Origin of the sequence: Cupriavidus gilardii, from assembly GCF_008801915.1 — a bacterium.
In the GTDB taxonomy this organism is placed as follows: Bacteria; Pseudomonadota; Gammaproteobacteria; order Burkholderiales; family Burkholderiaceae; genus Cupriavidus; species Cupriavidus gilardii.
This window is the reverse complement of record NZ_VZOV01000018.1, coordinates 1-57,671: the sequence shown is the minus strand read 5'-3', so window position 1 is coordinate 57,671 and position 57,671 is coordinate 1. Positions and strand designations below refer to the sequence as shown.

General features: G+C 67.6%; 48 protein-coding genes and 1 pseudogene (1 of these 49 running past the window's edge). 22 read left to right on the top strand and 27 right to left on the bottom strand.

Annotation, left to right across the window (positions count from 1 at the left end):
- The 3 genes in view from F7Q96_RS19425 to F7Q96_RS19415 are tightly spaced (at most 59 nt apart) and all read right to left on the bottom strand, a layout consistent with a single transcriptional unit that may run on beyond the window.
- Positions 1–303: the 5' portion of a GNAT family acetyltransferase gene (locus F7Q96_RS19425; protein WP_053823265.1), read on the bottom strand. Its footprint begins 117 nt before the window's first position; the window shows 303 of its 420 coding nt (coding positions 1–303); the start codon lies at positions 301–303; its stop codon lies beyond the left edge, outside the window.
- A gap of 59 nt (positions 304–362) precedes the next feature.
- Positions 363–1,166 (bottom strand): thioesterase family protein, encoded by an 804-nt coding sequence (locus F7Q96_RS19420; protein ID WP_053822913.1) that lies wholly within the window; start codon positions 1,164–1,166, stop codon positions 363–365.
- Positions 1,150–2,130, bottom strand: a complete 981-nt coding sequence (locus tag F7Q96_RS19415; RefSeq protein WP_053822914.1) for a Rieske 2Fe-2S domain-containing protein — start codon at positions 2,128–2,130, stop codon at positions 1,150–1,152. Before F7Q96_RS19415 ends, F7Q96_RS19420 begins: the two co-directional genes overlap by 17 nt.
- Between F7Q96_RS19415 and F7Q96_RS19410 the strand changes: the two genes are divergently transcribed.
- From F7Q96_RS19410 to F7Q96_RS19395, 4 genes and pseudogenes are all read left to right on the top strand, one after another.
- On the top strand, positions 2,115–2,861 hold the full coding sequence (locus F7Q96_RS19410) for a TetR/AcrR family transcriptional regulator (protein WP_249041692.1): 747 nt from the start codon (positions 2,115–2,117) through the stop codon (positions 2,859–2,861). The two genes, F7Q96_RS19415 and F7Q96_RS19410, sit on opposite strands and share 16 nt — an antisense overlap.
- The gene (locus F7Q96_RS19405) at positions 2,858–4,537 is read left to right on the top strand and encodes an acyl-CoA dehydrogenase family protein (RefSeq protein ID WP_053822916.1); all 1,680 of its coding nucleotides are present in this window, start codon (positions 2,858–2,860) and stop codon (positions 4,535–4,537) included. Before F7Q96_RS19410 ends, F7Q96_RS19405 begins: the two co-directional genes overlap by 4 nt.
- 105 nt (positions 4,538–4,642) lie before the next feature.
- A pseudogene (locus tag F7Q96_RS19400) lies at positions 4,643–6,152 on the top strand (class I adenylate-forming enzyme family protein).
- A 216-nt stretch (positions 6,153–6,368) separates the two neighbouring features.
- Positions 6,369–6,788, top strand: a complete 420-nt coding sequence (locus F7Q96_RS19395; protein ID WP_053823266.1) for an FKBP-type peptidyl-prolyl cis-trans isomerase — start codon at positions 6,369–6,371, stop codon at positions 6,786–6,788.
- A 13-nt stretch (positions 6,789–6,801) separates the two neighbouring features.
- On the opposite strand, the gene aac(3)-IV is transcribed toward F7Q96_RS19395, so the two are convergent.
- The 3 genes from aac(3)-IV to F7Q96_RS19380 are packed head-to-tail and all read right to left on the bottom strand — an operon-like array spanning position 6,802 to position 8,427.
- Positions 6,802–7,590: an AAC(3)-IV family aminoglycoside N-acetyltransferase gene (gene aac(3)-IV / locus F7Q96_RS19390; RefSeq protein ID WP_053822917.1), complete on the bottom strand. Its 789-nt coding sequence runs from the start codon at positions 7,588–7,590 to the stop codon at positions 6,802–6,804.
- A gap of 46 nt (positions 7,591–7,636) precedes the next feature.
- On the bottom strand, positions 7,637–8,047 hold the full coding sequence (locus F7Q96_RS19385) for a GNAT family N-acetyltransferase (RefSeq protein ID WP_053822918.1): 411 nt from the start codon (positions 8,045–8,047) through the stop codon (positions 7,637–7,639).
- Between the two features lie 35 nt (positions 8,048–8,082).
- Positions 8,083–8,427: a winged helix-turn-helix transcriptional regulator gene (locus F7Q96_RS19380; RefSeq protein WP_053822919.1), complete on the bottom strand. Its 345-nt coding sequence runs from the start codon at positions 8,425–8,427 to the stop codon at positions 8,083–8,085.
- A gap of 134 nt (positions 8,428–8,561) precedes the next feature.
- On the opposite strand from F7Q96_RS19380, the gene F7Q96_RS19375 reads away from it, so the two are divergent.
- On the top strand, positions 8,562–9,452 hold the full coding sequence (locus F7Q96_RS19375; RefSeq protein ID WP_053822920.1) for an NAD(P)-dependent oxidoreductase: 891 nt from the start codon (positions 8,562–8,564) through the stop codon (positions 9,450–9,452).
- A 33-nt stretch (positions 9,453–9,485) separates the two neighbouring features.
- On the opposite strand, the gene F7Q96_RS19370 is transcribed toward F7Q96_RS19375, so the two are convergent.
- Positions 9,486–10,754, bottom strand: a complete 1,269-nt coding sequence (locus tag F7Q96_RS19370; RefSeq protein ID WP_226994799.1) for a serine hydrolase domain-containing protein — start codon at positions 10,752–10,754, stop codon at positions 9,486–9,488.
- Here F7Q96_RS19370 and F7Q96_RS19365 point away from each other — a divergent pair.
- Together F7Q96_RS19365 and F7Q96_RS19360 are read left to right on the top strand one after the other, a co-directional pair.
- Positions 10,704–12,509, top strand: a complete 1,806-nt coding sequence (locus F7Q96_RS19365; protein WP_226994800.1) for a saccharopine dehydrogenase NADP-binding domain-containing protein — start codon at positions 10,704–10,706, stop codon at positions 12,507–12,509. The two genes, F7Q96_RS19370 and F7Q96_RS19365, sit on opposite strands and share 51 nt — an antisense overlap.
- A gap of 301 nt (positions 12,510–12,810) precedes the next feature.
- The gene (locus F7Q96_RS19360; RefSeq protein WP_053822923.1) at positions 12,811–14,763 is read left to right on the top strand and encodes a putative Ig domain-containing protein; all 1,953 of its coding nucleotides are present in this window, start codon (positions 12,811–12,813) and stop codon (positions 14,761–14,763) included.
- A 42-nt stretch (positions 14,764–14,805) separates the two neighbouring features.
- On the opposite strand, the gene F7Q96_RS19355 is transcribed toward F7Q96_RS19360, so the two are convergent.
- Positions 14,806–15,567 (bottom strand): SDR family oxidoreductase, encoded by a 762-nt coding sequence (locus tag F7Q96_RS19355; protein WP_053822924.1) that lies wholly within the window; start codon positions 15,565–15,567, stop codon positions 14,806–14,808.
- Between the two features lie 248 nt (positions 15,568–15,815).
- On the opposite strand from F7Q96_RS19355, the gene F7Q96_RS19350 reads away from it, so the two are divergent.
- On the top strand, positions 15,816–16,811 hold the full coding sequence (locus tag F7Q96_RS19350) for a GlxA family transcriptional regulator (protein ID WP_151023154.1): 996 nt from the start codon (positions 15,816–15,818) through the stop codon (positions 16,809–16,811).
- On the top strand, positions 16,808–17,344 hold the full coding sequence (locus F7Q96_RS19345; protein WP_053822926.1) for a dihydrofolate reductase family protein: 537 nt from the start codon (positions 16,808–16,810) through the stop codon (positions 17,342–17,344). The genes F7Q96_RS19350 and F7Q96_RS19345 overlap by 4 nt, the downstream gene beginning before the upstream one ends.
- A gap of 93 nt (positions 17,345–17,437) precedes the next feature.
- Here the strand turns inward: F7Q96_RS19345 and gyrB are convergent, their stop codons facing one another.
- The 3 genes from gyrB to dnaA form a co-directional block, all read right to left on the bottom strand.
- Complete coding sequence (gene gyrB / locus F7Q96_RS19340; RefSeq protein WP_053822927.1) at positions 17,438–19,963, bottom strand: DNA topoisomerase (ATP-hydrolyzing) subunit B; 2,526 nt, start codon at positions 19,961–19,963, stop codon at positions 17,438–17,440.
- 224 nt (positions 19,964–20,187) lie between these two features.
- Positions 20,188–21,303 (bottom strand): DNA polymerase III subunit beta, encoded by a 1,116-nt coding sequence (gene dnaN, locus F7Q96_RS19335; RefSeq protein ID WP_053822928.1) that lies wholly within the window; start codon positions 21,301–21,303, stop codon positions 20,188–20,190.
- Positions 21,304–21,623: 320 nt separating this feature from the next.
- Positions 21,624–23,333, bottom strand: coding sequence for a chromosomal replication initiator protein DnaA (gene dnaA / locus F7Q96_RS19330; RefSeq protein WP_053820818.1), 1,710 nt, complete (start codon positions 23,331–23,333; stop codon positions 21,624–21,626).
- 807 nt (positions 23,334–24,140) lie between these two features.
- On the opposite strand from dnaA, the gene rpmH reads away from it, so the two are divergent.
- From rpmH to mnmE, 6 genes are all read left to right on the top strand, one after another.
- Complete coding sequence (rpmH, locus tag F7Q96_RS19325) at positions 24,141–24,275, top strand: 50S ribosomal protein L34 (protein ID WP_006578231.1); 135 nt, start codon at positions 24,141–24,143, stop codon at positions 24,273–24,275.
- Positions 24,276–24,440: 165 nt separating this feature from the next.
- Complete coding sequence (rnpA, locus tag F7Q96_RS19320) at positions 24,441–24,854, top strand: ribonuclease P protein component (RefSeq protein WP_151023152.1); 414 nt, start codon at positions 24,441–24,443, stop codon at positions 24,852–24,854.
- A gap of 14 nt (positions 24,855–24,868) precedes the next feature.
- Positions 24,869–25,129, top strand: a complete 261-nt coding sequence (gene yidD / locus F7Q96_RS19315) for a membrane protein insertion efficiency factor YidD (RefSeq protein WP_053820820.1) — start codon at positions 24,869–24,871, stop codon at positions 25,127–25,129.
- Positions 25,130–25,149: 20 nt separating this feature from the next.
- Positions 25,150–26,811: a membrane protein insertase YidC gene (gene yidC / locus F7Q96_RS19310; RefSeq protein WP_053820821.1), complete on the top strand. Its 1,662-nt coding sequence runs from the start codon at positions 25,150–25,152 to the stop codon at positions 26,809–26,811.
- Positions 26,812–26,986: 175 nt separating this feature from the next.
- On the top strand, positions 26,987–27,925 hold the full coding sequence (locus F7Q96_RS19305) for a CHAD domain-containing protein (protein WP_151023130.1): 939 nt from the start codon (positions 26,987–26,989) through the stop codon (positions 27,923–27,925).
- Positions 27,926–27,944: 19 nt separating this feature from the next.
- Positions 27,945–29,378 (top strand): tRNA uridine-5-carboxymethylaminomethyl(34) synthesis GTPase MnmE, encoded by a 1,434-nt coding sequence (gene mnmE, locus F7Q96_RS19300; protein WP_053820824.1) that lies wholly within the window; start codon positions 27,945–27,947, stop codon positions 29,376–29,378.
- A 32-nt stretch (positions 29,379–29,410) separates the two neighbouring features.
- On the opposite strand, the gene F7Q96_RS19295 is transcribed toward mnmE, so the two are convergent.
- Positions 29,411–30,655, bottom strand: a complete 1,245-nt coding sequence (locus F7Q96_RS19295; RefSeq protein WP_053820825.1) for an MFS transporter — start codon at positions 30,653–30,655, stop codon at positions 29,411–29,413.
- A 1-nt stretch (position 30,656) separates the two neighbouring features.
- Complete coding sequence (locus F7Q96_RS19290) at positions 30,657–32,066, bottom strand: amidase (RefSeq protein ID WP_053820826.1); 1,410 nt, start codon at positions 32,064–32,066, stop codon at positions 30,657–30,659.
- A gap of 160 nt (positions 32,067–32,226) precedes the next feature.
- Here F7Q96_RS19290 and gcvA point away from each other — a divergent pair, with 160 nt between their 5' ends.
- From gcvA to F7Q96_RS19275, 3 genes are all read left to right on the top strand, one after another.
- Positions 32,227–33,126, top strand: a complete 900-nt coding sequence (gcvA, locus tag F7Q96_RS19285) for a transcriptional regulator GcvA (protein WP_053820827.1) — start codon at positions 32,227–32,229, stop codon at positions 33,124–33,126.
- A 111-nt stretch (positions 33,127–33,237) separates the two neighbouring features.
- Positions 33,238–33,954: an MgtC/SapB family protein gene (locus tag F7Q96_RS19280; RefSeq protein ID WP_053820828.1), complete on the top strand. Its 717-nt coding sequence runs from the start codon at positions 33,238–33,240 to the stop codon at positions 33,952–33,954.
- Positions 33,955–34,185: 231 nt separating this feature from the next.
- Positions 34,186–34,353 (top strand): hypothetical protein, encoded by a 168-nt coding sequence (locus F7Q96_RS19275; RefSeq protein ID WP_226994801.1) that lies wholly within the window; start codon positions 34,186–34,188, stop codon positions 34,351–34,353.
- Between the two features lie 182 nt (positions 34,354–34,535).
- On the opposite strand, the gene F7Q96_RS19270 is transcribed toward F7Q96_RS19275, so the two are convergent.
- From F7Q96_RS19270 to F7Q96_RS19230, 9 genes are all read right to left on the bottom strand, one after another.
- Positions 34,536–35,549, bottom strand: coding sequence for an ABC transporter ATP-binding protein (locus F7Q96_RS19270; protein WP_053820830.1), 1,014 nt, complete (start codon positions 35,547–35,549; stop codon positions 34,536–34,538).
- 70 nt (positions 35,550–35,619) lie between these two features.
- Complete coding sequence (locus F7Q96_RS19265; RefSeq protein ID WP_053820831.1) at positions 35,620–36,645, bottom strand: ABC transporter ATP-binding protein; 1,026 nt, start codon at positions 36,643–36,645, stop codon at positions 35,620–35,622.
- Positions 36,642–37,556, bottom strand: coding sequence for an ABC transporter permease (locus F7Q96_RS19260; RefSeq protein WP_053820832.1), 915 nt, complete (start codon positions 37,554–37,556; stop codon positions 36,642–36,644). Before F7Q96_RS19260 ends, F7Q96_RS19265 begins: the two co-directional genes overlap by 4 nt.
- Positions 37,549–38,460 carry an ABC transporter permease gene (locus tag F7Q96_RS19255; protein ID WP_151023128.1) on the bottom strand — a complete coding sequence of 304 codons (912 nt, stop codon included), beginning with the start codon at positions 38,458–38,460 and terminating at the stop codon, positions 37,549–37,551. Before F7Q96_RS19255 ends, F7Q96_RS19260 begins: the two co-directional genes overlap by 8 nt.
- 137 nt (positions 38,461–38,597) lie before the next feature.
- Positions 38,598–40,205, bottom strand: a complete 1,608-nt coding sequence (locus F7Q96_RS19250; RefSeq protein ID WP_151023126.1) for an ABC transporter substrate-binding protein — start codon at positions 40,203–40,205, stop codon at positions 38,598–38,600.
- Positions 40,206–40,334: 129 nt separating this feature from the next.
- Positions 40,335–41,144: an IclR family transcriptional regulator gene (locus tag F7Q96_RS19245; protein WP_053822929.1), complete on the bottom strand. Its 810-nt coding sequence runs from the start codon at positions 41,142–41,144 to the stop codon at positions 40,335–40,337.
- 23 nt (positions 41,145–41,167) lie between these two features.
- Entirely contained in the window at positions 41,168–42,163 is a 996-nt protein-coding gene (locus tag F7Q96_RS19240) for a Bug family tripartite tricarboxylate transporter substrate binding protein (protein ID WP_053822930.1), read from the bottom strand.
- A gap of 99 nt (positions 42,164–42,262) precedes the next feature.
- Positions 42,263–44,050 (bottom strand): AMP-binding protein, encoded by a 1,788-nt coding sequence (locus F7Q96_RS19235; protein WP_053820833.1) that lies wholly within the window; start codon positions 44,048–44,050, stop codon positions 42,263–42,265.
- A 101-nt stretch (positions 44,051–44,151) separates the two neighbouring features.
- Positions 44,152–47,499 (bottom strand): acetyl-CoA carboxylase family protein, encoded by a 3,348-nt coding sequence (locus tag F7Q96_RS19230; RefSeq protein WP_151023123.1) that lies wholly within the window; start codon positions 47,497–47,499, stop codon positions 44,152–44,154.
- Positions 47,500–47,869: 370 nt separating this feature from the next.
- Here F7Q96_RS19230 and F7Q96_RS19225 point away from each other — a divergent pair, with 370 nt between their 5' ends.
- Positions 47,870–48,493, top strand: a complete 624-nt coding sequence (locus F7Q96_RS19225) for an Sbal_3080 family lipoprotein (protein ID WP_053820835.1) — start codon at positions 47,870–47,872, stop codon at positions 48,491–48,493.
- Between the two features lie 71 nt (positions 48,494–48,564).
- On the opposite strand, the gene F7Q96_RS19220 is transcribed toward F7Q96_RS19225, so the two are convergent.
- Positions 48,565–50,538 carry a methyl-accepting chemotaxis protein gene (locus F7Q96_RS19220; protein ID WP_053820836.1) on the bottom strand — a complete coding sequence of 658 codons (1,974 nt, stop codon included), beginning with the start codon at positions 50,536–50,538 and terminating at the stop codon, positions 48,565–48,567.
- Positions 50,539–50,847: 309 nt separating this feature from the next.
- Between F7Q96_RS19220 and F7Q96_RS19215 the strand changes: the two genes are divergently transcribed.
- Positions 50,848–51,135 (top strand): hypothetical protein, encoded by a 288-nt coding sequence (locus tag F7Q96_RS19215; RefSeq protein WP_053820837.1) that lies wholly within the window; start codon positions 50,848–50,850, stop codon positions 51,133–51,135.
- 115 nt (positions 51,136–51,250) lie between these two features.
- Positions 51,251–52,228 (top strand): Rpn family recombination-promoting nuclease/putative transposase, encoded by a 978-nt coding sequence (locus F7Q96_RS19210; protein ID WP_170265888.1) that lies wholly within the window; start codon positions 51,251–51,253, stop codon positions 52,226–52,228.
- Positions 52,229–52,271: 43 nt separating this feature from the next.
- On the opposite strand, the gene F7Q96_RS19205 is transcribed toward F7Q96_RS19210, so the two are convergent.
- The 3 genes from F7Q96_RS19205 to F7Q96_RS19195 form a co-directional block, all read right to left on the bottom strand.
- The gene (locus F7Q96_RS19205) at positions 52,272–53,243 is read right to left on the bottom strand and encodes a M14 family metallopeptidase (RefSeq protein ID WP_053822931.1); all 972 of its coding nucleotides are present in this window, start codon (positions 53,241–53,243) and stop codon (positions 52,272–52,274) included.
- Positions 53,244–53,253: 10 nt separating this feature from the next.
- On the bottom strand, positions 53,254–54,246 hold the full coding sequence (locus tag F7Q96_RS19200) for a Bug family tripartite tricarboxylate transporter substrate binding protein (protein WP_151023121.1): 993 nt from the start codon (positions 54,244–54,246) through the stop codon (positions 53,254–53,256).
- A gap of 165 nt (positions 54,247–54,411) precedes the next feature.
- Positions 54,412–55,380 (bottom strand): LysR family transcriptional regulator, encoded by a 969-nt coding sequence (locus F7Q96_RS19195; RefSeq protein ID WP_151023119.1) that lies wholly within the window; start codon positions 55,378–55,380, stop codon positions 54,412–54,414.
- Between the two features lie 275 nt (positions 55,381–55,655).
- Here F7Q96_RS19195 and F7Q96_RS19190 point away from each other — a divergent pair, with 275 nt between their 5' ends.
- Positions 55,656–56,357, top strand: a complete 702-nt coding sequence (locus tag F7Q96_RS19190) for a tetratricopeptide repeat protein (protein ID WP_082371356.1) — start codon at positions 55,656–55,658, stop codon at positions 56,355–56,357.
- A gap of 35 nt (positions 56,358–56,392) precedes the next feature.
- Here F7Q96_RS19190 and rodA read toward each other — a convergent pair whose 3' ends face one another.
- Positions 56,393–57,535: a rod shape-determining protein RodA gene (rodA, locus tag F7Q96_RS19185; RefSeq protein WP_151023116.1), complete on the bottom strand. Its 1,143-nt coding sequence runs from the start codon at positions 57,533–57,535 to the stop codon at positions 56,393–56,395.
- Positions 57,536–57,671: the final 136 nt, after the last annotated feature.

Below are 57,671 nucleotides of genomic sequence, written 5' to 3'. Positions count from 1 at the left end.
CGGACAGCCCCGTTCGCGCAGCAGTCTCTCCGCTTCGGCCGTCAGCCGGCGGCCATGACCGCGGCCCTGGAAATCGCGGTGGACCGCAAGGTAATAGAGCCAGCCGCGATGGCCGTCATAGCCGACCATGGCGGTGGCCATCAGCCTGCGGTCCACCTCGCCGACGAGGAACAGCTCCGGCTGTTCGGCGAGCTTGCGCGCGATGTCGCGGTGCGGATCGTTCCAGGGACGCGTCAGCCCGCAGTGCTCCCACAGGGATACCACGTCGGTTTCATCGGACTGGCGGAAGGTGCGTATCTGCATGGCGCGCATCGGTCGTGGAGAAGCGCTCAGTGTAGCGCTGGCGCTTCACCGACGACCATCTATCGCGCCTTGATCACCAGGCTCTGCTGCGCCACGCCGATGGCACCGGCCTCGTCGTACAGCGTCGAGGTAGTCAGTCCGATCCCGCTGGGCTGGGCCACCGTGACGGCGTCCACGCCGACCCATTCGCCGCGCGGCTGGCGGTGCAGCGAGACCGTCAGGTCCGCGTTCGCGAACACGAAGCGGTCGAGCGGCAGCGCCCAGCTGATGCCGTTGCCGAAGTCGGCGGCCGCGACCGCGCGGGCGCTGGACGGCGTGGACCAGCCGTCGATCAGCGGCACCGCCAGGCGGAACCATGCGGCCGCGGGGCCCGGGTCGGCGACGCTGCCGGCCGCCACGCGGCTCTCCATCGCCGTGTAGTGAAAGGAAGTCTGTTCGGCCATGCCGGGAATCCGGATCGGCTCGCTGCATTGGTCCGGCAGCGGCAGCGGGCACGCGGTTGCCGCAGCCAGCAGATCTACCGCGCGCTCGCGCATGAATACCGCGACGCCGCGCACGACCGGCTTGTCGTCATGCATCAGGCTCAAGACCACGCGCCGCACCGAGCCGCCCGGCTGGATCTCGTGCGTGGCCTGCAGCGGCGCGATCGGTACAGGCCCCAGCAATTCCAGCGTCAGCCGCACCATCGACCATTGCGGCTCGTCGGCCATCGCGCGTTCGGCGATCGCGGCCAGCAGGCCGGCCGGCGCGCCGCCGTGCTGCGCATCCGGGCTCCACGGCCCGCGCGCCAGCGTCGATGGCAGGATGTTGTTGCCCACGTAGGCGAATACGCCCTTCGGATCGCGATTATTCGGCGAGGCCACAGGCCACCTCCCGGATCGGTACGGTCTCGACCGCGAACTGGCGCGCCCACTCGCGGAACTTCATCACCGGCCCGTCGCCGCGCGCCAGGCTCGGGCGAGGGCGATGCGCCTTGTGGTTCCAGATCGGCACGTCCTGGCTGACCTGCCGGATTGCCTCGTTGACCAGTTCCAGGCTCATGTCGGGCGCTTCGATCCCCGACAGCCGGGCCATCAGGCTGAAGCGCAATTCCACCTCGTTGGTTTCCCGCGGCGTGATCGCGTCGACGAACAGGATCTCGGCCAGATCGCCGATACGAAAGCGCACCGTGGCCAGATAGGGACCGTACAGCGTGGTCTGGATGTAGCCCCGTTGCACGCCGCGCGGCGTCTTGAACTGGTGGACGATATTGACGTCGAGCACCGGTCCGCGCGGCTCGAAGCGATCGACGACCGCCAGGCTTTCCACCCCGTGCAGGTAGTGGAAATGCGTGCTGTCGACGATGTTCTCCTGGATCTCCTGCCAGACCGTTTGCACCTGCCAGGCATGGCGGTGATAGCGCGACCATTCGCCGTGACCGTATTCCGGCAGCCGCGGGAATTCGTAGCTCGGCGGCCGGTCCTGCGGATGCCACCAGGCGAGGATCAGGCCATTCGATTCGACAGTCGGCCAGCGGCGCATGCCGCGCGATTGCAGCGAGGCATCCGGGCTGTACGGAATGCGCGTGCATTCGCCGCGTCCGTCATAGCGCCAGCCGTGGAAAGGGCACTGGATCTCGTTGCCGACGACGCGGCCGCCATGGCCCAGATGCGCGCCGAGGTGCCGGCAGTAGGCGTCCATCAGATGCGCCGTGCCATCGTGCTCGCGCCACAGCACGAATTCCTGCCCGAAGGCCCGCACCGGACGCACATCGCCGCGCTTGAGCGCATCGCCGTACTCGACCTGGAACCAACCGAACGCATAGGGGCGAAGTGGCAGCCGGTCCATGGCGCGTCTCCTTTCCGTCGAATTTTTTCCGAGTCTACAACCAGAAACTCAACCTTGCACGAAGAAATGAAAGCATAGATACTTCTTTCATGCCCTACCGTCGAACCCCCAAAGTCGAAGCTCGCCTGGCGGAAACCCGCGAGCGGATCATCAAGGCCGCGCTCAAGCTCGTGGCACGTGGCGGCTACGCCGCCGCCAACATTCCTGCGATCGCCGCCGAGGTCGAGATCTCGGCCGGCCTGATCTACCGCTACTTCGCCACCAAGGCCGATCTGTTCAACGAGGTCTTCAAGCGCGCTGCGCAGACCGAGATCGACGCCTGCGCCGCCGCCTTCGACACCGAAGGCACCGTGCGCGAGCGGCTGGCCCGTGTGGTGGAGACCTTTGCGCGCCGCGCTTTGCGCGGGCGCCAGCTGGCCTGGGCGCTGCTGGCCGAGCCGGTCGATCCGCCGATCGACGTGGCGCGGATGCAGTTTCGCGAGCCGTACCGGGCGATCTTCGCCAGGCTGGTCCAGCAGGGCATCGAGGCGGGCGAGATCGCGCCGCAGCATCCGCATCTGGTCGGCACCGCCATCGTCGGTGCCATCGCGGAAACGCTGGTCGGGCCGCTCAGCGCGCCGCATCCGGACGAGGAGGACGCCGATCTGGTGGCCAGTCTCGTCGCCTTCTGCGTGCAATCCCTGGGACCGCAGCCGAGCGCTGCCAACCCGTCAAGGAGAAGACGGCAATGAGTGACTTCCATCAGGCCGCACCGAAACCCGGCAATCGCTTTCGCACCGATCCGACGCTGCGGCTGACGCTGGAGCGGCTGCTCCCCGCGGAAGTATTCGCGGAGGCCAGTCCCTCGCTCGACCGGCTCGGCGAGCGCGCGGTAGCCGAACTGCTGCCGCTGGCCGATCAGGCCGAACGCAATCCGCCGCAGCACGTGCCCTACGACCCCTGGGGCCGGCGCATCGACGAACTGCGTGCCGATCCGGCCTGGCTCAGGCTGGTGCAGATCGGCCAGGAGGAGGGCCTGGTGGCCTTGCCCTATGAAACCCCCTATGGCGAGCATTCGCGCGTGGTGCAGGCCGGGCTGGTCAATCTGTATGACCCGGTCTGCGCGGTGGCCGACTGTCCGCTGGTGATGACCGACGGCGCCGCGCGGCTGCTGCAGCAGCACGATCCGCAGCTGGCGCAGCGCTATGTGCCGAAGCTGACCGCCCGGCACGACGCGTGGACCTCCGGGCAATGGATGACCGAGAAGGAGGGCGGCTCCGACGTCGGCCGCAGCTCGACCACGGCGCGCCGATCGAGCGACGGCACGTGGTTGCTGAACGGCACCAAGTGGTTCACGTCCGCCACCACCGGGCAGATGGCGCTGGCGCTGGCGCGGCCCGAGGGCGCGCAGCCCGGCAGCCGTGGCCTGTCGCTGTTCCTGATCGAGTTGCGCCGTCCGGACGGCAGCTGGAACGGTATCGAGGTCCGGCGGCTGAAGGACAAGCTGGGCACGCGCGCGCTGCCGACCGCCGAGCTGGACCTGAAGGACGCCATCGCGGTACCGGTCGGCGAGATCGGGCAGGGCGTCGGCAAGATGGCGGGCCTGCTCAATATCGCGCGGCTGTGGGCCTCGTGGGGCGGCCCGGCCGGTGTCGGCCACCTGCTGGATCTCGCTCGCGACTATGCAGGCAAGCGCGAAGTCTTCGGCAAGCCGCTGGCGCAGCAGCCGATGCATCGCGCGTGGCTGGCGCGCATCGCCGCCGAGTACGAGGCGATGCTTGCGCTCAATTTCCAGACCGCGGCGCTGATCGGTGCGGCCGAACACGGCGCCGACGGCACGCTGTCGCGCCTGATGGCGCCGCTGACCAAGCTTGCCTGCGCGCGCCAGGCGGTCTGGGCCGGCAGCGAGCTGCTCGAGAGCTTCGGCGGCGCCGGCTACATCGAGGACACCGGACTGCCGCGGCTCTTCCGCAATCTGCATGTGCACTGCATCTGGGAGGGCACGACCTCGGTGCTGGCGCACGACGTGTTGCGCGCGCTGCGCGCCCCGGAACATGGCGAGGCCTGGATCGAGGACGTGGTGCGGCGGCTGCGCGGGCTGTCACTCGATGCGACGCGCGGCCTGCGCCAGCGGATCGAGAACGCGCTGGACACGCTGATTCCGATGATCAACGCCCCGGAAGAGGCGCAAGGCCGGCGCCTGGCATGGGGCATGGCGCGTACATACCAGGCCGTGCTGCTGGCCGAGGCCGCGGAATGGCGGCTGCGGGCCAAGCGCGATGCGGCGGGTCTCGCCGCGGCCGAGCTGTTCTGCGCCGATGGCCTGGTGCCGGCAACGATTTCAGGGGCGGCTTCGGCGAGCGGCGGCAGCGAGATCGCTGCCGCGGCCGATGCGCTGGCGATGGGCGCGACGCGCCCGCACGCCTGATGGCGCCGGCCTGAACGGAATCACCGGGGAGGAAGTGGCAAGCCGGACAGCAGACGACGGTAGACAAAACGGCCGAACCAGCAACGGCCCCAAGGAGGAGACACCATGTGGACGATCAATGAGGCGCTGGACAGCGTCGCCCGGCAGCGCAGCTCGGATATCGCCATCGTCGATGGCGCGCAGCGCATCCGCTACGACGAGCTGCGACGGCGCGTCAAACACACCGCCGCGTGGCTGCAGGCGCAGGGCATCGGCAAGGGCGACAAGGTTGCGCTGCAGGGAACGCAATTCGGCCGCATGGGTGATCGCCTACTACGCGATCCTCGATATCGGCGCGGTCGCCGTACCGGTCAATCACAAGCTTGCCGCGCCCGAGACCGCCTATATCCTCGAGCACAGCGAGAGCCGGCTGTGGCTGGTCGATGCCGATCTGCATCGCCAGCTGGACGGCGCGCCGCCGGCCTTTGCGCTGTCCGCGGCGGGCAACGAAGCGGGACTGCCGTTGATCGCCCCGGACGGTGAGCAGCTCGCCTATCGGTCCGTCGACGTCAACGATGACGATCTCGCCGAGCTGCTGTACACCTCGGGCACCACCGGCAAGCCGAAGGGCTGCATGCATTCGCACGCGAACGTGATTCTCGCGGGCACCGGATCGAGCCTGGTCTATGGCCTCGGACCCTCGGATCGCGTGCTGCTGGCGATGCCGATCTGGCACAGCTTCCCGCTGAACAATCTGCTGGTCGGCAGCGCCTTTGTCGGCGCGACCGTGGTGCTGCTGCCGGAATATCACCCCGTGCGGTTTCTCGAGACCGTGCAGCAGGAACGCTGCACGCTGTTCTTCGGTGCGCCGATCGCCTACCTGATGGCGCTGAAGATGGCGCCGGACTTCGCCAGCTACGATCTGTCCAGCGTACGCGCCTGGCTGTACGGCGGCGGCCCGATCGATGCGGCCACCGCGCGCATGCTGGCCGAACGCTACCGCTCCGAGCGCTTCTATCAGGTCTTCGGCATGACCGAGACCGGTCCCACCGGAACCGCATTGCTGCCCGAGGAGCAGGTCGTCAAGGCCGGTTCGATCGGACGCCATGCGGTCAGCGGCTGCACCATCAAGGTCATGCGCGACGATCGGCACGAAGCCGGCCCCGGCGAGGTCGGCGAAATCTGGATGCGCTGCCAGTCGATGATGCAGGGCTACTACCGCGATCCCGCCGCGACTGCCGCGGCGTTTCACGACGGCTGGTATCGCACCGGGGATCTGGTGCGGATCGACGAGGACGGCTATCTGTTCATCGTGGATCGCGTCAAGGACATGATCGTCACCGGCGGTGAGAACGTTTACTCCAAGGAGGTGGAGGATGTGCTCGCCGGCCATCCGGCGATCTCGGAAGTGGCCGTGGTCGGCATGCCGCATCCCGAGTGGGGCGAGAGCGTGGCGGCCGTGGTCGTGGCAAAGGCCGATGCCAGCGTCGACGTCGAGGACATCCAGGCCTTCTGCGCCGAGCGGCTGGCGAAGTACAAGGTGCCGCGCCAGGTGCGCGTGGTCGAGGCGATGCCGCGCACACCCACCGGCAAGGTGATGAAGTACCAGTTGCGCCAGCGGTTGCGGACGGCTTGATCCGGCGGTGACAGGGGAAACGGTGAGAACGGGGAGCGGGCGAAGTCGGGCGGTCTGCCGGTGCCTGGGTCAATGCTCGCTGTGGCTGCTTGCTGTAGGGGCGTGCAGCGGGACTTGCAGCGGGACGTGCAGCGGGGCACGGCATGGCACGGCGGACCGTCCCGGTATTCAATCGGTTTATCCTTGTGCCTTTCCTTGACTCGACGGATGACCGCAATGACCCGACTCCCGCTGCTCGCTTCCCTTGCTTCGCTGGTTTCCATCGGCGCGCTGGCCCTTTCCGCCCATGCCGCCGAACCGGCCCAGACCCTGCCCTCGGGTGTCTCGATCCAGCACCTGACCAAGGGCAACGGTGCGTCGCCGAAAGCCACCGATACCGTCAAGGTGCACTACCGCGGCACGCTGACCGACGGCACCGAGTTCGACAGCTCGTACAAGCGTGGGCAGCCGATCTCGTTTCCGCTCAATCGCGTGATCCCGTGCTGGACCGAGGGCGTGCAGAAGATGCAGGTCGGCGGCAAGGCCAGGCTGGTGTGCCCGGGCAGCACCGCCTATGGCTCGCGCGGTGTGCCGGGAACGATTCCGCCGAATGCGACGCTGAATTTCGAGGTGGAACTGCTCGGCATCGGAGGCTGAACGCGCAGGCGCGCTACGCTGTCCTGATCGACCGCCGCGCGGCCTCGCATTCCTCGCAGCCCGTCTCGGGCGGATGCAGGAAGACCAGCGGGTCGCGAGCCAATTGCGGCAGCACGACATCGACGATGTCCCGGGCCCGCATCAGGCGGGCGCTGGCATTGCCGACGGGGCCTTCGCGCTGAAGGCCCTTTTCCTTGAGCCATCCGTCCACCAGCTCGAAGCGCTCGCAGCAGTGATCGTTCTCGAGATAGTCGATCCGGACCGGCTTGCCGTCCCGCAGCACCGTGCAGTGATGCGGCACGCCGTAAGGCACACCGGCCATCAGTTCGGCCAGATGAATCGTGGTGTTGGCGTCGTGGCCCACGCCGAGCAGCAGCACCTGTCCATCGAGCTCGTGCACACGGCCGGCCGGACTGGCTCCGATGTGGGGCGGCAACGGCAAGGCATCCGCGGTGATTCGGCGCGCCTGCGGTCCCGCCGCTGCGAAGGCAAACGGATGCTGGCTGCGGATGACACCCGGTTGGCGCCAGAAGGTGTCGGCGACGATGCCGAGGTCCCGCGAGGCCGGTGTCGTCGCCGGATCGAACGGGACATCGTCGTCCTCGGTCCAGGAAGGCATCACCAGCGTGCCAGTGGAGCCGATCGCGGCGCGCAGTGCTTCGATCAGGCCTGGCGGTCCGCCTTCGACCGGCCGGACATGACGAAACGAACAATGGACCAGCAGCGCCGCGCCCGGCGCGATACCAAGCGTGCGCAATTGCTGGGCCATCTCGGCCCGGGTCCATTCGCGTTGTCCGGCCATCGCGTCCTCTTTCGGTCAGAGCGTTTCGGCTTCGGCGAGCGGGTCGCTACCGTTGCGCTGGCGTTGCCAGCCGCATATGGAGTAGCGGGAACGGCCGGCCCTGTCCATCGAGCGGCGACCGGTCGAAGACGCTGAAACCCATTCGCTGATAGAAACCGGTCGCGGCTGGATTCTGCTCGTTGACGTCCACCAGCGTGGCTCCCATTCTCGTCACGGCGTATTGCAGCAGCGCCTTGCCGATGCCGCGCCCTTGCCACTGGGGCGCGACGAACAGCATCTCGATCTTTCCGTCGGCAACGCCGACAAAGCCCTGTATTTCGCCGTTGTCGCCGCTGCATACCCTTGAGTCGACCAATGCAAGATATTGGTTGAGAACGAGTGGCCGCAATTCATCGATATCGGCGTCGGTGAGGAAATGATGGGTCGCCCGCACTGAAGCTTCCCACACATCGGTCATGGCCCCGAATTCCGATCGGGATGGCGTCCTGATGGTCACGTTGATTTCCCGCTGTTTTTTGCTCTGGCCGCCGCGTATTTCTGCCCCCACTCGGCCACCGGCCCCAGGGCCCGATTCAATTCCCGACCGGCCGGCGTCAGCGAGTATTCCACACGCGGCGGCACCTCGTGAAACACCTCGCGGCGCACGATGCCATCTGCCTCCATCTCGCGTAATTGCTGGATCAGCATCTTCTCGGTGATGCCATCGAGCAGCCGGCGAAGTTCGCCGGTCCGCAACGGTTTGGCATGCAGCTCATACAGGATCAGCGCCTTCCACTTGCCGCCGATCACTTCGAAGGCGGGCCCGATGCCGCAGTTATAGGGTTGGCTGCGTTTCATGGACTCGATGTTCCTTGCCGCGGCGAATCGCCGTTACTTACCAGAAGGATAGTACCTGTCATTTTAGTGCGTACTTGACCATATAAACCGTACATTCCCATACTGGCCGCACCTTGTCATCTGCGGGAGCAAACATGAAAACGGTAGCGGTAATCGGTCTCGGACAAATGGGGGCGAGGCTGGCCCGGCTGTTCATCGAGGCAGGCATGCAGGTGCGCGTGTGGAACCGCACGCGATCGAAAGCCGAACCACTGGCGAGCCGTGGCGCCATCGTTGCCGCCACCGCCGCGGCGGCGATGGCCGGCGCCGAGGCCGTCGTCATCTGCGTGCACGACTATCGCGCGACCCATGACATCCTGTCGGACGTCGCGGTGAAGTCTGCGCTCAAAGGCAAGCTGCTGCTGCAATTGACCACCGGCAGCCCGCAGGACGCACGCGACATGGCCGCGTTGGCCGCCCGGATCGGCGCCGGCTATCTCGACGGCGCGCTTCAGGTCGCCCCCGAGCAAATGGGACAGCCGGACACCACCGTGCTGGTGTCGGGCAGCGGCGAGGACCATGCGCTGGCGCGCGAACTGCTCGCCGTGCTGGGCGGCAATGTGGTCTATCTCGGCGAGGACGTGGCCGCCGCGGCCACCATGGACCTGGCGACGCTGTCGTACGTCTATGGCGCGTCGATGGGCTTCTTTCAGGGCGCCGCGCTGGCGCAGGCCGAAGGGCTGGATGTCGGCGTGTACGGCGGCATTGTCGAAGCGATGTCGCCCTCGTTCGGCGCATTCCTGCGTCATGAGGGCAATGTCATCGACAACGGCGATTACGCCGTGTCGCAAAGCCCGCTGTCGATCTCGATCGATGCCACCGGCCGCATCGAGCAGGCGATGCGGCAGAACGGGCTGCGGAGCGAACTACCCTCACTGATCGCCCGGCTGCTGCGCGACGCGGAAGAGGCGGGATACGGCAACGAGGAGTTCGCGGCCGTCGCAAAAATACTGAGGGGCGCCGCGGAACCGGCGCCGGTTCGCTAAGCCGCCGGCGTTGCGAGGGTGGCCGCCACCGATCTACCGACCGACCGCGCGATGGATCGCCAGTGCCGCCGCGACCATGGCTTCGGATGACTCGAGCACGCGTGCCGGATCGTCGCGCTTGCGCAGGCCCGCGGCGCTGGTCGCGCGCGCCGCGCCATCCGGGCTGGCGGAGAACTTCACCACCGTCAGGCCCTTGGCCGGGTTGATGTAGATCTTCTGCCCGAAGCGCCCGCTGGCCTCGACGCTGCCGTCGCCGTCGTTGCGCTGGAACCAGTAGTTCCGATAGCCATACCCGTCGCGGCCCGGCGTGGTATTGCCGCGGGCGAAGCGCGCCTGATTGGTGGCCGGCTTCAGCGCAATCCGGACTGCCGCCGGCGAAATGCCAGCCGATCCATCGCCCGCCGCCGCGCGGCGTACCGCCTCGGCAAAGCGGGCGGCGTCGCGCAGCGTCGAGTTCATGCCGCCGCTGGCCATTTCCGTGGTCAGGCGGTCGACCTGCACATAGGCATCGTCGTCGGCAAAGCGCGACCAGATCATCTCGCTGACCAGCTGCGACCAGCTCTTGCCGGTGATCCGGCGCAACGCCCATGCCACCGCTTCCGGCGAACCGTTCTGGTAGTACCAGACACCGCCATCCACGCTGTGGTCGGGCCGGCCCGTGGCATGCACGACCTTCAGGAAGTCGTAGATGGTATCGGGCGCATCCGGCTTGCGCGGCACGATGCCGACCGCACCGAACAGGCCCAGGTCCGGCGGCAGCCCCTCGGGGTAGCCGACCGGCACCTCCATGTCGAGGTTCTGCTGCACCGTCGCTTCACCGAAGGGATTGCCCGCGAGCTCCGGCACATACTGCGCAAGCCGGGCCTGCGGATCGAGCTTGCCCTGTTCAATCAGCATGGCCGCCAGCAGACCGGTCACCGATTTCGTCATCGAGGCCCAGATATGCGGTTGATACGGGCCGAAGCCGGCGAGGTAGCGCTCGTAGACGATCCTGCCCTGGTGCAGCACGATGAAGCCGTCGGTATGCGTGTCGCGCAGATAGTCGGCGAGCGAGACGGTCTTGTCTCCCACCGTGAACGTGGTGCCGTCCAAGCCGGTGTCCGGCTGGCCATCCAGCGCCAGCGGTCGATCGGCGTGGCGAATGCCGGCGGTCGCCGACATTTCGCGGGCATGCCGGAAGGCCCAGCGCATGTACGGCGGGCGCAGACCGCTGCCGCGGCTGAGCTGCCGCTCTGGAGAGGGCGGGAAGCCTTGCATCACTTCGTGCTCGGCAACCGGGGACGTCGGGCGTTCATCCCGCACCTGGGATGCGGCTGGCGACGCAACGATCAGCGCGACGGCAAAGCAAGGCCAATGGCGTCGAATTGCGGTCGCAAGCCCTGGCGATCGGGTTGGCATGCTGTCTCCGTTCTTCTGATGCGGCGCGGTGAGGTGACAGCGCCGCCGTATTGCATGGTGCGAGCGGCGCGATACCGCTCGGGCAGCTCATCATGCGCGGGCTGCGGCAGGACAACAATGATGTGCCGGGAATATCGGCATAACCTTGCGGAATGGCGTTCGGGGCCGCGCCGGCGAAAGCCCGTTGGCTTCGGGCGGCGCGTGGGGATACCATGGCCTGCGGCAGTCCGCCGTGGCGCGCCGTTCAACGTTCGAACCGGGCCGCATCGCCGTTGCCGAACAGAAGGGCTCAACGTGATCGACCACATCGTCATCGTCGGCTTTGGCTGCATCGGCCAGGCCGTGCTGCCGCTGCTGCAGCGAACCTGGCCGTGGGCCGCCATTACCGTGGTGGATCGCTCGTTTGACGACCGCCGTCGTGAACTCGTGGCGGCGCACGGGCTACACGCGGTCGAGGCTGGCATCACCGCGGACACATTCTCGACAGTTCTTGCCCCGCTGCTGCGCCCCTGGACATTTCTGCTGAGCCTGGCGCCGTCCGTATGCAGCCGCGATCTGATCGCCCTGGCCCAGTCTCACGGCGCTTTCTATATCGATGCCGGCATCGAGCCCTGGGACTATGCCGGCGATGCGAACGCCGCGCAGCTGAGCAACTACGCGCTTCGCGAACAAATGCTGGCGTTCGCTCGCGGCCGCGAGCCGATGCCCACGGCGCTGGTCGCGCATGGCGCCAATCCGGGCATGGTCTCGGTGCTGGTCAAGGCTGCGTTGATGGAGCTCGCCGGCCATGCCGCGCTGGAGCAGGCCGAGCCCCGGCATCGCGCGCAGTGGGCGGCGCTGGCACGCCGCCTCGATCTACGCGTGATCCAGATCAGCGAGTACGACAGCCAGCAGGCGCCCGGCTTTCCGCGCGATGGCGAGTTCGCCAACACCTGGTCCGCGCAGGGCTTCATCACCGAATGCCTGCAGGATGCCGAACTCGGCTGGGGCACGCACGAACCGGCGCTGCCTCCCGGCGGCTACCGCCATAGCGATGGTTGCGGTGCCGCGATCGCGATCCATCGGCCCGGACATCGGACAAGGGTGCGTTCATGGTCGCCGTCGCACGGACCGTTCGACGCCCACCTGATCACGCATAACGAATCGATCTCGATCGCCGACTATCTGACCGACGAGGCCGCCGGCCTGCCGCCGTATCGTCCCACCGTCTACTACGCCTACCGGCCGACGGACGCCACGCTGGCCTCGATGCGATGGCTCGACGACCGCGGCGCGGCGCGCGTACGCGGCGAACGCATCCTGCGCGACGAGATCGTCAGCGGCGAGGACGAACTCGGCGTGCTGCTGCTCAGCGGCCGGCACGGTGGCATCTGGTACGGGTCGCACTTGAGCATCGAGCGGGCGCGCTCGCTGGCGCCGTACAACTCGGCCACCAGCCTGCAGGTCGCATCCAGCCTGGTGGCCGGGATGCGATGGGTACTGTCGAATCCGCGGCGCGGGGTGGTGGAGTCGGATGCGGTGGACTACGGCCCGGTGCTGGCCGATGCCGCGCCGTGGTGGGCGCCGCTGGGCGGGCATTTCACCGATTGGCGGCCGAAGCACGGAGCGACGTCTTTGGCGATTGGCGAATTCCTGCTCGACGCGCCAGCCGCCGGATAGCGCCGGCGGAATGGATTTTCCATCTCTTCCACCACCATCCATTTAGCGCCGCCGGAAAAAGATCCTTCGCCAAACCATGGGAATTTCAGCGGCATTTGGCGTTAATCACCCCGTGCATTACCTGGTGTATATTTCGCCGATTCCCGAACCATCGCCAATTTGCCGGGTTGTTTTTGCATTTCGACCCGTATCGAATGCGATTGCCGCGATTGCCGCGACGGCTGCGTATCGGCATGCAAGGTATTAATACCGTTGCCATTCGGGAGCGCGCCGTAAATCAACGGAATTGGAACCGGGAAAAATGACAACACTCTTTCGCCATGCCGCAATTCGCCCGCGGCGCCTACTGCAGCGGCCGGGCCAATGGCTGTTGCTGCTGATGTGCCTGTGCTTGGTGTCACTGCTATCCGCGTGCGGCGGCGATGATGACGACGACAAGCAGGCGCCCTCGCCAACCCCGACTCTGCAGGCGCCGGCAGGCCTCAGTTACGGCATGTCGTCGGTGGTCTACGAACTCGGCAAGCCTATCGTGCCAAATCGTCCCAGCGCGAGCGGGGGTACGGTGGAGCGCTACAGCATCGCACCGGCATTGCCCGCGGGCCTGTTGCTCGATGCGGTCACCGGCGTCATTTCTGGGACGCCCACGACTGTAGTCCCGTCGACGGTCCATGTCGTCACGGCGGAGAACGGCGCTGGAAGCGCGACCACCCGCGTGCAGATTGAAGTGCGCAACGCGGCGGTGGCCCCAAGCCAATTGGCTTACCGCGAGTCCGCGGTCGTCTATACCGTGGGCGAGCCGATTGTCGCGAACGGACCCGGCAACGGTGGCGGACCGATCGATGCGTACACCATTGCGCCGGCGCTGCCGGCCGGCCTCGCATTCGATACGCAGACGGGCGTGATCAGCGGCACGCCAACTGTTGCCGCAGCCGAAGCCACCTATACCGTGACGGGCACCAATGCGGCGGGGCAGACAACAACCACGCTGCGCATCGCGGTGGAAGCCGCGGTGGTGGCGCCCACTGGGCTGGCCTACGTCCAGCCTTCCGCGCTGTACGTCGCGGGCGAAGCGATCGTTCCGAACACACCGGTCGTGACCGGCGGCGCCGCGGCCAGCTTTTCGGTGAGCCCCGCGCTGCCCACAGGCCTGAGCCTGAACATCCAGACCGGCGTGATCGCGGGAACGCCCACGGCGATCCAACTGCAGAAGGTCTACACGGTTACCGCCACGAACAAGGCAGGCAGTACGTCGGCCCAGGTCCGCATTGCGGTGACCGGGCGTGGCAGCTGGGCGCCGGTCGCCTCGCTGCCCGGTCCGATGCATTACATGACGGGGACCACGTTGAACAGCGGCAAGGTTCTGGTTGCAGGCGGTTATCTGGCATCGGCACCGAGCGCGTCTGCTTTTCTCTACGATCCGGCCACGAACGCCTGGGCGGCCACGGCAAGCATGGCGACTTCCCGGGTCGAAGCCACGGCGACTCGTCTCAATGACGGCAAGGTGTTGGTTGCCGGGGGTGGCAGCGCTACTGCGGAGGTCTACGATCCTGCCACCGGTACCTGGCAGGCAACCGGCAGCATGTCGGAGGCCCGCTCCAGGCACACGGCAACGCTGCTGCCTGACGGCAAGGTCCTGGTCATCGGCGGCAACCTCGCTAGCGACCGGAGTTCGACGGCCGAGAGGTACGATCCGGCTACCAACGCCTGGACGCCGATGACGACGGCCCTGGGCTCTCCCCGCGGTCAGCATGCCGCGACGCTCCTCCCCGGGGGCGCCTCAATCCTGCTGGTCGGTGGCATTGGCACGATGGGTTTCAACATGACCGCCGAGCTGTATCCGGTGGACGATAGTGGGACGATCACGCCGGTGCCGTACCCGGGCGGGGGCAGTAACGTCGCACAATCCGAATTGCTGGGCAACGGCAAGGTGCTCGTGACCGGCATAGGTAACACGGGCTGGCTTTACGACCCTGTTGCCTCGACCTGGACATCGAGCGTCATGAATGCGGCGCGGACACTGCCCGCGATGGTGCTCCTGCCCGATGGCCGTGTCCTGGTGGCCGGTGGATCGAACACGGGGACGCTGGCGAGCGCGGAGATCTATAACCCGGACACCAACGTCTGGACCGTGGCGGCGTCGATGTCGGTGGCGCGCCGCGCCCCGGTGGCGACGGTGCTTTCCGATGGGACCGTGTTGGCCATTGGCGGCGCGAATTCGTCCAACGTCGACGCGGTGGAGCGGTTTTCGCCATAGTCGAATGGCCGGGGAGCCCGGCCGTCGAACTGGCTCGCGACCTCAACCCACGGGAATCGGGGTGGCCGCGATGCTCTCGTTGAAGCCATTGACGAATGCATGCTCGCCCGCGCCGGGGTTGTCGCGCAGCGGGCGTGCCGCTTCGACCAGCACTTCCTCGGCATCGGTAGCGAGCGCCGCCATGGTTTGCTCGATGAAGGCGTCCAGCGGCATCGCGCGCGGGTCGTCGCTCTTGTGGATCAGGTCGGTGTTGACCCAGGGTGGCGCGATTTCCTGCACGCGTACCGAGGTGTGGCGCAGCATGAAGCGCTGCGACAGCGCGTACGAATGCAGCGCCGCCTTGGTGGCCGAGTAGACCGCGGTGTTGGCGAGCGGCACATAGGCCAGCACCGACGTGTTGTGGATCACGACCGAGCGCGGCTGGCGCTTCAGGTGTTCGATCAGCGCCGAGGTCATGCGGATCGGGCCGAGCAGGTTGGTGGTCACGGTGGCCTGCATCGTCGCTTCGTCGATAGCCGCGTCGGCCTGGTCGAAGGGCATGATGCCGGCATTGTTGATCAGCACATTCAGCTTCGGAAACCGCGCGGTCAGTTCGGTTGCCGCCTTGGCGACACTGTCGGCGTCGGCGATATCGAGCTCGATCGCGGCCATGCCCGGGTTTGCCTTGGTCACCTCGTCGAGCAGATGCTTGCGGCGGCCGCCGATGATCACCTGGTTGCCGAGCCTGTGAAACGCCTCGGCCAGGCCGCGGCCGATGCCCGAGGTGCCACCGGTGATGAAAATGGTGTTGTCCGTGAGTTGCATGTCGATGTCCTGTGTCGGTAATCGATAATCGGTGATGGTTGAGCCTGCCGGCTGGCCCGACGTCATCAGTCTTGGCGATGCCATTGGTGTTCGGCGCGTTGCCGTCAGAGGTCATTCTGGTCGAAACCGGCGATGGCTCAAATGACCAAAAAGCAGCAATAAGGGACATCGACAAGGGCCGGGCGGAAAGGCGAGTCGGCCGCTACAATGGCCGTCGTCGAATCGACGAAACCTCCAATAGGGACATCATGAGCGCGCGTATTGGCCTGGTCGTCTATCCCGGCTTTCAGATCCTCGACATGGCGGCACTGACCGTGTTCGAGTTGGCGAACGAGTTGTCGCAGCACCGCCACTACGACATTGCCGTGGTGTCCGCCGAAGGCGGGATGGTGTCCGGTTCTTCCAGCGTCAAGGTCGAGGCCCGGGCAGTCGGCCGGCGGCACTACGACACTTTGCTGATCGCCGGTACCACCACCGGCGCGCCTCGGGAGCCCGAGCTGATCGCGCAATTGCGGCGCGCCGCGCCGCGCGTTCGCCGGCTCGCCAGCATCTGCACCGGCGCTTTCATCCTCGCCGAGACGGGGCTGCTGGATGGGCGTCACGTGACGACGCACTGGGCGTTGGCGCACGAGCTGCAACAGCGATTCCCCGCAGTACACGTCGATGAGGACAAGATCTTCGTCAACGACGGGCCGGTCTGGACCTCGGCGGGCATGACGGCCTGCGTCGATCTGGCGCTGGCCCTGGTGATAGCCGATCTCGGCGATGCGCTGGCCAAGTCGATCTCGCGGATGATGGTGGTCCACTACCGCCGCACGGGCGGGCAGTCTCAGTTCTCCACGCTGGCCGCGCTCGAACCGAAGTCGGACCGCGTCCGGCTCGCCCTCGACTTCGCGCGCGAACATCTGCATGAGCCGCTATCGGTGGAACAGCTGGCCGAGCACGTGCACTGGAGCAAGCGGCATTTCAGCCGGGCATTCCAGGCACAGACGGGCATGTCGCCCGCCAAGGCGATCGAGAAGCTTCGGCTCGAGGCCGCCCACGCGCTGATCGAGGCAGGCGAAACGTCGATCGGGAGAGTCGCATCGCAAACGGGATTCGGCGATGAGGAGCGGATGCGGCGCGCCTTCCTGCGCTCGCTCGGCAGGCCGCCGCAGGCGCTGGTACGGGAAGCGCGGGCGCGGCACCTTGGCGAACGGACTTCGCGGACAATACAGTCCCGACACATGGAGGCAATTCAATGATCACCGCACACGTCTTCATCGCCACCAGCCTCGATGGCTTTATCGCGCGCCGCGATGGGGACATCGACTGGCTTCTGCAGCGCGACGATCCGAGCGAGGACCATGGCTATACGGATTTCATCGCGGACAAGGATTGCATCGTGATGGGACGCGGCAGCTATGAAAAGGTGCAGACCTTCGACCCGTGGCCCTACGACCGGCCGGTGCTGGTGCTGTCGAAACAGCTGGCCGGTACGCCGGTGCCCGAGGCGCTGAAGGGCAAGGTCCGCTTCGCCGATCAAACGCCGAAGGAAGCGATGGCGGCACTGGCGCGCGAGAACGTGCGCCGCGTCTATGTCGACGGCGGTCAGCTGGTGCAGTCGTTCCTGCGCGAGGGCCTGATCGCGGACATGGTGATCACCACGGTGCCGGTGCTGATCGGCGCGGGAAGGCCGTTGTTTGGCGAACTTCCGCACGACATCGACCTTGCGCTGGTATCGAGCCGCAGCTTTCCTTCGGGGCTGGTGCAGTCGACGTATCGGGTGGTGTCTTGAATTGATCGAACGAGCATAAAAAACGCCCGACTCGCAGAGCGGTCGGGCGTCTCGCCTCGTTGGAACGGGCTGCCGTGCTACGGCGCCGCGCGATCAAACATCGATATTGCGCGCCACCAGTGCATTCGACTCGATGAAGTTGCGACGCGGTTCCACCTCGTCGCCCATCAGCGTCGTGAAGATCTGGTCGGCGGCGATCGCATCCTCGATCTGGACCTTCAGCAGGCGGCGCTGCGTGACATCCAGCGTCGTTTCGAACAGCTGCTCGGGGTTCATCTCGCCCAGACCCTTGTAGCGCTGACGGGACACGCCGCGTTCGGCTTCCGACAGCAGCCATTGCATCGCGCCGTGGAAGTCGTTGACGGTCTGCTCCCGCAGCTTTTCGCCCTCGCCGCGGCGGACCTTGGTGCCGACCGGGATCAGGCCCTGGAAGGTCTTGGCGGCGAGCGCCAGCGCGGCGTAGTCTGCGCCGTGCACGAAATCGGAATCGATGTGCGACAGGCGCACGTTGCCGTGATGGCGGCGGGCCACCATCAGGCGGTGCTTCTCGTTCTTCTCGTCGAACTGCGCGTAGACGTCGGCGGTGCCGTCGTCATTGACCGCGGCGCCGTTCAGGCGCTTGGCGTGCATTTCCGACAGCTTGGCCTTCAGCGCGCGGGCCGAGGCTTCGGCGGCTTCGGCCGAGTCGAGGTTCAGTTCGACGCCGTCGGCGATCGCACGCAGCGCGTCGCTGTCGACCACCCGCGACAGGCGGCCGATCACCGCCTCGGCGAGCTGGTACTGGCGCGCCAGTTCGGTCAGCGCGTCACCGGCGATCTCGCTGCCATCGGGGCGCAGCAGGCCGGCCTTCTCCATCGCCAGGCGCAGCATGTACGCGTTCAGCTCGTTGTCGTCCTTGATATAGCGCTCGTCCTTGCCGTGCTTGACCTTGTACAGCGGCGGCTGTGCGATATAGACATAGCCGCGCTCGATGATGTCCGGCATCTGCCGGTAGAAGAAGGTCAGCAGCAGCGTGCGGATGTGCGAGCCGTCGACGTCCGCATCGGTCATGATGATGATGCGGTGATAGCGCAGCTTGTCGAGGTTGTAGTCGTCCTTGCCGATGCCGGTGCCCAGCGCGGTGATCAGCGTCAGCACTTCCTGGCTCGACAGCATCTTGTCGAAGCGCGCGCGCTCCACGTTCAGGATCTTGCCCTTGAGCGGCAGGATCGCCTGGAACTTGCGGTCGCGGCCCTGCTTGGCCGAGCCGCCTGCGGAGTCGCCCTCGACCAGGAAGAGTTCGGACAGCGCCGGATCGCGTTCCTGGCAGTCGGCGAGCTTGCCGGGCAGGCCCATGCCGTCGAACGCGCCCTTGCGGCGGGTCATTTCACGGGCCTTGCGCGCGGCTTCACGCGCGCGCGCGGCGTCGACGATCTTGCCGCAGATGATCTTGGCGTCGTTCGGCGTTTCCAGCAGGAAGTCGCCCAGCGCCTTCGATACCAGTTCCTCGACCGGCAGCCGCACTTCCGACGACACCAGCTTGTCCTTGGTCTGCGAGCTGAACTTGGGCTCGGGCACCTTGACCGACAACACGCAGGACAGGCCTTCGCGCATGTCGTCGCCGGTGGTCTCGACCTTGGCCTTCTTGGCGATCTCGTTTTCTTCGATGTACTTGTTGATGACGCGCGTCATCGCCGCGCGCAGGCCGGTCAGGTGGGTGCCGCCGTCGCGCTGCGGAATATTGTTGGTGAAGCAGAGCACCTGCTCGTTGAAGCCGTCATTCCACTGCATCGCCACTTCGACGGTAATGCCTTCCTTCTCGGCGTTGGCGTAGAAGATATTCGGATGCAGCACCGACTTGGCGCGATTGATGTATTCGACGAAACCCTTGACGCCGCCGGAGAAGGCGAAATCCTCTTCCTTGCCGGTGCGCTGGTCGGTCAGGCGAATATGTACGCCGTTATTCAGGAACGACAGTTCGCGGATGCGCTTGGACAGGATCTCGTAATGGAATTCGACGTTCGTGAAGATTTCCTCGTCGGCGAGGAAGTGGACTTCGGTACCGCGCTTGTCGGTCGGACCGAGCACCTTCATCGGCGAGACTTCCACCGGCTGTCCGTCCGGGCCGCTCACCGTTTCGAGGATGCGGTTCTGCACCGCGCCCTGGGCGAACTCGATGAAATGCGCCTGGCCGTCGCGGCGCACCGTCAGGCGCAGCCATTTGGACAGGGCGTTGACGCAGGACACACCGACGCCGTGCAGGCCGCCCGAGACCTTGTAGCTGTTCTGATTGAACTTGCCGCCGGCGTGCAGCTCGGTCATCGCGATTTCCGCAGCGCTGCGCCGGGGCTCGTGCTTGTCGTCGAACTTGATGCCGTGCGGAATGCCGCGGCCGTTGTCGATGATCGAGATCGAGTTGTCGGTATGGATCGTGACCTGGATTTCCGTGCAGTAGCCGGCCAGCGCCTCGTCGATGGAGTTGTCCAGCACCTCGAACACGAGGTGATGCAGGCCGGTGCCATCCGAGGTGTCGCCGATATACATGCCCGGCCGCTTGCGTACCGCCTCCAGGCCTTCCAGGATCTGGATCGAGGAGGCGCCGTAGCTGTTTTCCTGTTGCGGGTTCTGCTGTTGGGTCATGTTTTCCTACTCACGGCAAATGCGGGGAGCGCGGCGCGCCGGGTCACGACGCGGCCATCGGCCCTCCGCATGGCGGTTACATAAAAACGGCAAAGGGGCGGATCGCCATGATCCTGCCCCTGCTACTGCGGGTCGGTCGCACCGGCTGTTTGCCCGTTGCGAGCGCCGTAGCCTGCCGTTCGATGCTCCGGATTCTGCGTATCTTGCGATCCTTTACCGGAACATCAGATGCGCATCGGCATGACGACGTACTTGAAGTTGTCGTCTTCCGGCACGGTGATCAGCGCGCTCGAATTCGAGTCGCCGAGGCTGACCTGGACCTGCTCGCTCTTGAGGTTGCCCAGCACGTCGAGCAGATAGGTCACGTTGAAGCCGATATCGAGCGCATCGCCCGAATAGTCGAGTTCGAGCTCTTCCTGCGCCTCTTCCTGGTCGGCGTTGGTCGAGCTGATTTTCAGGGTGTGCGTATCGAGAATGCAGCGCACGCCCTTGAACTTGTCGGTGGTCAGGATCGCGGTACGTTGCAGCGCCTGCTGCAGCTTGACGCGATCGATCGCGAAGGCGTTCTTGTAGCCCTTCGGAATCACGCGCTGGAAATCGGGGAACTTGCCTTCGACCAGCTTCGAGATCAGCTCGACGTTGGCGAAGGTGAACTTGATTTGGTTCGCGGCCAGCTGCACCTGCACCGGATCGTCGTTGTCCTCGAGCAGGCGTTGCAGTTCCAGGATGGTCTTGCGCGGGATGATGACTTCCTGGCGTGCGCCGGCGCCCGCGGCTTCCTGTTCGAGCTCGACCGCGCAGTAGGCGAGGCGGTGGCCGTCGGTAGCGACCGCCATCAGCTTCTTGCCGTCGACCACCAGCAGCATGCCGTTCAGGTAGTAGCGGATGTCCTGCTGGGCCATGGCGAAGTGCACCATCGCCAGCAGATGCTTGAACGTCTTCTGCGGCAGCGTGACGCTGGCGTTGAATTCGGTGGCCTCGGCGACCGTCGGGAATTCTTCGGCGGCCAGCGTCTGCAGCGCGAAGCGGCTCTTGCCCGATTGCACCGTCATCCGCTTGTCCGACAGCGACAGCGCGACATCGCCGTCCGGCATCGCGCGCAGGATGTCGAGCAACTTGCGCGCGGCCACGGTGGTGGCCACGTCGTCGCTGCCGACGCCGCATTCGGCGTGCGTGGTGATTTGGATTTCGATATCGGTGGACAGGAAGGAGACGTTGGCGCCGGACTTGCGGATCAGCAGGTTGGCCAGGATCGGGAGGGTGTGGCGGCGCTCCACGATGCCGCTCACGATTTGCAGCGGACGCAGCAGATTGTCTCGCGAGGTTTTGACCAATTGCATTGAATATGTCCTTCGTCGTTTATAGTCAGCGTCCGCCGGGTGTCCTGGACAACTCCAAAATCACTTAGGAATCAAGGAGTTAATGTCGCATTTTACCTCGAAACGGGCGGCTCGGCAAAGCCGGACGATGTGTGGCTCGTCTGCATATTGTGCATGAAAAGCCACGATCCCCCAATATGTGACGGTTGCCCGGAAACCCTTGTCCCGCGCGGGTTTGCGGGTTTCCAGCGGGCCTTTCGCCTCCCCCGGCATCGCGCGGCGCGCAGACCACAGTATGCCAGCCCGCCGAGCCGGTCCCTCAAAATCCGCGACGCCGGGTTTCAACCCTTCAGCGTCTGTTCCAGAACGTGCAGTTCGTGATTGAGCTGGGCGTCCTTGCTGCGCTCGTCGGCGATCTTGCGTACCGCGTGCAGCACGGTGGTGTGGTCGCGTCCCCCGAACAGCTCGCCGATCTCGGGCAGGCTCTTCTGCGTCAATTCCTTGGCCAGATACATTGCGATCTGGCGCGGCCGCGCAATATTGGCAGGCCGCTTTTTGGAATACATGTCGGCGACCTTGATGTTGTAGAAGTCGGCGCAGGTTTTCTGAATGTTCTCTACCGAAATCTGCCGGTTCTGTACGGTCAGCAGGTCCTTCAGCGCTTCGCGCGTGACCTCGATCGTGATGTCCTTGCCGTGGAAGTTCGAGAACGCCAGGATCTTGCGCAGCGCGCCTTCCAGCTCGCGAACGTTGGAACGCAGGTGCTTGGCAACGAAGAAGGCCACTTCCTCGGGAACCGAAACGTTCTCGGCAGCCGCCTTCTTCATCAGGATCGCGACGCGCATTTCGAGCTCGGGCGGCTCGATGGCGACGGTCAGGCCGGAGTCGAAGCGCGAGATCAGCCGGTCGTCGATGCCGGTGATTTCCTTCGGATAGGTATCGCTTGTGATGATGACCTGGGCGCGATTGGCGATCAGCGCCTCGAACGCATAGAAGAATTCCTCCTGCGTGCGGTTCTTGCCCGAGAAGAACTGAATGTCGTCGATCAGCAACAGATCGAGCGAGTGATAGTAGCGCTTGAACTCGTCGAACGCCTTGCGCTGATACGCCTTGACCACATCGGACACGTACTGCTCGGCATGGATATAGCGGATCCGGGCGCGCGGGTTCTCCATCAGCATGAAGTTGCCGATCGCGTGGATCAGGTGGGTCTTGCCGAGGCCGACGCCGCCATACAGGTACAGCGGGTTGTACGACTTGCCGGGATTGTTGGCGACCTGGATCGCCGCGGCGCGCGCGAGCTGGTTCGCCTTGCCGGTGACGAAATTGTCGAAGGTCAGGATCGGGTTGAGCCGCGAGCGCTCATGGACCGTGTCGGCCGGTTGCTGGCCCGGCATCGGTTGCTGCGCGACGCGATAAGAGCGGGCCGCGGCTTCGGCCGGGTCCAGTTGCGGCACGTCGACATCGACCACATCGGCGCCGATCGCCTGGCTGCCGCCGGAGTAGGGGGCCGCTTGCGGGTGGCCCATGCCGGCACCAATTCCGCCATGGATGGCGCCATAGCCGGCCGGCGCGGCCACGCCGGCACCCGGTTGCTCCGGCGCGCCATACATCAGCGCGCCCGGGCCGGGCGCCTGGCCGCCGTGCACGGGCGGCTGGCCCATCGCCTGGCCGGCGCCGTAGGCCGGCGCCAGATGGGCGGCGGGACCTGCCGCGCCCGGGGCGGCCGGATCCTGGGCGGCACCGTATGGGCCGCCCGGATTGCCCGCGGCCGGATAGCCGTTCGCTGCCGCACGCCCCGACGCGGTTGGGTCGAGGACGAAGTGGACGCTCACCTGCGCCTCCCAGTACTCGCAGGCGAGCGCGGTGATGCGCCCCGAGAACTGGCTCTTGACCCAGTCGAGCTTGAAGCGGTTGGGCGCGGCGATGCGCAGCGACAGGGCGTTCTCGTCGAACGCCACCGGCGCCAGCGGCTTGATCCAGGTCTTGAACTGTTGAGGCGTCAGTTCGCGCTCGAGCTGCGCGGCTGCCGCCTGCCAGAAATCTTGCATCGGTTGTTGTTGGGTAGTGCCACGGCCGCGTGTCGTCACGTCAGCAATCTTTCGAGTCCCAATAAAAAAGGGCGCCGCTGTCTCCCGAGTGCCGGCATGACCGCTACCGCAGCTGGCTTGTCGGGTCCCCCGCCCGCCAAGCCGCCTAACCGTCATGTCCTGCACACCTCGGGTTGTGCGTGCGCCACGCAGGCCGTGTTGTGTTTGGACCGGGATTGTACCCCCCGGCCCAAGTTATCCACAAAGGATAAGTCTGTGGACAACTTGTGAAAATTCGGTGGATGACTGTGCACAACTCAGACCGGCGCAGCGCCGCAGTCGGCACTTATAGAAGGCAATCGTTTGATTTAAAAGGGGATTGCTCTTCGCATCACGCCGAAAAAGCGGTGTTTGGGGCACTCGAAAATGTGCATCGCATCACTGTGGACAAGAAAACCGCCGCGATTGCCTGTGCGTGCACCCGTACAGCGGCATCCTCCCACGGCAGCCTTGACAGGCGCGCGGAAAATCCGTTAAATGGCGGGTTCTGCGATGCGGCAGGGGATCACGTATGCGCATCGCCGGGTCTGACCCGCTTCATAAGCGGCGGCGGACCTGAGCACGGGTCGCCCGCGCCAGCCGCGCGGTCATCCCGCCCAGCCTGCGTCGCGAAACCTGTATCGCGACACCCTAGGCCGGCGTCAGGTCAGCTTCAGGACAATCACAAGCGTCGGCAGTACCGCATCCGCGGCGGCCCCATGCGAACCATACGCGGCAGCCACGGCCCCTTCGCGGCCGGGCGTGCCCAGATCAACCAGAGAGTGCAACATGAAACGTACCTACCAACCTTCCGTTACCCGCCGCAAGCGTACCCATGGTTTCCGCGTGCGCATGAAGACCCGTGGCGGCCGCGCCGTGATCAACGCGCGCCGCGCCAAGGGCCGCAAGCGCCTGGCAGTCTAAGGGCCGGGTGACGGGACGGCGGCCCGCCTCGATGCAGCCGGCAAGCGCCGGCGCATGAGCGCGGTGCCCGGCGCGGTCGAGTCCCGGCCGACGCCCTTCGCCGTTGTCCCCTGTGCCTTGCCCCGAGGACGGCCCGGCAACGCGTGCCAGCCCAGTCTGACCAGCGTGCCGACCCATGCCTTTCCTAAAGCCGCGAGGCTCACAAAGACGGATGAGTTTTCATCCGTTTTTGCTTTGCGCCCGCGGCGCCGCAGCGCCCATTTCGTGCTTTATGTCCGCGCCAACGGCCAGCCGCAGGGGCGGCTGGGCATCGTGGTCGGCAAGAAGTTTGCGCCGCGCGCCGCCGAGCGTAATCTGGTGAAGCGCATGGTGCGGGAACTGTTCCGCCAGCGGCAGGACCAACTGGTCGGCCGCGACGTGTTGCTGCGATTGCAGGCCAAGTTCCCGCGCACCGAATTCCCCAGCCGCCGCGCAGTCCGGCTGGCCTGCCAGGCCGAACTGGTCGAGCTGATGGAAGTCGCCGCCCGGCCCCTGCCGTCCGCTCCGCCCGCTGCGCTCACCTCGCCTTCCGGCGCCTGATCGAGGGCACCGACATGAAGCCTATCCTGCTTGCCCTGCTGCGCTTCTACAAGATCGCGCTGAGTCCTTACCTGGGCTCGCAGTGCCGCTTCATGCCGACCTGTTCCAACTACGCCCGCGAAGCCATCATCGGTCATGGCGCCGCGCGCGGCAGCTGGCTGGCCGCCCGCCGGCTGTGCCGTTGCCATCCCTTCGCGCAAGGCGGGTATGATCCGGTGCCGCCCTCGCGCGATGCCGCCCGCCCGTCGGTCAGCGTCCGGCTGCCCAGACCCTGAATTCCCAGATACAGCGAGACATGGATATCAAACGCACCATCCTCTGGGTCATCTTCTCGATGTCCCTCGTGCTGCTCTACGACAATTGGCAGCGCGCCAACGGCCACGCCTCGATGTTCTTCCCGAGCGCCTCGCAACCCGCGGCCACCGGCACGCCGGCGAGCGCGCCGCAGGCCCGCAGCGACGTGCCGAAGGCGGTTGGCGGCGCATCCCCGACCGGCGCCCCGGCGGCCGCGCCGCAGGCCCCCGCACCGGCCGGCGAGAAGATCGTGATCACGACCGACGTGGTCCGCGCCGAGATCGATACCGCGGGCGGCATCCTGTCTCGTCTCGAACTGCTGCGCCACAAGGACGAGGCGGGCAATCCGGTCGTGCTGTTCCAGCGCAGCGCCGCGCATACCTATATGGCGCGCTCGGGCCTGATCAATGGCGACCTGCCGAACCACACGACGGTGTTCGCCGCCGCGCCGGGTCCGCGCGACCTGGGCAACGCCGGTTCGCTCGACGTCGTGCTGACCGCCGAGAAGGACGGCGTGCGCTTTGCCAAGACCTACCGCTTCCAGAAGGGCAGCTATGTGGTCGCGACGCGCTTCGACGTGACCAACAACCGCGCGCAGCCGGTCTCGCCGACGCTGTACATGGAACTGGCGCGTGACGGCAGCCATGTCGAGCAGTCGCAGTTCTACAGCACCTTCACCGGCCCGGCGGTCTACACCGACGCGGACAAGTACCACAAGATCAGTTTCGAAGACATCGCCAAGGGCAAGGTCACGCTGCCCGGCGCGTCGGACAACGGCTGGGTCGCGATGGTGCAGCACTACTTCGCCTCGGCCTGGCTGCCGCAGACCGGCAAGCAGCACAGCTTCTACGTCGAGCAGATCGACCCGAACCTGTATCGCGTCGGCGTGCAGCAGCCGCTGGGCGAGATCGCGCCGGGCGCGACGGTGTCGACCGACGCGCGCCTGTTCGCCGGTCCGCAGGAAGAGCACATGCTCGAGCAGATCGCGCCGGGCCTGGAGCTGGTCAAGGACTATGGCTGGCTGACCATCCTGGCCAAGCCGCTGTTCTGGCTGCTCGAGAAGCTGCACGGCATCCTGGGCAACTGGGGCTGGTCGATCATCGCGCTGACCGTGCTGATCAAGCTGGTGTTCTTCCCGCTGTCCGCGGCTAGCTACAAGTCGATGGGCAAGATGAAGGACCTGCAGCCGCGCATGACGTCGATCCGCGAGCGTTACAAGAACGATCCGCAGAAGATGAACCAGGAGATGATGGCGCTGTACCGCACCGAGAAGGTCAATCCGCTCGGCGGCTGCCTGCCGATCCTGATCCAGATTCCGGTGTTCATCGCGCTCTACTGGGTGCTGCTGTCGTCGGTCGAGATGCGCGGCGCGCCGTGGCTGGGCTGGATCAAGGACCTGTCGGTACCCGACCCGTTCTACATCCTGCCGATCGTGATGGCCGTGTCGATGTTCGTGCAGACCAAGCTGAACCCGACGCCGCCGGACCCGATCCAGGCCAAGGTCATGATGATCATGCCGCTGGTGTTCTCGGTGATGTTCTTCTTCTTCCCCGCCGGCCTGGTGCTGTACTGGGTGGTCAACAACATCCTGTCGATCGCGCAGCAATGGCAGATCAACCGGATGCTGGGCAAAGGCAAGACTCCGGCGCCGGCCAAGGGCTGAGCCCGACCGGCACCTCGCCGCGACAAGGCCCGACGCGAAGGCGTCGGGCTTTTTCTTTGGGTGGCCGCGGGACCCGAAGACGACCATGCGCCGCTTCAAGCGAGGCCGTTTCCTACACTGTAGCCAGGTGAATTGACAGCGGGCCGGCGCGAGCCACCGGCTCCAATATGGCGACATGGGCACCCTCACACTGAAACGCCGGATGCGCGCGCTCGACGCCTTTGTCGCGTTGGCCGCCGCCGATCTGCAGCGCATCGCCGACGCGCTGCGTGCGCTGGACCGCCGTGACCGGCCCGACGACCTGCATGCCCTGCGCGTGGCGGTCCGCCACCTGCGTGCGGTGCGCTGGGTCTTTGCCCCCGCGCTGCCGGGAACGGTGGCGGCGCGCTGGCGCATCGTGCTGCGCGACCTGATGCGCGCCACCGGCCCGGTACGCGATTGGGACGTCTTGATCGCCGACACGCTGCAGCCGGCGGTATCGCGCCAGCCGGGCGATCCGGTACTTCTGGCGCTGCTCGACAGTGCGCAGTCCAGGCGGGAGGCGGCGCGGGCGACGCTGATGACGGTTCTGCACGCCCTGCGCAGCCAGACCTTGCCGGTGCTCGACGACGATCTGGCCGCGCTGCGCCATCGCGCGGTCGACGGTATCCCGGGCAAGGCCAATGCGCCGCTGGGCCGGCTGGCGCGCCGACGCGTGCGCAAGGCGCGACGCAGCGTACGGGCGCTGAAGGCGCGCTGGCGCGAACTCGGAACCGAAGCGGACCTGGCGCTTGCGCCGGCTGCCGACGTTCTGCACGCGCTGCGCGTCGCCGGCAAGCGGCTGCGCTACGCGATCGAGGCCGTCGGCCCGGTGCTGCCGGGGCGCTACACCGGCCGCGTCCATCGCAAGCTGGTCGCCCGCCAGGCCAGGCTCGGCGCGCAGACCGATGCGGCCAGCGCTCGCAGCCTGCTGTCCGCGCTGCTGTCCGGCCCGGGCGAGGAGCATCCGTTCGAATCCGCGGGGACGGCGGGGACACCAATCGCCGCGGCATCTGCAACGACTGCCATGACCGCGATGCCGCCGCCCCTGTCCCCATCGAAGACTGCCCAACTGGTGACGCCGACGCCGCGTTGATCTGCGACAATACCGCCCTATGACCGCCCAGCCCAGCATCGACACGATCGCCGCCATCGCCACCGCGCCCGGACGGGGCGGCATCGGCGTGGTCCGCGTATCCGGACCCGAAGCCGGCACGATCGCGCGCGCGGTCTGCGGCCAGCCGCTGACGCCGCGCCGCGCCACCTATCTGCCCTTTCTCGACGGCAAGGGCGAGGTGATCGATCACGGCATCGCGCTGTTCTTTCCCGGCCCGCATTCGTACACCGGCGAGGACGTGCTCGAGCTGCAGGGCCACGGCGGCCCGGTGGTGATGCAGATGCTGCTGACACGCTGCCTGCAGGCGGGCCGCGAAGTCGGGCTGCGCCTGGCCGAACCCGGCGAATTCACGCGCCGCGCCTTCCTCAACGACAAGCTCGATCTCGCGCAGGCCGAGGCCGTGGCGGATCTGATCGAGGCCAGCACCGAGGCCGCTGCGCGATCGGCGGCGCGCTCGATGGAAGGCGCGTTCTCGCAGGCGATCCGCGCGCTGGTGGAGCAGGTGATTCATCTACGCATGCTGGTCGAGGCCACGCTCGACTTTCCGGAAGAGGAGATCGATTTCCTCGAGGCGTCGGACGCGCGCGGCCAGCTCGATACGATCCGTAGCGCGCTGGGCGGCGTGCTGGCGCAGGCGCGGCAGGGTTCGCTGTTGCGCGAAGGCCTGTCGGTGGTGCTGGCCGGCCAGCCGAACGTCGGCAAGTCGTCGCTGCTGAACGCGCTGGCCGGCGCGGAGCTTGCCATCGTCACGCCGATCGCCGGCACCACGCGCGATCGCGTGCGCGAGACGATCCAGATCGAAGGCATCCCGCTGCATATCATCGACACCGCGGGCCTGCGCGAGGACGCGGTCGACGAGGTCGAGCGCATCGGCATCGAACGCACCTGGGAGGCGATCGGCCGCGCCGACGTGGTGCTGCATCTGATCGATGCGACCGACTACCTGCAGCATGGCCTGTCCGAAATCGACGATGCGATCGACGATCGCTTGTCCGGTCATCTGCCGCCGGGCGCGCCGATCCTGCGCGTGGTCAACAAGATCGATCTGGCGCCCGCGGTCGGCGCCACTACGTTCGGCGGCAACCGCCCGCACGTGGTCGTGGCCAACGGCCCGAACCCGACCGAGATCTGGATCTCGGCGCGCACCGGCGCCGGCATCGATCTGCTGCGCCACGAACTGCTGCGCGTGATCGGCTGGCAGGCCGGCAACGAGGGCGCCTTCCTCGCGCGCGAGCGCCATCTGAACGCGCTGCGCAGCGCGCAATCGCATCTGGATCTCGCTGCCGAACGCGCCGATCAGCAGGACAAGGCGCTGGACCTGTTCGCCGAGGAATTGCGGCTGGCGCAGGAGCACCTGAACAGCATCACCGGCGAATTCACCAGCGACGATCTGCTGGGCACGATCTTCACGCGGTTCTGCATCGGCAAGTAGGGCCGGTTTGCGCGCTGCCCCCAGGCTGGACGTCAGCCCTGCCCGGCGCCGCGCGTCGTGTCCTTCGCCGCCACCATCAGAATTCCCGCCGCCAGCAGATTCGCCGCCACCGCCGCCAGGATCGGCAGCGTATAGCTGCGGCTCGCATCGAAGGCATAGCCGGCCGCGCTCGGCCCGATCAGCGTGCCGAAGGCCACGCTGGTGTACAGCACGCCGATGATGCCGCCGACGTTGCGGCCGCCGAACAGGTCCATCACCACCGCCGGCAGCACCGCGACCCAGCCGCCATAGCAGGCGCCGAACAGGAAGGCGAACAGCGCCAGCATCCAGAAGCCGGTGGCGACGGCCCAGATCACCAGCGTGAACGCCAGCGCGATCACCGTGCACAGCAGGAAGCGCTGCCGGCCCATGCTATCGGCCAGGCTGCCGAGGAAGAACCGTCCGGCCGTGCTGCCGATGCCGATCACGCCCAGCAGCAGCACCGCGGTGCCCTGCGCGATGCCGAGGTCCTGCGCGTGCGGCACCAGATGGACGAAGGGCACGAACACGCCGAACGAGGCGATCAGGCACGCGGCATAGAGGCTGATGAACTGGCGCGTCCGTACGGCGTCGCCGACCGACACATCGGCCGACGGCGCCGCGGTGTGGGCGTGGGCGGGCAACGGTTCGCCGTCCGCCGCCAGGCCGCGCTCGCGCGGATCGTTCTCCAGCAGCAGCGAGGCGCCCACGCCGAGCACCGCGGCCAGCACGCCGAGCGTCAGATAGGCATCGCGCCAGCCCACGCCGTCGATCAGCAGCGCAGCCAGCGGCGGCATCGCTAGCGTGCCGACACCGATGCCGCTGACGGCGAGCCCCGAGGCGAGACCGCGGCGCTTGACGAACCAGCGCTGCACCGCGCCGACCGCCGGCACATAGGCCAGGCCGACTCCCAGGCCGACGCCAAGCCCGTAGGCCGCGTAGACCTCGACGATATTGCGCGCGACGCTGGCCAGCGCGAGCCCCGCGCCGACCAGCAGCATGCCGGCAATGCACAGGCGGCGCGCGCCCCAGCGGTCGGCCAGCGGCCCGCTGACGATGCCAAGCGCGAAGTAAAGGAAGCCGGCCAGCGAGAACACCAGCGACACCGCGCCGCGCGACGCGCCGAATTCCCGCTGCAGGGGCTCGATGAACGCGCTGAAGGTATAGGCGCTGCCGAAGCCGACGAAGGTCACCGCAAACGCCGCCGCGACGACCCACCACCCGTAGAAAATGCGCTGCTTGACCACCAGTGTCGTCATGTCAGTTCACCGGATGTTGTCGATGCCAATCGGTGGCGCCCTGGAAGGCGGCGCCCGCGCGCACCAGCATCGCTTCGCCCAGATGCGGGGCGACGAGTTGAAAGCCGATCGGCAGCCCTAGCCGCGACAAACCGCCTGGCAGCGTGATGGTCGGATGGCCGGTCAGGTTGAAGGGACAAGTGTACCGTTGCAGCCCGGCGATCAGCGCGGGCTGTTCGCCGAGCGTGCGAACAGCGGCCAGCGACAGCGGCGCATACGGATGCACTGGCGTCAGCAGCAGGTCGACGGTTTGGAGCAGGCCAGCCATGCGGCCGCGCAAGTCGGCACGCCGCAGCAGGATCCGCTGATAGTCCACGCCGGACAGCGCGCGGCCCGCGTCGATCACCGAGGCCAGCACCGCGCCATACTCGTTGCGGCGGGCCGGATAGGTAGCGGCATGCTCGACGGCCGCCTCGACCGCGCAGTTGGCGGCCCAGTCGTCGGTCAGCGCGCTGCCCGCACGCATCGCGTCCGGAACGCGGACGTCGACCACGGTCGCGCCGAGCGCCCGCAAGACCTCCGTGGCAGCGCAGACAACGGCCTGGACTTCGGCATCGACGCCGTCGCCGTTCCAGTCCGCATCGACGCCGATGCGGACGCCGCGCAGCTCCGAGGTCATCGCGCCAACGTAGTCTGGCACCGGCTCCTGCAGAGCGGTCGGGTCATGCGCGTCGGCGCCTGCGATGACCTGCAGCAGCAGGCCGGCATCCGCCGCGCTGCGCGCCATGGTGCCGACATGGTCTAGCGACGGCGCCAGCGCAAACACGCCATGCCGGCTGACGCGGCCCCACGTGGGCTTCAGCCCGGTCACGCCATTGGCGGCCGCCGGCCAGCGGATCGAGCCGCCGGTATCCGACGCGATGGCGCCATGGCAAAGCCCGGCCGCCGTCGCCACGCCGGCGCCGCTCGACGAGATGCCCGGCCAGTAGTCGGCGTGCCACGGGTTCAGCGGCGCAGTGACCGAGGGGTGATGGTCCGAATACGCGCCTTCGGTCAGTTGCAGCTTGCCCAGCAGCACCGCGCCGGCGTCCCCAAGCCGCCGTACCACGGTGGCGTCCCGGTCCGGACGGAATTCGCGATGGATCGCCATGCCGGCGGCGGTCGGCACCCCCTCGGTCCAGCACAGGTCCTTGATGCCGATCGGCATGCCGTGCAGCGGACCGCGGTATCGGCCGGCAGCGATCTCGGCCTCGGCGGCTTCCGCCTGGGCCATCGCCGCGTCGGCCATCACCAGGGCGTAGCTGTGCAGTGCGCCGTCGAGCGCGGCGATGCGATCGAGCTGGGCGCGTACCACGGCAGTCGGCGAGATCTCCCGGCGCCGGATTCTTGCAGCCAATTCGATCATCGAGAGGAAGTGCCAATCGGAAACCATGATTCGCTCGTATGGAGAAAGGTTAAGTAGAATTGAATCGGCCCCGCGCCGGAGCGTACCCAACGCTGCGCTGACATGGCCAGATAACGCCCCAAAGTTACCGTTCGCGCCGCCAGCCTCGCAAACCAGATTTCATGCGGTTTTCGCCTTAGAAAAACTAATGTCAAACCACAAACTGCCGCCGCTCAATGCCTTGCGGGCCTTCGAGGCCGCGGCACGGCATCTGTCGGTCAAGCACGCCGCCGAAGAGCTGTGCGTGACGGCCGGCGCGGTCAGCCAGATGGTCAAGGCATTGGAGTCGCATCTGGGCGTCAAGCTGTTCCAGCGGGTCAACCGCGGCATCTACCTGACGGAGGCGGGGCGCGCCTATCTGCCCCCCGTGCGCAACGCCTTCCGGCAGATCAAGGAGGCGACGGGCCGCATCGCGGCGCCAGCCGACACCGGCCTGTTGAACATCAGCGTCACGCCGTTCTTCGCGGCCGCATGGCTGGTGCCGCGCCTGCATTCGTTCCAGCAGGCGCACCCCGATATCGACCTGCACGTGATCACGACCACCGCGCTGGCCGACTTCACGCGCGACGGCGTGCATGTCGCGGTCCGGCACGGCCTGGGCCAATATCCGGGCCTGCACAGCGAGCGTATCCTCGCGGTGGAGATCATGCCGGTCGCCGCGCCGGCGCTGGTCCGCAAGCTTGGCATGCCGGCCACGCCCGCCGATCTGCTGCGCTGGCCCCAGGTCCACGACACCGAGCGCAAGGGCTGGCATCTGTGGTTCGCGTCGCAGGGCATCGACGAGATCGAACGCCCGCGCGGACCGTCGTTCGACGATTCGAGCCTGCTGTGGAAGGCGGTGATGGCGGGCCAGGGCGCCGGGCTGCTGCCGGCCGCGATGGTCGCGCGCGAACTGGCCGACGGCTCGCTGGTCCGGCTCGCCGATGTCACGCTGCTCGATGCGTTCGCCTACTACCTGGTCTACCCGGAGGAAAGCCACGCGCGCGCGAAGATCGCGTCGTTTCGCGAGTGGATCCTGCAAGAGGCAGCGCGTGCCGGCAGCGCGTAGCCGGCGCATCGGGTCTTGCAGCCGGTCCTGAATCGGGACCTCGAAACTGGTGCGCATCGCGATCGCACGATCGCGCCCTGCACAGAGCATCGCATCGCGACAGGAGCACGCATGGAAGCCTTCCACAACGTCAATCTCGCCTCGCTGCTGGATACGCTGATCAGCCTGAGCGCCGCCTTCGTTTTCGGTGGCGCGATCGGCTTCGAGCGGCAGTACCGGCAGCGCACCGCCGGGCTGCGCACCAATGTGCTGGTCGCGGTCGGTGCCGCGGTGTTTGTCGACGTCGCCAACCGGCTGCACGGGCACGATGGCGCGGTCCATGTGATGGCCTATGTCGTATCCGGCGTCGGCTTTCTCGGCGCCGGCGTGATCATGCGGGAGGAGGGCAATGTGCGCGGGCTCAATACCGCGGCGACACTGTGGGGCTCGGCGGGCGTCGGGGCGGCGGCCGGTGCCGATCTGATCCTCGAGGCGATGATGGCCACGGTGTTCGTGCTGGCGGCCAATACGCTGCTGCGGCCCATCGTCGATGCGATCAACCGCAAGCCGCTCGACGTCGAATCGGTCGAGGTCACCGGCACGGTCCACGTGATCGCGGAGCGGGGCCAGCAGAAGGCGGTGATGGCGCAGCTGGAGGAGGCGCTGGAGCGCGGCGGTTATCCGGTGCACGACCTGGACATCCAGCCGTTCGGTCAGGAGGAGGTCGAGATCGAGGCGACGCTGGTGGCCAGTTCCTTCGATGGCGATGCGCTGGACCGCCTGGTGCAGCGGCTGGCTGCACTGCCGGCGGTGCGGCAGGCGTTCTGGAGTCCAAGCACGACGACCTGACCGCCGCGAGCCTTGCGGGTACGTTTGCGCGGTTGTCAGGTTTGTAGGACTACACCCACATGGCTTTCGGCGCGCGCTTGATAAGGACCCGCCAGTCCCCTGTGTATCGTTCAGTTACGGTTGACATTGATTTGTCACTCCGTACTGAACAACGCAGAGGTAGCAATCATGGCTTCGGCCCTTGTCAGCATGCCTGTGGAGCATGCCCGGGCATTTGCCCGGATTCTGTCCGTGACCCGCGCCGCCTGGCGCTTGAATGAACACGCCGAAACCGGCAACGCCGCGCAGCCGCACAGCACTTCGCGCGGCCGGCGTACCGCCCATCTTGCCGAACTCGCGGCACGCGCGTTCGAGGCGCAGGTGATGGCGCTGCGTTGCCGCCAGGCCTTCGTCGGCTGACGCCGGACCGGTCTCTCGCACGCGCAGCTGCAATTGACGCAAGCCCGCCAGCAGGTTCCGCAGTAGCTTGTAGTGCTTGTTCCGTTTTGCGCGCGACGTTTATGCGCGTTTGTGTGTCTCCTTGGTTCTTGGCCAGCCTGTCGGCTGGCTTTTTTTTACCCGCGCCCCGGCGCATCGCGGCGTCACGGCATCGCCGCGACGGCGTTCGCGGGTCGCGCGCTGGCCGTCGCATGCGCGCCGTCCAGCAGATGACAGGCCGCGAGATGCGCCAGTCCCGCATCGGGACCGCCCATGGCGCGCATCGCCGGCACCTGCTGCCCGCATACCGGCATCGCATGCGGGCAGCGCGGATGAAAGCGGCAACCGGACGGCGGCGCCAGTGCCGAGCCGATCTCGCCGACGATCAGTCCTTCGGCCGGCTGATGATCGGGATCGGGACGCGGCGCGGAGCCGAGCAGCGCCTGCGTGTACGGATGGCGCGGCGCGCCGAACACCGCTTCGCTGGGGCCGCTCTCGGCCATCGCGCCGAGGTACATCACGCCGACCGCGCTGCTGAAGTGCTCGACCAGCGCGAGATCGTGCGCGATGACCACGTAGGCCAGGCCAAAGCTGCGCTGGATATCGGCCAGCAGATTGACGATCTGCGCGCGGATCGACACGTCGAGCGCCGACGTCGGTTCATCGAGCACGATCAGACGCGGCTGCAGCGCAAGCGCGCGCGCCACCGCGATGCGTTGGCGCTGGCCGCCGCTGAATTCGTGAGGATAGAGGTCCAGCGCGCCGGGCGGCAGCCCGACGATCTCCAGCAGTTCGAGCAGTCGGCGTTGCAGCGCCTGGCGATCGCGGCCCAGTCCATGCGCCAGCAGCGGCTCGGCCAGCAGCATCCTGACCTTCAGGCGGGGATTGAGCGACGACGACGGGTCCTGGAACACCGCCTGCACCTGCCGCCGATAGCGTTGCACGCCCTTGCGGTCCAGCGTCAGCACATCCTGGCCATCGAAGCGGATCGCGCCGCCGGTGGGCTTTTCCAGCAGGAGCAGCAGTTTCGCGATGGTGGTCTTGCCGCAGCCGGACTCGCCGACGATCGCGAAGGTCTGACCGGCGTCGACCGCAAAGCCGACGCCATCGACGGCGCGCACGAGGCCGCCGCCGCGCACGGGGAAGTGTTTCGTCAGGTCCTGCACTTCGAGCAACATGGGCACTCCTGCGCTGGCTGCGATGTTCGGGGGAGCAAGGTCCGGCCGTTCGGCTGTTCGACGTTCGCCGCTAGGTGCCGCTCGCCAGCCAGCACGCGACGCGATGGCCAGACTCCAGTTCGACCTCGGGCGGATACGCGTCGTCGCACAGCGGCTTGCGATGCGGACAGCGGGCGGCGAAGCGGCAGCCGACTGGCGGATCGATCAGGCTCGGCGGGCTGCCCTGGATCGCGAACAGCCGGTCCTTCTTCTGGCCGAAATGCGGGATCGAGTTCAGCAGCGCCTGCGTGTACGGATGCGCGGGCCGCTTGTACAGCGTGCGCACATCGGCGGTCTCGACGATGCGGCCGGCGTACATCACCGCGATGCGGTGGCAGATGCTGGCTGCTACGCCGAGGTCGTGGGTGATCAGGATGATCCCGACGCCGGTCTGCGCCTGGATCTTGCGAAACAGGGCCATCATCTGCACCTGGATGGTCACGTCGAGCGCCGAGGTCGGTTCGTCCGCCACCAGCAGCCGCGGCGCACTCGCGATCGCCATGCCGGTGACCACGCGTTGCCGCATGCCGCCGCTGAACTGGTGCGGATAGTCGTTCAGCCGCGCCTGCGGCGACGGGATGCGCACGCTGTCGAGCACCTCGACCACGCGCTGCCGCGCGGCCTCGCCGCGCGCGATGCCGTGATGGCGCAGCGGCGCGCCGACCTGGTCGCCGATGGTGAAGACGGGATTGAGCGAGGTCAGCGGGTCCTGCGAGATCATCGCGATCTTGCGGCCGCGATAGACCTCGCTCATCGTCTTCTCGGAGACCTGCAGCAGGTTCTGGCCATCGAGCACGATGCTGCCGCCGATGCGTGCGCCGGTCTGGCGCGGCAGCAGCCGCAGGATGGACAGGATCGTCATCGACTTGCCCGAGCCCGACTCGCCGACCACGCCCAGCGTCTCGCCTTCGTGCACATGCAGGTCCACGCCGTCGACGGCGCGTACCACGCCGCGGTGCAGCGCCAGGTGGGTCGTCAGATTGCGCACCTGCAGCATCGGCGTGCCGCTCCCGGTTTGCGTCGAACGACCCGCGGCGGCGATATCGGCATGGCTCATAGCTGTCTCCTCCTGGGATCGAAGCGGTCGCGCAGCCAGTCGCCAAGCAGGTTCGAGGCGAGGCAGGTCGCCATGATCGCGAGCCCGGGCATCGTGATCGCCCACCAGGCGTTGGTGATGTAGTTGCGCGCGTCCGCCAGCATCAGGCCCCAGGATACGTCGGGCTGCTGGATGCCGAGGCCGAGAAAGCTCAGCGAGGCCTCGAAGATGATCACCTGGCCGACCTGCAGCGTGGCGAGCACCAGCAGCGTGTTCAGCAGGTTCGGCAGCAGATGGCGGCGGAAGATGGTCGGCGTGCCGCAGCCCGCCACGCGCGCCAGCGCGACGTAATCGCGCTGCTTCAGCGACATCACCTCGCCACGCACGATGCGCGCATACCAGGTCCAGTAGGTGATCACGATGACCAGCACCACCGTCTCGAAGCCCGGCCCGAGCACCGCCGCCAGCACCAGCGCGAGCGCCAGCGAAGGAATCGACATCTGGATATCGACCAGCCGCATGATCAGCGCATCGAGCCGGCCGCCGAAGTATCCGGCGAGCATGCCGGCGGCGGTGCCGATGCCGCCCGAGATCAGGATCGCGTACAGCGCCACCACCAGCGAGATCCGTGTGCCGGCCATGATCCGCGTCAGCAGATCGCGCCCCATGTTGTCGGTGCCCAGCGGATAGGCCCAGTTGCCGCCATCGAGCCAGGCCGGCGGCAGGAAGGCGATGCCAAGGTCCAGCGCGTTGGGATCGTGCGGCAGCAGCAGCTCGCCGCCGAGCGCGCAGAGCAGCAGCACGGGGAATACCAGCAGCGCGAACCACGGCAGGGTGCCCCATGCGATCGCGCCGCGCCGGCGTGCGATCGGCGCCTCTGCGGTTGCGTTGCCGGCCGCCGAGGCCGTTTCAGCAGCAGTCAGTTCAGCCATGGCGGATCCTCGGGTCGATCAGGCTGTAGCTCAGATCGACCAGCAGGTTGGACAGCACGAACAGCACGGACGTCAGCATCACGCCCGCTTGCACCACCGGAAAGTCGCGGGCGAACACGGCCTCGACCACGGTGCGGCCGACTCCGGGCCAGGCGAAGATGACCTCGACGACGAAGGCGCCGCCGAGCATCGCCGCGAAGTAGACGCCGAGAATGGTGACCAGCGGAATCGCCGCGTTGCGCAGCGCGTATTTCCATACCAGCACGCGCTCGGGCAGGCCCATCGCGCGTCCCATGCGGATGTAGTCGCTGTCGAGGACATCGAGCATCGCCGAGCGCACGATGCGGGTTTGCGCCGCGACCGGGTACCAGCCCAGCGCGATCGCCGGCAGCACCAGGCTGGACCACGATTCCCGCCCGAACGCGGGCAGCCAGTTCAGCTGCACCGCGAAGAACAGGATCAGCAGCAGGCCGACCCAGAAGTTGGGCATCGCCTGCCCGGCCATCGCGAAGACCTTGGCGAAACGGTCGAACCAGCTGCCGCGATGGACCGCGGACAGCACGCCGAACGGCACCGCCATCGCGATCGAGAAGGCGAGGGCGGCCAGCGCCAGTTCGACGGTGGCCGGCAGGCGATCGAGGATCAGGCCCAGCGCCGGCTCCTGCCAGCGGTACGAGTTGCCGAAGTCGCCGGTCAGCGCATGGCCGAGGAATTTCAGATACTGCGCGACCAGCGGCTGATCGAGCCCAAGATGTTGGCGCGTCTGCGCGATGACGTCGGGCGGCGCGTCGGCCGGCAGCAGCAGCGCCAGCGGATCGCCCGACAGCCGCGAGATCAGGAAGATGATGACGCTGGCGCCCAGGATGCTGACCAGGCCGTGCAGCAGGCGTTTCGCGATGGACATGCAAGCCTCCGTGTGAGAGACCAGACGATGGGCAGACGGATCACCGTCGTTGCCGCGCAGGCAGGAACCCAGCGTCGTGCGGGCGTGGCGAATGAAGACGCTGGATCCCCGCCTGCGCGGGTGACGCGTTGCGTCAATCAATGCGCCTGCTTCAGGCTGACTTCCTGGAACGCGCGCCAGTAGTCCCGGATCGGCCATGGCACGTAGTGGACCTTGTCCTCGCGCCAGGCGAACGTCACCAGCGGCCGGTAGGTCGGCAGGCCGCCGAGCACGCGCTCGTGCTTGAGCCGCGCGATCTGCTTGAGCAGCTCGGTGCGCGCCGCCGGGTCCATGGTCTGGCGCTGCTTTTCGATCAGCGCGTCGACCTCGGCGTCGTTGCTGTACGAGTAGGTGCCCCAGCCGCCGGGCTGATAGCTGTGCAGATGGCCGGACCATGCGAGCCCCGGATCGCCGGGGAGCCCCTGCGACCACATCCAGCTGAGCACGCCGTCCATCTCCGGCGGGCCGCTGCGGCCGCGCTTGCCGAGGCTGATCCACGCGCCGTACTCCAGATTGCGTACCTGGCAGCGGATGCCGACCGAGCTCAGATAGGCATACATCGCCTCGCCCACTTCCTTGACGCCCGGTTCGCGCGGCGTGGTCAGGTTGTAGCAGGGCGTGTCGAAGCCGTTCGGATAGCCGGCCTGCTTCAGCAGTTCGCGCGCCCGCTTGGGATCGTAGGGATACGGCTTGAGTGCCGGGTCGTAGCCGTTCGACCCCTTGCCGACCTGCGCATAGCGCTCGCCCTGGCCGAACAGTACGCGCTTGATGATCGCGTCGACGTCGATCGCATGCGCCGCGGCCTGCCGCACGCGTACGTCGTTGAACGGCGACTTCGGCATCTGCGTGTTGAAGTTCAGGAACAGGTTGTTGCCGCTGACCAGCGTCGCGGTCTTGACCCCCGGCATCTTCCTGAACTCTTCGATCATCGACGGCGGCACGTTGTCGATCCAGTCGACCTTGCCGGTCTTGAATGCCGCCACGCGCGTCAGGTCCTCGGGAATGACCTTGATCGTCAGCGTCTTCACGCCGGGTCGCTTGTCCTTGTTCCAGTAGTCGTCGAAGGCCTCGAGCCTCAGTTCGTCCTTGACGGTGCGTGAGACGAATTTCCACGGACCGGTGCCGACCGGCTTCTTCGCGAATTCCTCTTCGCCGACCTTCTGGATGTACTTCTTCGGCATCGCCCACAGCTGCAGATTGCCGACCAGGAATTGCGCGTCGGGCTCCTTGAAATGCAGCTTGAAGCGATGCGGATCGACGATCTCGAAGCGCTCGACCGACGACACGTAGTGCGAGAAGAAGCTGCCCTTGGGATCGCGCTGCCGTTGCCAGGAAAACTCCATGTCCTCGGCGGTCAGCGGATCGCCGTTGTGGAACTTGACGCCCTTGCGCAGCCGCACGTCGAGCACCGGCTTGCCATCCTTGCCGGTCTCGAGCTTCCAGCTCTCGGCCAGCCAGTTTTCGTCCTGCAGCGAGGCATTGCGCCGCACCAGCATCTCGAACATCTGGCCGACGAAATAGTGGTCGACGCCGGCGGAAATGCGTACCGGATCGAGCGTGGTGGACTCCGCGCCGAAGGCCACCGTCAGACTGCCGGTCGCCGGGGCCGCCTGCGCGCTCCCCCACAAGGCTGTCAACGCGCCGATCGCCAGGGCGCCGAACGTGATCGTCAGCTTCGTGCGGGCCGATGCCGGGTGCTGTTGCATATTTCGCCTCCTGTTGCGCCGAGCGAGACGGCGCGTTTCTCGTTGAAGAACGGACCGTGCGGTCGCGGGGTTTTTTTGCTCGATGCGGTTTCGCTGGTTCTGCTTCGCTGGTTCTTGTTCGGCTGGTTCTTATTTCGGGAAGGCCGATTCCAGTTGCCGCACCACCTCCAGCAGGCGCGGCCGCACTTCGTTGAGCAGGAATTCGGGCGACAGGCTGTACGATGGGCCGCCGACATTGAGCGCCATCCTCGCCATGCCGTTGCCCGGATCGAAGCCGCGGCCGATGCCGTTGACGTCCTTCTGCCAGTCGCCGAACGAGCAGGCGACGCCCAGCGCGCCATGGTCCTGCATTCCCTGTTCGATGCCCTTGCGGATGTGCGGCCAGGCCACGTCGTCGAGCTCGCGTATCTGCTCGAGCAGCGCCTCCCGTTCGCCGTCGGGCGCCACCGCGAGCCACGCCCGTCCGATCGCCGACGTCGACACCGGGATGCGCGAACCGATGTCGAGCGTCAGCGAGATCGCCGCCGAACTGCGGCAGTGCTCGACATAGATCATCGACAGCCGGTCGCGCGCGCCGAGCGAGACGGTGCCGCCGGAGAAGTCGGCCAGTTCCTGCATCAGCGGCCGCGCGACCTTGCGGATGTCCAGCCGCGACAGCATCGCGCTGCCCAGTCCCAGGCAGGCGGTGCCGAGCGCGTACTTGGGAGTACCTTCGTATTGCGTCAGGTAGCCGAGCCGGGTCAGCGTCGCGGTCAGGCGCGACACGGTGGACTTGGGCAGGCGGCAGCGCTGCGCGATCTCCTGATTGCCGAGCGCACGGTCGCTGGAGCGAAAGCACGCCAGCACTTCGAGTCCGCGTGCCAGCGCCGTGACGAAATGCCGGTCTTCCTTCGATGCGGCCTTCGATGCGGCCCGGTTCGTGGTCGGGGTGTCGCGCATGGGAATGGACTCCTGCTGGCCGCTCATCCGACCCGGATGCCGGTCTGCTGCACCAGCGACTGCCACACCTTCTGGTCGCGCTTGAGCAGCGCCGCGAACTCGTCGGCGCTGGTGCCGCGCGGCAGCATGCCGGCCTCGGTCAGCATCCGCGAGCCGTCGGGCGAGCGGACGATGCGCGCGATTTCCGTCGACAGCCGGTCGATCACGGGGCGTGCGCAGCCATGCGGCGCCAGCATGCCGATCCAGCCGATCGCCTCGAACCCCTGGTATCCGGATTCCGCGAAGGTCGGCACGTCGGGCATCGACGGTACGCGGCTGGTCCCCAGCGTCGCCAGCACCTTGATGCGGCCCGCCTCGCCATAGGTGCGCGCCACCACCGTGGAGACGAAGCCGGCCGGCAGCTGCCTGGCCAGCAGGTCGGCGATCGCCGGGGCATCGCCCTTGTAGGCCACGTGCACCGTCTCGATGCCTGCGCGCCGCTTGAACAGCTCGCCGTACAGATGCCCGGTCGAGCCGACGCCGAGACTGCCGTACCCCGAACCCGGATGCGCCTTGGCATAGGCCGCGTAGTCGCGCAGCGACTTGACCGGCAGATCTGCGTTGGCGACGAACACCTGCGCGGCGTCGGCGACCAGCGACAGCGGATCGAAGTCCGTCATCGGGTCGTACAGCGGCTTGGGCTGGATCAGCGGGCTCTGAATCAGCGCGGTATTCGTAAACAGCAGCGTGCGCCCGTCGGCGGGCGCCTTGGCCACCTGCGCCGCGCCAATCATGCCGGCCGCACCGGGGCGGTTCTCGACGATCACGGTCTGCCTGAGCGCCGCGCCGAGACGGTCGGCGATGAAGCGCGTGATCGCATCGGTCGAACCGCCGGGCGGGTACGGCAGCACGATGCGGACCGGGCCGTCAACGTTGGCAGTGGCGGGGGCGGGTGCCTGCGCGACGGCCAGGCGCGGCAGCGCGAGGCTGCCGGCGAGCGCGGCCGACGTCTTCAGCAGCTTGCGGCGGGACGGGTTCATGGTTTGTCTCCTGATGTCATCGGGCGCTCTTGCGGCGCCCTTCCGATCGATGTGCGACCGCGCCTTGGCCGGCATCGGTCGCGCTGGCTCAATGCGTGCTCATTGGGATGCCGACTGCGCCTGCTCCGCCTCCAGCCGTGCCTGCAGCTCGACCTTGCGCACCTTGCCGGTCGCGGTCAGCGGCAGTTCGTCGACGATGCGGATCTCCGGCACCTTGTAGACCGCCATTTGCTCGCGGCACCAGGCATGCAGCAATTCGGCGTTGACCGTGGCGGCGTGTTCGGGCCGCAGCCGGATGAAGGCCACCGGCATCTGCCCCTTGTCGCGGTCGGGCCGGCCAACCACGGCCGAGCCCAGCACCGCGGGATGGCGCGACAGCAGCACCTCGAGCTCCGACGGGAATACGCTCATGCCGCGCACCTTCAGCATCTCCTTGCGGCGACCGAGGAAATGCAGATAGCCGTCCTCGTCATAGGCGCCGATATCGCCGGTGCGGAACCAGCCGTCGCGAAAGACTTCGGCGTCGACGTCAGGCCGCCCCCAGTAGCCCTTGAACAGCGACGGCGTGCTGACGACGATCTCGCCTTCCGCGCCGATCGGCAGCAGCGCGCCGGTGTCGAAGTCGCAGATCTTGATGCGCGTGCCGGGCACCGGCAGCCCGACGAACACCGGGCGCCCGCGCAGGTCCATGTCGTCGTGCTGCATGCCGGTGGTGAAGGTGTCGCTGGTATGCGTCTCGGTCATGCCCCACGCGCCTTCGGCCAGCACGCTGCCGGTCAGTTCGAACCAGCGCCGGCGGATGTCCGGCGTGATCTTGCGGATGAACGAGGCCGCGCGCGTATGCCGCAGCGAGCGCAGGTCGTAGCGCGGCAGCTCCGGGTGGTTCATCAGTTCGACCGCGTTGTCGACCACGACGAAGGTGCGGTTGACACGGTAGCGGTCGATGGCCGCCATGACGGCAACCGGGTCCCAGCGCGCCAGCACGACCACGGTGGCGCCGCTGAAGATCGGATAGATCAGCCCCAGGTTCTCGCCGGCGATCCAGAACATCGGCAGGAAGTTCAGCATCACGTCGTCGGAGCCCTCCGCCATGCGCGCCGCGTCGACCCCGCCGGTCAGCGCGTACGAGGCCGCGGCCGTGTAGACCATGTCGCGCTGCGTATGCATGCAGCCCTTGGGCATGCCGGTGGTGCCGCCGGTGTAGTTCAGCGCGGCCAGCGCGTCCAGATCGACGGGCGGCAGCGCGATCGGCGCCGTCGCGCGGATCGCCGGCATCAGGTCGGTCGCGCCATCGATGCGCCGCGGCGGCGCGTCCAGTCCCGCGGGCAGCGGCACGGTCGGCTGCGCCGGCAGCATCTCGCCCTGGCTGGTGGTGAACACCGTGCGGATGCGGGTCTGGCTCTTGACCGCCATCAGCATGTCCGCCAGCTGGTCCAGCACGACGATCGCGGTCGCGCCCGAATCGTTCAGCTCGTAGCGCAGCTCTTCTTCCTTGAACAGCGGATTGACCGGTACGTAGACCGCGCCGAGCTTCAGGATGCCGTAGAACACCACGTGGAACTGCGGGCAGTTGCCGATCATCACCGCGACGCGGTCGCCCGCGCCGATGCCGTGCGAGGCCAGCAGCGCGGCGCAGCGCTCGCTGAGATCGTCGAGCTCGGCGTAGCCGACTTCGGTGCCGTAGTAGATCAGCGCCGGATGCGCGGGCCGGCGGCGCGCCCACGCGCGCAGGTAGTCGCCGAGCGCGACCTCGCCGTGCGGGTACACCGGCGCGGTAGGCAGGCCGGCGGGCCAGATCCGGCGGTGGCGCGCTTCCAGATCGTCGAAGAACTGCGCTTCGGACGTGGCGTCATGCGATGCCGGTGGGTTCGACTGCTCGCGGTCCATCTGCTGTCTCCTGTTGCGTTCTTGTCGGGTTCGATGGAGGGGCTGGGGGGGGGCGCTGCCGGGACGCTGCGGCGGCAATGGCGTGTCGGTGCGGATTCTCCCTACCAGGCGTCGACGTAGGGCCGCAGCGGCCGGTCCCGATGCGATGCGCCCGCATCGAGTCCGGTCACCAGCCACTGGCGCGTCACGGCGGGATCGATCACCGCATCGAGTTCGAGCGCCGCGGCGGCGTTGATCGCGTGGCCGCGCTCGTACATCTGCGCGACCAGCTTCTGATACAGCGCATCGCGTTCCGGTCCTTCGGGCAGCGCTTCGAGCTCCTTGCGAAAGCCCAGCCGCACCGCGCCCTCTAGGCCCATGCCGCCGAACTCGCCGGTCGGCCACGACAGCGTGAAGGTCGGCGCGCGAAACCCCCCGGCAGCCATCGCCATCGCGCCCAGGCCATAGCCCTTGCGCAGCACCACCGCGAGGAAGGGCACGCGCAGCTTGGCGCCGATCACGAACATCCGCGAGACGTGGCGCACCTGCGCGCGCGCCTCGACCTCCGGGCCGACCATGAAGCCCGGCGTGTCGATCAGCGAGACGATCGGCAGGCCGTGCGCATTGCAGATCTGCATGAAGCGTGCGGCCTTGTCGGCGGCGTCCGCGTCGATGGCGCCGCCGAGGTGGCGCGGGTTGTTGGCCAGGATGCCGACCGGGCGGCCCTCGATGCGGGCCAGCGCGGTATGGATGCCGGTGCCGAAGCCGCTGCGCAGCTCCAGCACGCTGCCGGCGTCGGCGATGCCGGCGATCGCCGCGCGCGTGTCGTAGACGCGCAGCCGGTTCTCCGGCACCACGCGCCGCAGTGCCAGCGGATCGGGCGCCTGCCAGTGGGCGACGGAACCCTGGAACATCGACAGATAGTGCTTGGCCGCGGCCACCGCGGCGGCCTCGTCGTCGACCAGCAGATCGACCACGCCGTTGTGATGCTGCACGGCGGCTGGGCCAATGTCCTCGGGCCGGAACACGCCCAGTCCGCCGCCCTCGATCATCGCCGGTCCGGCCATGCCGATATTGGCGTTGCGCGTGGCGACGATCAGGTCGCAGCAGCCCAGCAGCGCCGCATTGCCGGCAAAGCAGCGCCCGGAGGCGATGCCGATCACCGGCACCTCGCCGCTGAGCGCGGCAAAGGCCGCGAAGGACGGCTGGTAAAGCCCGGCCACGGTCGGAAAGTCGACGTCACCGGGCCGGCCGCCGCCGCCTTCGGCAAAGATCACGGTGGGCAGTCGGTTCTGCAGCGCGACCTGCAGGATGCGGTCGGTCTTGATGTGGTTGCGCTTGCCCTGCGTGCCGGCCAGCACGGTGGCGTCGTAGGCCAGCACCGCGCAGCGCGAGCGCTCGGCCGGGAACAGCGCACCGTTGACGCCGCCGATGCCGGTGATCAGGCCGTCGGCCGGCGTATTGGCGATCAGGTCCGCCTCGCTGCGCCGGCTGGCCTGCGCGGCCACCGCGAGCGCACCGTATTCGACGAAGGTGCCGGCGTCGCACAGGTCGGCGACGTTCTCGCGCGCGGTGCGCTGCCCGCGGGCATGGCGCTTGGCGACGGCGTCGGGCCGCGCCTCGTCGTACAGGAAGGCATGGCGCTCGATCACGCGCTGCAGGTCCGCGCGGATCGCGTTCGGATCGGCCTGCTCGGCATCGCCGCCGGTGTGCGCGCCGGCCTCGGCCGGTTCCAGCACCAGCAGCACCTGCCCTTCGGCGGCCTGCTCGCCGGCCTCGGCGCGCAGGTCGATCACGCGGCCCGGCTGTTCGGCGACGATCGCGTGTTCCATCTTCATCGCGTCGAGCACGGCGACGGTCTGGCCGGCCTGCACCAGCTGGTCCACCGCGACGCTGACCTCGACGAGGCGGCCGGTCATCGGCGCGCGCACCGCGTGCAGGCCCTCGCCGAGCTGCTCGTCGAAACTGCTGGCGCCGACCGGTGCGGCGGCGACAGTGGCAATGGCGCCGCCGGCGCCGTCCTGCACGGCCTGCTGCGCGCGGCTCTGCGCTTCGAGCTGCGCGGCGCGGCTCAGCAGTTCCGGCAGCACCGCCTCGACATGCCGGGTATGGATCTGCTGGCTGGCGAAGTCCTCGCGCTCGGCCAGCGCGCGCAGCAGATCGACATTGGTGGCGATGCCGCGGATCGTGAATTCTCCCAGCGCCCGCTGCAGCCGCCGCACCGCGTCGGCGAAGCGTCCGCTGCCGGAGGTCACGATCAGCTTGGCCAGCAGCGTGTCGTATTGCGGCGAGGGCGCGTAGCCGGTATAGCCGTGCGTGTCGACGCGAACGTCGGGGCCGGTCGGCGGATCGAATCGCTCCAGCCGGCCCTGGGCTGGACGGCCAAGCCCTTGCGCGTCGATCGATTCGGCGTTGATGCGCGCCTGGATCGCATAGCCGCGTGGCGCGGGCGGCCGCTGGGGATCGAGGCCCAGTTCGCGCAATGTTCGGCCTTGTGCGAGCCCCAGTTGCAGCGCCACCAGGTCGACGCCGGTAACCTGCTCGGTGATGGTGTGCTCGACCTGCAGGCGCGGGTTGGCCTCGATGAAGACGAAGGGCTGGCGTGCGCCGTCGCGGGCGGCCGTGCTGCCGGGCTCGGCTTCCTCCACCAGGAATTCGAAGGTGCCCAGGCTGCAATAGCGGGTTCGGCGCGCCAGCGTGCGCGCCGCGTCGACAATGCGTTCGCGCAGCGCCGGGTCCAGCGCCGGGCTGGGCGCGATCTCGACCAGCTTCTGGAAGCGCCGCTGCAGCGTGCAGTCGCGCTCGCCGAGCGCGATCACGTCGGCTCCATCGCCGGCGATCTGCACTTCGATATGGCGCGCCCGCACGACCAGTCGCTCGGCATAGACCGCGTCGATGCCGAAGGCCGAGCGCGCCTCCGAACGGCAGCGCGCATAGGCCTCGGCCAGCGCGTCGCGTTCGCGCACCACGCGCATGCCGCGGCCGCCGCCCCCGCCGACCGCCTTCAGCACGATGCCGGCGCCGTCCTGTTGATCGAAGAAGGCCGTCACCGCTTCGAGCGTCGCGCCGCCCTGGGTGGCGGGCATCACCGGCACGCCGCATTCGCGCGCCAGCGCCAGCGCGCGGCCCTTGTCGCCGAACAGTGCGAGCTGGTCGACCGTCGGGCCGACGAAGATCAGGTCGGCCTCGGCGCAAGCCCGCGCAAAGTCCGCGCGTTCGCTCAGAAAACCGTAGCCTGGATGGACCGCGTCGCAACCGGTGCGGCGCGCGGCGGCAAGGATGGCGGGGATGTCGAGGTAGGCGGTGGGGCCTTCGCCGTCGAGCGCGACCGCTTCGTCGGCCAGCAGGCGGTGGCGGCTATTGGCGTCGTCGCGTGCGTAGACGGCGACGGTGGCGATGCCCAGATCGCGGGCCGCGCGTTGCACGCGCAGCGCGATCTCGCCGCGATTGGCGATCAACAGCTTCTTCACAAGTGTCCCCTCTCGATGTCGCCGCCGCGCGAGCGGGGCGCATTGTTTTTTGTGGCATGTGATTCTGCAAAGCAGAATCTACATGTCGGGGGATGCGGGGGACAAGGGCGTTTACCACGGTCCGGCAAAGACGTTGGCGATAATCGGCCAATCAAGAATTCCGCTATGCAGAATCACGGTTCAAAATCGGGCGCCGCTGCCGTCGATACCGCATCGGATCTCGCATCGGTTGCCGAGCGAATCGCCCCTACAGATCCCGCGGCTGGTCGCCGTTAACCGGCAGAGAGCCCGCCATGCGAGCACCGCGATACCGGCGGGACAAAGCCTGCCACCGCGCCATCGAACCCACCGGAGCCCGAGGGGAACCGCCATGACTTCCGCCCTGCCACGCCGCGGCCGCGCCGCGTTTGCCGTTTCGTCCGCCCGTGCGGGCCTGCTGACGATGTCCGCGCTGACGGCGCTGACCGTGCTGACCGCGGGCTGCGCCACCTATCAGTCGGTCAGCCCGGCCGAAGCGGCGCCGCCGGCCGACCCGATCGCGGCGATGGTCCGCATCGATCCGGACCTCGGCGCATCGTTCTGCGTGATCGACAGCCCTGCGGGACGCGCACCGTTCGCGGCGACGCTGCTGCAATCGCTGCAGCGCCGCGGCTTCGAAGCCAGGCTGCTGCCGCCCGGATCGTCGGTGGCGGCCTGTACGCTGACGGCGACCTATGCGGCCACCTCGGAGTCGTATTGGCGCACCTTCCTGTCGACCGCCGACATCACCGTCTACCGCCGCGGCGAGCGCGTCGGCAAGGCGGTCTACGATGCGCGGCGCAGCCAGGGCGGCGTCAACCTGAGCCATCTGATCGACCCGCAGCAGAAGATCGACGAACTGGTCGACCAGCTGTTCCCGGGCCGCCTGCCGCATCCGGAGGCGCGCGACCGCAACGCCTCACCTTCCGAGCCGAACAGCGGAGCAGGCCAAGGCGCCGCGGCTACGCCAGCCTGACCCCGGCCGCCTGCAGGATCGCAACGCCCCGCTGTCCGATCCGGACAGCGGGGCAGGCCAAGGCGCAACCGCTACGCCAGCCTGAACGCCTGCACCGCCTCGCGCAGCTGCTGGGCGCGCTGATCGAGGCTTTCGGCGGCGGCCGCCGCCTCTTCGACCAGCGCGGCGTTCTGCTGCGTGACGCCGTCCATCTCGGCCAGCGCATCGCTGACCTGCGCGATCCCCTGCGACTGTTCGCGCGAGGCCGCGCTGATCTCCGCCATGCGCGTGGCGATGCCTTCGACCTGGCGCACGATGTCCTCCATTGCGCTGCCGGCCTGCTGCACCGCTGCGTGGCCGTCGCGCAGATCGGAGACCGTGCGCTCGATCAGCGCCTTGATTTCGCCCGCGGCGGTGGCGCTGCGCTGCGCGAGGCTGCGCACCTCGCCGGCCACGACCGCGAAGCCCCGTCCGTGTTCGCCCGCGCGCGCCGCTTCGACCGCTGCGTTCAGCGCCAGGATGTTGGTCTGGAACGCGATGCCGTCGATCATGCCGATGATGTCGACCACCTGCTGCGCGTTGCGATGCACGCCGTCCATCGTCTGCACCACGCGCTCGACGGTGCCGCCGCCGTGCCGGGCGGCGTCGGCGGCGCTGCGTACGGTGGCGTCGGCGTCCACGGCGGCATCGGCATTCTGGCGCACCGTCGCGCTCAGCTGCTCGATGCTGGCGACCGTGCGCTCGAGGCTGCTGGCCTGGCTCGCGGTGCGCGCCGACAGGTCGGCGTTGCCGCTGGCGATCTCGCCGGTGCTGGCGACGATGGCATCGGCGCTGGCGCGCACGGTGCCGACGATGCCCGACAGGCCCTGGCCGACGCCATCGATCGCGCGCATCAGCTCGCCGATCTCGTCGCGGCGCGGGCTGTCCAGGCGCGCGGTCAGGTCGCCGGCGGCCAGGCTGCGCGCGGCCGCCGCCGCATCGGCGAGCGGCGCGCTGACCATCCGGCGCAGCATCCACCAGAATCCCGCCGACACCAGCAGCGCGAGCGCAAGGCCCGCGCCGAGGAAGCGGTTGCGGTTGGCGATCAATTCCGCCCGCAGGCTGTCGACCGGCACCGAGCCGACGATCAGCCATTGCCATTCGGGATAGGTCTCGAACGCGGTCAGGCGCAACGCCGGGGCGCCGCCGTCGAACGCGACCCGATGTGTCAGGCTGCCCTGACGCGCGGCAATCATGTCGCGCAGCCAACTGTTGCCGTCCTCGTCCCGGGCGTCAAGCTGGACCGTGCCCTCCTGGCGGCGGCCGACCAGCAGCTTGCCCTGGTCGGAACCGGGCTTGGCGTCGACCACCAGGAAATGGCCATCCGTGCCGATCGACTTGCGGCGGATGCGGTTTTTCAGCATCGCAAGCTCGGCGCTGACATCGACGCCGACATAAAGCGCGCCGGCGACCTTGCCGGTGGCGTCGCGTACGGGCTCGTACTTGCTCATGTACGGCTTGCCGAACAGCCAGGTCAGCGCGCGATACGAGCGGCCGGACTGCACCGCGGCATAGGCGGGGCCTGCGCGATCGAGCAGCGTACCGACCGCGCGCTCGCCGTTCTGCTTCTTCAGCGAGGTCGTCACGCGCACGAAGTCGTCGCCGCGGCGCGCGAACACCGTGGCGATGGTGCCGCCAGTGGTCGAGAAGAAGCGGTCCGGTACCGCGAAGTTGTTGTTCAGCACGACCTCGCCGCTGGTGAACTGCGGCGTCGGCTGCCCGGCGACCTCGATGGTCTGCGCGGGATCGACCGCATACGGGCCGGGCACCACCGCGGCGAAGTTCAGCAGGAAGCGGTCCGCCTCCTGCAGCATGGTGTCGTCGAACTGGCCGAGCAGATCGCGCAGCGTCTCGTTCTGCGCGCTCATCGCCGCGCGCTGCTGCGCCTCGAGCTGGCGCATGCTGCTGTCCGACAGCACCCAGGCGAACAGGCCGAACACCAGCACCTGCACCGCCAGCACGATCAGCGCGAGCCGCGTGCCGATCCGCGCGGCGCCAAGGCGCCAGCGGCGCGACGGCTTGCCGATGGACGGGGTATCGGTAGGGGAGGGAGTCAGGACGCCGGCAAGGCCGGCGGCCGACGAGGCAAGGGGGGCGGGGGCAAGGGGGCGCACGTCCGTTTCCTGCGAAAAGGAAGTTGCCGGCACCACATGGCGCACGGCGGACGCATGATCTCCGTCACGTCGTCATGGATCGGTTTACGGCTGAGGACGTGCTGCGCTTGATGAGGGTGTTCACCGATTTCTACAGGCGGTGGTACGCAAAGCGTGGCCGGGCCTTCCGGGCGTCGTTATCCTGCGTCTCCCTACGCAATCCGTTCTGGCACCAAAAAAATCATGGCTCAAATCATGGCTCGATACTCCGTCCGTTCCGCCGAATATCCGAAACCTGCAGATGACGACGTCTGTCACGAAGAACTGTTCGGCCATCTGGCCGAGGAGCAATTCACCGCAGAAGAAGCCGCGGAATATCTTGAGGTGTCGCTGGTCGCATTCCAGCGCTTCGTTGACGACGGGACGGTGATTCCCTCGAGCGCGGACGGGCGCTGCGGATGGTTCTCCGCGGCAGGATTGAAACGATTCAAGCAGCAGCGCAAGGCCCCCGAAGCGGCGGGAGTTAGCTGAGCGGTGGCAACAGATCAGTAACTCATAGCGCGGCAACTATTAAGAAAGCTTCATAGCGGTTGAGTCGGCATGCTGGCGGTCTCGGCGCGATGCGCCCCCACGCATGATCGGCACGATGGCCAAGCACGACGACGTCTCTTACAAGTTTCTGTACACCTGTCCCGAATTCGTCAGGGACCTGCTGAAGAGCTTTGTGCCGAAGCAATGGTGGCGCAAGGTGGATTTCTCCACCCTGGAGCGCATGCCGTGCAGCTACGTGACCGATGACTTCCGCGAGCGCGCCGATGACGTGGTTTGGCGGGTGCGAACGGGACAGCAGTGGATGTACCTGTACATCCTGATCGAGTTCCAGAGTACCGTGGACACGTTCATGGCCGTGCGAGTGCTCAGCTACTTGATGCTTCTGTACCAGGACCTGATCCGGCGCAAGGAATGTTTACCGGGCCGTCTGCTGCCACCCGTGTTGCCGATCGTGCTGTACAACGGCGAAACGAAATGGACGGCGCCGGTGGATGTCCAAAGCCTGATCGCTCACGATGCGGACCTGCCGATTCCGCGTTTTCGCTATCACCTGATCGACGAGAGCCGGTACTCCGAAGCACGGCTCGCTCGGCGGCGCAATCTGGTGGCGGCGGTGATGCGTTTCAACCGATTGAAGAACGAGCGGAGCCTGGTCCGCCTGATTCGGGAGGTCCGTTACTGGATCGATGGACGCAAGGAGCTCAGGCGGACTTTGGCGATGTGGATGCGCGGAGTATTGTTGAGGCAGCGCAAGGGCAAGCTGGCGCTGCCACGGGTTCGCGATCTGGAGGAACTGGAAATGTCACTGGCACAACGGATGGACGAGTGGGCCGCCCGACACGAGGAGAAGGGCGAGAAGCGGGGCGAGAAGCGGGGCGAGAAGAAGGGAATCACGAAGGGCCGGCAGGAAGGTGCGGCCCGGGTGCTGCAGCAACTGCTGGCGCGTCGGTTTGGGCCGTTGCCACAGGGGGTCGTCGCCAAGCTGAATGCGGCGCAGGCGGCCGACATCAGGCGGTGGAGCGGGCGGCTCCTGGACGCGCAATCGCTCGACGCCGTCTTCAAGACACGCTAAAGGCCGCGGCGATGCTCTTGGTGGGCATCTTTGCCGCGGAGAATCAAGGCTGCAGCTGTCCCAGCCGCACTACCGTCACGCCCGGGCGCAGCTGGCGCAGCGACGGCATCACCAGCACGCAGTCCGGATACGGCGTCATCACCGGCACGTCGTCGTTCCAGCCGATCACGGTGCCGGCCTCGGCGAAGGTCTCCAGGCCGGTATAAGGACCGGCGAAGCAGAAGTTCATGCTGGTGGCGACCACGGGCTCGGTCACGCGCACCACGCGCTGCCGTGCGGCCTGTGCCGACAGCCAGCCGGCCGGCAGGTCGCCGCTGTCGACGATGCCGGCGGCGAGCAGGAAGCGCGCCGTGCTGTCGCGCGCCACCGCCACCGACGACGCCTCCCAATGCTGGCCACACTCGATCAGCAGCGCATTCTTCGGGCTGGCCGGATCGCCGAAGCCGGCATAGTCGCGCATGCGCCGGCCTTCCGGATGCCCTTCGTCGACGATCACATGCGCCGGTGCGCCGAGCGCGCGCGCCAGCGCCACGCCCTTGTCCAGCGGGCCCGACACGATCAGCGGCAGGCTCTTCTCGTGCATCGAGTGCAGGTCCAGCAGCAGATCGACGCGATCGATCAGCGGGCGCATCTCGCGCGCGCGCCGCAGCTCCGACGAGTCGCGCGACGCATCGTCGAGCACGGCGGCGGTCCAGACGCGGTTGAAGTCCTGGTCGACGAAGCGCGAGGCGTCCGGCTTGGCCGGATCGAAGCGGTGATACGCGTCGACGTTGGCGAACGCCAGCGTCAGCTGCCCGCGGCGGGGCTTGAGCCCGAGATCCAGCAGCTCCTTGACGACGATCGCGCCGCAGACCTCGTTGCCGTGGGTCAGCGCGTTGATCATCACGTGCGGACCCGGCACGCCGCTGTCGAAGTGGTGGACGTAGGCGACGCCGGTATTGCCGTCGGCGTACGGCCGGATATCGGGAAATGCGACTTCGACCGGGTAGGCGTCGAGCGTGGTCATCGTGTTCATGGGGTTCCCGTTATTGCTGGATGCCGGCGGCCTGCACGATGGTGCGGTACTTGGCGGTCTCGCGCTTGACGAAGGCCGCGAACTGGGCCGGATTGGCGGGGGCGACCTCGACGCCGGCCTCGGCCAGCTTCTTGCGGACCTCGGGCATCGCCAGCACGGCCTGCATCTCGCTGTTGAGACGGTCCACGACAGGGCGCGGCGTGGCCTTCGGCGCCATCAATCCGAACCAGACGCCCATGTCCACGCCCTTCAGCGCGGGCGTCTCCGCCAGCGCCGGCACGTCGGGCGCCACCGCGGCGCGCTTCGCCTCGGTCACGCCATAGGCCTTGACCCGTCCGGCCTGGATATGGGGCAGCGCGGACGACAGCACCATCACCGCCAGATCGATCTGGCCGCCCAGCAGGTCGGTTGCCATCGCCGAGGCGCCCTTGTACGGCACATGCGTGATGCCGACCTTGCCCTGCTGCTTGATCAGCTCGCCGGCGAGGTTCAGCGGCGTGCCGACGCCCGACGACGCGTAGGCCAGCTTGTCCGGCTGCGCCTTGGCCAGCGCGATCAGCTCGCCGGCATTGCGCGCCGGCAGCGTCGGCTTGCCGACCAGCACCATCGGCTGCGTGCCGACGAAGGTGATCGGTGCCAGGTCCTTCTCGCCGTCGTAGCGGACCGCCGGATTGGTCAGGCGCGCGATCGACACCTCGCTGCCCGAGCCCATCAGCAGCGTGTAGCCATCGGCCTCCGCCTTGACCACGCGCGATGCGCCGATGGTGCCGCCGGCACCGCCCAGGTTTTCGATGACCACGCTCTGGCCCAGCCGCTTGCCCAGCTCGGGCGCGACGGTGCGGGCCACCAGGTCGACGCTGCCGCCGGCCGTGTAGCCGACCACCAGCGTGATCGGTTTCGCGGGCCATTCGCTGGCGCGCGCGTCGGCCGGAGCCAGCGACATGGTGGAGATGGCGGAGAACAGCAAGGTGGCGGCGGTGGCAGTCCGCAGCGAGATCTTCATGGCAACGCTCCCGTGTCTATCTGTTATCGATGTGGTATGGCGCGATGTTAGGGAGCGGCGCCGTGTCGTCGCATGCGGGTTTGGCAATGGCGATTGCCGGATCGGCAAGCGGGAAGGCGAGGCACCGACTGCACGCCGCCTGCACGCCCGGCCGCCCCGGCGGCATCAGGCCGTCGCGGCGCGCCAGAACGCCTCGGCCAGCGGGCGCATCGGCGCGCGCGGACGGTAGAGCCGGATCTGCAGCACCAGATCCCGGTTGCCGCCCTGGCCGGCTTCCGTCCCGGCGTCCGCCACGTTGCCGATATCGGCGCGCACCAGCCGGCCGGCGTGCAGATCGTCGGCGATCAGCCGTGCCGGCAGCCAGGCCAGGCCCATCCGCTGGCGCACCATCTCGTGCACCGACTCGGCAAAGTCGCAGACCGCCACCACGTCGAGGCGGCCGGCCAGTTTGCGACGGGCGATTTCCTGATTGACCATGCGGCCCATCGTCAGCGTCTCCGCATAGGCGATGGCCGGCACCGGCGAGCCGCTCTTGCCCCCCGTGCCGCGCCCGGGCAGGCGGAAGCACGGGCCGCCCGAGGCATCCGCGGCGGCGACGCAGACCAGCCGTTCGATCCCGACCGGGTGGAACTGGTAGCGGGCCTCGTCCAGCCGCACCGGCAGGTCGGGAGGGCTGTAGCACAGCAGAAAATCGGCATCGCCCTCGGTGAACATCGCCATCGCATCGTGCATGGCGAACGTCGACAACCGGGTGCGGAAGCCCGCGGCCACCGGATCGTGACGCAGCGCCTGGCGCAGCCCGGCCAGCCAGGCCGGCACCAGCGAACGCGACAGCGTCTTGCCGGTGGCAATCACCACGGTGCTGGCGTCGACGCGGTGGGCCGCCCGCAACGCCAGCCGGGTCTCCTCGAGCGTATGCAGCGCGGACTGCGCGGCCTCCAGGAACTGCCGGCCCTCGGCGGTCAGCCGGACCGGGAACACGCTGCGATCGATCAGCGGCGCGCCGGCCCATACTTCGACCGCCTGCATGCGGCGGCCGAAGGCCGGCGGGGTGACGTTGCGCAGTTCGGCGGCGCGGGCGAGGCTGCCGGCCTCGGCCAGACATACAAAGTCTTCGAGCCAACGGATATGCATGGGGAGGGAACGATCGTTTCGTGGCGGGAAAGGGCGGGCGGCGGCGCATGTTCCTTGCGCGGCCGCGTCATTCTAGAGCGTTCGAAGCGGCCTGCACGCGCGCGCCGTTGTCGCGGCCAAGCCCCAAGGCGGGACGGAATTCATATGATCGATGAATGAAGCAGCCAAAGAAGTGCCATTCGTTATTTGTTGATTGAATGAACCGGCGCAGCCTATCGCCCCCTTTCACCGGCTCCTACACTGGCTGGAAAGCCCGATCCCGCTGGGAGTTCGCCATGCCGTCCCTTCGCCGCCTCGCCTGTCATGCCGCGTGCACACTGATCCTGCTTGGCGGGTGGCAGACCGCGATGGCGGCACCCCGCCCGGCCCAGCCCGCCGAGACGCTGACCCGGCAGGCGGTGGCCGCCTACGAGGCCGGCGCATTCGAATCCGCGCTGCGCGACTTCGCCGACGCGGCGCGGCAGGGCAACCGGCTGGCGCAGTTCAACTACGCGATGATGCTGCTGCGCGGCGACGGCACCGCGTCGAAACCCCAGGAAGCGCTGAGTTGGCTGAAGAAGGCGGCCGACAACGAGATGACGCATGCCCAGTTCACCTGGGGCGAACTGCACGAGCGCGGCGAACTGGTGCCGAAGTCGCTGGAGGAGGCCAACCGCTGGTATCAGCGCGCCGGCCAGGGCGGGCATATCCAGGCGCAGGTTGCGCTGGCGACCAACTACTTCATCGGCCGCGGCGTGCCGCGCGATTACGCCAAGGCTTTCGAGTGGTACACGCGGGCGGCGACCGCCGGCGACGGCGGGGCGCAGTACATCGTCGCCAGCTTCTACGAGCGCGGCGAGCCGGGCGTGGTCGAGCGCGATATCGAGCAGGCCAAGATCTGGTACGCCCGCGCCGCGGCGCGCGGCGACCCCGGCGCGCTGGCCAAGCTGCGGTCGCTGCTGGAGCAGACGGTCAGGTCGCGCGCGCCGACGATGTAGACGGGGCAAGCGCGCGCGAGCGCGCCGGCGCTTCCTCAGGTCTGGATCAGCCGCTTCTGCCGCGAGATGTTCATCAGGATGCCGATCCCCATGCCGAGCGTGACCAGCGCGGTGCCGCCGTAGCTGATCAGCGGCAGCGGCACGCCGACGATCGGCAGGATGCCGCTGACCATGCCCATGTTGACGAAGGCATAGGTAAAGAAGATCAGCGTGACGGCGCCCGCCAGCAGCCGCGAGAAGTGGGTCGGCGCGTTCGCGGCGATATAGAGCCCGCGGAAGATCAGCAGCAGGTACAGCACCAGCAGCACGGCATTGCCAACCAGGCCGAATTCCTCGGAGTAGACCGCGAAGATGAAGTCGGTGTGCTTCTCGGGAATGAACTCGAGGTGGGTCTGCGTGCCCTTGAGCCAGCCCTTGCCCATCAGGCCCCCCGAACCGATCGCGATGATCGACTGGATCGTGTGGAAGCCCTTGCCGAGCGGGTCGGTGGTCGGATCGAGCAGTGTGCAGACCCGGTGCTGCTGATAGTCGTGCAGCACCGGCCAGTTGACACCCGGTGCGCACATATCGTGCTCGAAGAACAGCAGCGCGGAAATCAGCGTGACCAGGATCGCCAGCGCCGGCAGGATCAGCTTCCACGACAGGCCGGCGAAGTAGATCACGTACATGCCGGCGGCCAGCACCAGCAGTGCGGTGCCCAGATCCGGCTGCTTGGCGATCAGCCCGACCGGTACCGCCAGCAGCAGGCCGGCGACGATGAAGTCGAACCAGCGCAGCGCGCTTTCGCGCTTCTGGAAGTACCACGCCAGCATCAGCGGCATCGCGATCTTCATCAGCTCGGACGGCTGGATCACGATGCCGACGTTGAGCCAGCGGCGCGCTCCCTTGCGGATCAGCCCGAACATCGCCACCGCGATCAGCAGCGCGACGCCGACCGTATAGAGCGGCACCGCGACCCGCATCAGCGTCTGCGTGGGCAGATAGGCGATCACCCACATCACCGCGTAGGACAGCAGGATATTGCGCAGCTGATCCTCGACGCGGCCCGGTACGCCGATCGACGCCGAATACAGCGCGACGATGCCGGTGGCAAACAGCAGGAAGACGATCAGCGCGAGCGGCTTGTCGAAGCCGGTCAGCGCGGACTTGATCAGGGACAGGGCGCGTCTGCGATCCATCTGCGCCTCCTTCAATGCGTGGCGTTGGCGCCCGGCGCCGCGGCGGCCTGCCGGGCGCGGGATGCGGGAGACGGAGTGGAGCCCGGGGCGGCGGGCGGCGCGGCGGCCGGCGCCGGCGGCGCGCCATCATGCGGCG

Coding starts and splice junctions, on each gene's coding strand:
- F7Q96_RS19395 (WP_053823266.1), top strand. CDS start 6,369: ATGACCCGACTCCCGCTGCTCGCTTCCCTTGCTTCGCTGGTTTCCATC.
- F7Q96_RS19355 (WP_053822924.1), bottom strand. CDS start 15,567: ATGCAACTCACGGACAACACCATTTTCATCACCGGTGGCACCTCGGGC.
- F7Q96_RS19260 (WP_053820832.1), bottom strand. CDS start 37,556: ATGGCTGAACTGACTGCTGCTGAAACGGCCTCGGCGGCCGGCAACGCA.
- F7Q96_RS19385 (WP_053822918.1), bottom strand. CDS start 8,047: ATGACCGATGTGTGGGAAGCTTCAGTGCGGGCGACCCATCATTTCCTC.
- F7Q96_RS19375 (WP_053822920.1), top strand. CDS start 8,562: ATGAAAACGGTAGCGGTAATCGGTCTCGGACAAATGGGGGCGAGGCTG.
- dnaN (WP_053822928.1), bottom strand. CDS start 21,303: ATGCAATTGGTCAAAACCTCGCGAGACAATCTGCTGCGTCCGCTGCAA.
- gcvA (WP_053820827.1), top strand. CDS start 32,227: ATGTCAAACCACAAACTGCCGCCGCTCAATGCCTTGCGGGCCTTCGAG.
- F7Q96_RS19350 (WP_151023154.1), top strand. CDS start 15,816: ATGAGCGCGCGTATTGGCCTGGTCGTCTATCCCGGCTTTCAGATCCTC.
- F7Q96_RS19210 (WP_170265888.1), top strand. CDS start 51,251: ATGGCCAAGCACGACGACGTCTCTTACAAGTTTCTGTACACCTGTCCC.
- F7Q96_RS19345 (WP_053822926.1), top strand. CDS start 16,808: ATGATCACCGCACACGTCTTCATCGCCACCAGCCTCGATGGCTTTATC.
- F7Q96_RS19235 (WP_053820833.1), bottom strand. CDS start 44,050: ATGGACCGCGAGCAGTCGAACCCACCGGCATCGCATGACGCCACGTCC.
- F7Q96_RS19290 (WP_053820826.1), bottom strand. CDS start 32,066: ATGGTTTCCGATTGGCACTTCCTCTCGATGATCGAATTGGCTGCAAGA.
- gyrB (WP_053822927.1), bottom strand. CDS start 19,963: ATGACCCAACAGCAGAACCCGCAACAGGAAAACAGCTACGGCGCCTCC.
- F7Q96_RS19195 (WP_151023119.1), bottom strand. CDS start 55,380: ATGCATATCCGTTGGCTCGAAGACTTTGTATGTCTGGCCGAGGCCGGC.
- yidC (WP_053820821.1), top strand. CDS start 25,150: ATGGATATCAAACGCACCATCCTCTGGGTCATCTTCTCGATGTCCCTC.
- F7Q96_RS19215 (WP_053820837.1), top strand. CDS start 50,848: ATGGCTCAAATCATGGCTCGATACTCCGTCCGTTCCGCCGAATATCCG.
- F7Q96_RS19380 (WP_053822919.1), bottom strand. CDS start 8,427: ATGAAACGCAGCCAACCCTATAACTGCGGCATCGGGCCCGCCTTCGAA.
- mnmE (WP_053820824.1), top strand. CDS start 27,945: ATGACCGCCCAGCCCAGCATCGACACGATCGCCGCCATCGCCACCGCG.
- F7Q96_RS19415 (WP_053822914.1), bottom strand. CDS start 2,130: ATGGACCGGCTGCCACTTCGCCCCTATGCGTTCGGTTGGTTCCAGGTC.
- F7Q96_RS19280 (WP_053820828.1), top strand. CDS start 33,238: ATGGAAGCCTTCCACAACGTCAATCTCGCCTCGCTGCTGGATACGCTG.
- F7Q96_RS19245 (WP_053822929.1), bottom strand. CDS start 41,144: ATGCGCGACACCCCGACCACGAACCGGGCCGCATCGAAGGCCGCATCG.
- F7Q96_RS19255 (WP_151023128.1), bottom strand. CDS start 38,460: ATGTCCATCGCGAAACGCCTGCTGCACGGCCTGGTCAGCATCCTGGGC.
- F7Q96_RS19295 (WP_053820825.1), bottom strand. CDS start 30,655: ATGACGACACTGGTGGTCAAGCAGCGCATTTTCTACGGGTGGTGGGTC.
- F7Q96_RS19265 (WP_053820831.1), bottom strand. CDS start 36,645: ATGAGCCATGCCGATATCGCCGCCGCGGGTCGTTCGACGCAAACCGGG.
- F7Q96_RS19240 (WP_053822930.1), bottom strand. CDS start 42,163: ATGAACCCGTCCCGCCGCAAGCTGCTGAAGACGTCGGCCGCGCTCGCC.
- F7Q96_RS19190 (WP_082371356.1), top strand. CDS start 55,656: ATGCCGTCCCTTCGCCGCCTCGCCTGTCATGCCGCGTGCACACTGATC.
- F7Q96_RS19225 (WP_053820835.1), top strand. CDS start 47,870: ATGACTTCCGCCCTGCCACGCCGCGGCCGCGCCGCGTTTGCCGTTTCG.
- rpmH (WP_006578231.1), top strand. CDS start 24,141: ATGAAACGTACCTACCAACCTTCCGTTACCCGCCGCAAGCGTACCCAT.
- F7Q96_RS19405 (WP_053822916.1), top strand. CDS start 2,858: ATGAGTGACTTCCATCAGGCCGCACCGAAACCCGGCAATCGCTTTCGC.
- F7Q96_RS19205 (WP_053822931.1), bottom strand. CDS start 53,243: ATGAACACGATGACCACGCTCGACGCCTACCCGGTCGAAGTCGCATTT.
- F7Q96_RS19250 (WP_151023126.1), bottom strand. CDS start 40,205: ATGCAACAGCACCCGGCATCGGCCCGCACGAAGCTGACGATCACGTTC.
- F7Q96_RS19270 (WP_053820830.1), bottom strand. CDS start 35,549: ATGTTGCTCGAAGTGCAGGACCTGACGAAACACTTCCCCGTGCGCGGC.
- F7Q96_RS19305 (WP_151023130.1), top strand. CDS start 26,987: ATGGGCACCCTCACACTGAAACGCCGGATGCGCGCGCTCGACGCCTTT.
- yidD (WP_053820820.1), top strand. CDS start 24,869: ATGAAGCCTATCCTGCTTGCCCTGCTGCGCTTCTACAAGATCGCGCTG.
- dnaA (WP_053820818.1), bottom strand. CDS start 23,333: ATGCAAGATTTCTGGCAGGCGGCAGCCGCGCAGCTCGAGCGCGAACTG.
- F7Q96_RS19360 (WP_053822923.1), top strand. CDS start 12,811: ATGACAACACTCTTTCGCCATGCCGCAATTCGCCCGCGGCGCCTACTG.
- rodA (WP_151023116.1), bottom strand. CDS start 57,535: ATGGATCGCAGACGCGCCCTGTCCCTGATCAAGTCCGCGCTGACCGGC.
- F7Q96_RS19200 (WP_151023121.1), bottom strand. CDS start 54,246: ATGAAGATCTCGCTGCGGACTGCCACCGCCGCCACCTTGCTGTTCTCC.